Genomic DNA, 41236 nt, shown 5'->3' with positions numbered 1-41236 from the left:
CGCCTTCAAACGGTGACGAGAGCACCGGAACGGAGGTCGCCTGAAACACCCCGATCCACAGGTATTGACAATTTCTCAGCTGAGGAGCGGAAGCAGGCCAAGCGCAAGACCAAGAACGATCAGTGAGCTGGTCGCATCGGGACGCCTCTCTCGTGCAGTGCCTTCCAGACACTGCCCTTGCTTTTGCCGAGTCGCTGAGCGATCGTTCGGATCGACAGACCGTCGGTGACATACAGCCGGACCGCTTCGTTAATCTCATCCTGGGTCATGGGCTGTTGGCGCATGGCGACATCGTGGCCGGCTAGCAGCTTGAGCACACCACCCTTCGAGACCTCGTACCGACGGCATAGTTCGTTGGTAGACGTACCAGCGCGGTAGGCAGCGACCAGTTCGGCGATCGTGTCAGGGGACAGGCGGCGGTCCAGCCGACGTGTCTGAATCTTGTCGTCTGCCCTGGTCACGGGCCGTTTTGGCGCCTTGTTGATGCGCTGGATCAGGTATTGCAATTTCTGGGAATCATTTTTTGAATAATTTCCTAGGAGGCCGACAGATGAAGTAGCAGTTCAGAGGCGGTTCTCGAGAGATCGGGAGCCGCTTTTTTCATGCCCTGCAGGGCGCAACCGGGGCCCTGCTCATGCCGATCGCACTAATGCCGGCGCCGGCGAGCGTCCTGGGCGGCACGGACCCGGTCTGGACAGCCCGCAGCCACAAGTCGAAGACTATGGCTATCGGCACAAGGCGCAACAATCGACGAGGGAGTGATGATGGCGAGATACACCAGCGCGTCCAGAACTTGGGATGGCGGTTGGGCCGAAGCTGAACGCGCGGCCGAGAAGATGGTGTTTCGCGCACCGACGTTCGCGGTGGAGCTCGCCAAAGCACTGCGGCCCGACCGGCGTTCCGCGAATGTCGGCGGCAAGCTGGCTACCGTCACCGAAGAGGTGGTGATCAACGTTCCTGTCGATCGGATCTATGCGCAGGTAGCTGATGTGACCCAAATGGGCCGGTGGAGTCCGGAGAATACCGGTGCGGCCATCAAAGATGGTGGAATCGTGGGTGTAGGAACAGTTTTCGACGGTCACAATCTGCGGGGCAGGTTGCGCTGGACCACCCGCTGCGAGGTGATCGCCGCCGATGAGAACGAGTGCTTTGCCTTCAAAGTTAGGGCGATCGGATGGGGCCGACCGTTTCTGCGCTTCCCGATAGCGACCTGGACGTACCGGTTCCGGGCAATTGATGAGGCGACCGCCGCGGTCAGTGAGACCTGGACGGTTGGCCCTTGGCCGCGACCGGTAGTCGATGCAGTCAATCACTGGTCAGTGGACGGCCTGACGGGCGCTGAGATTCAGAGCAGGAACTTGGCTATCACACTGCGGAATCTGAAACAGCGGCTAGAAGCCGACGACTAGATCTTGTTGTCCGGCTAGCCTGGCGCCATGACCGTGAACTCGAAGGTTTCGCGCTCCTGGCTCCTGGTCAATCCGTCCCGCGAGCCTGACCTCGGGGCGCTTCTGGCGACCACCAACTCCGACGAGGTGATTCTGGATCTCGAAGACGCTGTCGCTCCCGATGAGAAGGAGGCGGCACGGGACCGGGTCATCGAATTCCTGAACTCCGGAGCCCGGGCGTGGGTCCGGGTCAACGACGCGTCCAGCGATTTCTGGTCTGCCGACTGTCGTGCCCTGGCTGAGTGCCGCGGGATGAAGGGCGTCGTGCTGGCCAAGACGGAGGGCGGAAATCACATGTGGGACACCGCGAACCGGCTCGGTGGTGAATCGCCGGTGATCGCGTTGATCGAGACCGCGCGCGGGCTGGCGCGCGTGCATGACATCGCCGCCGCGCGACCGTGCTTTCGCATCGCGTTCGGCGTCAACGACTACACGCTGGACATCGGGGTGGAGCAGGACCCGCTGGCTCTGGCCTACAGCCGGTCCCAGCTGGTCGTCGCGTCGCGCGCGGCACACATCCCGGGTCCGATCGACGGGCCGACCCGCGATCCGGATCAGCTGGCCGAGGGCGTGGCGCTCACTCGGCGGATGGGTATGACAGGCAAGCTCGCGCTGCGTTCGTCCGATGCCGAGACCATCAACGCCGGGCTGAGCCCGTCCGAATCTGATATCAGCTGGGCGCGCGAGTTCGTCGAGCAGTTCAACGCCCGCGGCGGAAAGCCCAAGGACGGCAGCGACTTACCTCGATTGAACCGCGCCAGGATCATTCTGGAGAAGGCGCGGCAACTTCGGCTGATACCGAGCTGAACGCTGCCGGCGGCAACCGCTGCAGGGGAGCGATGCGTCAGTTCAGCGGTACCCATCCGCGCGGGTCTACGTCCGTGGGTACGGCGCGGACGTAGTAGCAGTTGCTGAACCCCAGTGCGCCTTCGCAATGGTTGAAGATGCCGTTGCCGTCGGCTTGCCCGTCGCAGTATCCGCCCCAGGGCGTATTGATGCATTGTCCTGGTGTGGCGTGGGCTACGCCGATGGGGCTGAGTGCGAGCGCAGCGGCGATTGCTAGTGCGATTTTCATCAGCCCATCCCTCCTTCTGTCATGAGGTTTGATCTGTCGCGAGGCTCTGGTGGGTTGCCTACACCAGGCCCATAAATTCCGATGGTAGGCCGACTTCTCGAGCGCTGGCATCGTTATGTGGGCAGGCGAACAGGCGTCCCAGTGGACTTCCGAGACGGGTGTGACGTATGAGGTAGATGGGTATGGTCTTCTGGGCGCCAATGCCCAATTGCCGGAACCACCAGGAGATTTCGATGCGGGGGTTCTGGCGCACGATGAGGTGACAGCTTCGGTCGCGCCACCCGCCACGACCTACGCGGAACCCGCTACGGCAGGGGCGCGTACGTTCCTAGAGAATTACAGCCAAGAACCCAACGCACTCGACGAAAGCCATCATGTCTCAGGATCAGAACACAGACGTTCCACCGAACCACCTCTCCATCGACCCGCGCAGCGACTTCTATAGCGAAGAGGCGCTCCTCCGTGGTGTGGGTATCCGCTTCAACGGCGCCGAGAAGACCAATGTGTACGAGTACGACGTGGCCGAGGGCTGGGTGCGGGTGGAAGTTCCTACCGCCAAGGATCGCCGGGGAAATCCGATGGTCGTCAAGCTCAGCGGCACGGTGGAACCTTACTTCCGCACCTAGCAAATAGCTGAACCTTGGTGGATACCTCTGATGCGCCCACGATCACGGCCGCGGTCCCCGGGTCCTTCGAGTGGGGTGTGTTCCATGAGCGGCATCCGAAGCTGATTCGTCAGGTGCTGGAATCCTGGCCGTACACCTCCGCCGAACAGGCGATGTTGCAACAGCTTCTCGTCGAGAGCACCACTGGCGTCCTCGAGCCGTTGCCCGAGGACGCTCATGACCGGGACGATTGGCTGGCTTGGGGCGAGCACCTCTACGGACGCCCGTGGGGTGAGGCGCCATTCCTGTGGAGTGAAAGTTACTTCTACCGCCGATTGCTCGAGGCTGTCGGCTACTTCGGGGCGGGCGCCTGGCGCGGAGTCGACCCGTTCGCTCCGGTCAAGAATGCCGAGCTGACGGGACCGGCCGTTGACGAAGAACTGAGTGCGATCGCCGAGGTGACGGAGGGGTCGGGGGACCAGCAGCACGACGCGCTGCTGGTCGCCGCACTGTGGGGTAACCGCGCCGACCTCAGCTTCCAACTGCAGGCAGCCGCCGCAGGAGCTCGGCAGGAGGGCCTCCTCGTCGACGACAGCTCGATGCTGTGGTCTGCCCTCAGATCGCAGGACAACCCGATGGTCTGCGTCGTAGCAGACAACGCGGGACGCGAGCTGCTGGCTGATCTCGTCCTGGCCGACAGTCTGCTCACTCAGCGTCTTGCGGCCGAGATCGTGCTGTACGTCAAGCCGTACCCGTACTACGTGTCGGATGCGACCATGGCCGATGTGCTGTCGGTCATCCAACGGTTGAGGACCGAGCCCCGTCCGCAGATCGGCAGGATCGGCGACCGGCTCTGGCACTCCGTGCGTAGCGGCCGACTCAAGGTGCGCACCCACAGGTTCTTTTGTGCACCGCTGGCGTTCCACGACATGCCGGACGACCTCGCAGCCGAATTTGCGACCGCCAACATGACCCTGATGAAAGGCGACCTCAACTATCGGCGCCTCGTCGGCGACCGCTACTGGCCCGCCACTACACCGTTCAACGAAACCGTGGGTTATTTTCCGTCTCCGGTAGCGGCACTGCGGACGTTGAAATCGGAAGTTGTCGTCGGCCTCAGGTCCGTGCAAGTCGCGGAACTCGATGCCACTGGACAGCGATGGCGGACGGGCGGCGGATACGCATTGATCCAAGTTCGCGGGGAGTAGTTCAGGCGACTACCGGCTTGACCTGAGCGGCCGGGACGGAACCGGTGGCCAGTTGTCCTCGCATCCAGTCCTTACCGCCCTCGAGTTCGAACGGCGCGTAGTGCGGGTTCGGGTTGCTGGCCAGGAACACCGCGCCACTGATGGTCGCCTCGATCACGGCGAACACCTCGTTGAAGGGCGCGTGGAGCGTTACCGCGATCTGCCCGGAGAGGGAGAACGGGTTGCTGGTCCAGTCGTTCATGACCGCCTCGTAGACGGCGGCTTTGACCGCGCTCGACTGGTCGTCACTGTTCTCGGCGAAGATGTCGCCTTCCCGGTAGACGTCCACCCAGCTGTCGGGCTTGGTGGGGAAACCAGGCAGCCCGAACCGCTGGTTCGGATCCAGGCCGTGGGTACCGGACGCTTTCACCCATGATCGGGCCCAGGACGCGATGGAATCGGTCTGCCGGCACGGGTTGGCGTACGCCAGAACGCCTTTGAGGTCCGGGGTGCGCCAGGCGAGCGGCTGGCCGGGCTGCAGGAAGCGGAAGTAGAAGTACGATCCCACGATCGCGCCCTGGGAGTAGATGCCGAGCGACCAGGGCGTGCCCTCCGGAAACGGTACGCCGTTGTCCATTTGGGTGGTGCCGAGCAGTCGGGCGAGTTCGTTGACACCGCTGTCGTTGTCGAACGGGAGCGCCCCGTTGTTGTAACCGATGGGCTGATGATGGCAGATGCCTTCGGCCTCAAGGGTTGTCGCGGTGTCCGCGACGGGCCCGCTGAACATGTCCGACACGTGACCTTCGACCGTGAACATGATCGGGCGCAGATGAGGCATCGGGTTCTCCTCCCAACATGATGGTTCAATCACGCTCGACGCTATGTGCGGTGCCGGGTACCTGTATCGAGTAGCCGGCTACTCGAATCGGCGCGTTGACGCACTTACTCGACCAACGCGCCACCACAACGGCATTCGGTGCCCAGAGGGGCAGCGATTCGAGTAGTGGGCTACTGGTGCCCCCTGGGCATTTCGTCGTGACACTTGATTTCTCAACACTTCATCAATGGAGGGACTGATGACTGTCACTCGTGGCGACGTGGAGTTCGCCAAACGCATATTCTTCGACCGGCTCGGTGACGATTACGTCTACGGCGGCACCTGGGATCCCAACGATCACGGTGTGGGCTGTGACTGTTCTGGCCTGGTGACCGATGTGCTCTCAGCGGTGTTCGACGGCAACCAAATGGTGTGGGGCAGGCAAGGATTGTCCACCGAGTCGTATCGATACCAGCCGGTGGGCGAGCAGCACGTCGGGCCGTTCGATTTGGTGCACGTCGCATCGTTGAGCGACGTACCCGGCGATGCGCCGGTGGTGATCAACCTTCACCACGAAGGTGACGGCGGTCCGCATTCCCATATGAACTGTGTCGTCGACGGCGTCGCGATGGAATCGTCGGGTTCGTACGGGTGCTGTACCGCCCCCAAGGCCATCCCTTCTGACAGCAGCTATTGGAACGACCACTGGTATGTGGCGGGTCCTATTGTCGAAGACGGCACCCCGCCGGCTCAGGGCCACGTGGACAGCTTCTTTGCCGACGTGTCCGAATTCCAGGTGCCCGTCAGCGATTCCTACCCGTACAAGATTCTTTCAATCCGTGTATGCGACGGCACCCACCAGGATGCCAAGTTCGCGCAGAACTATTCGTGGATGCGCAATGCGCTGGACTCCGGCCGGTTGGAATGCGGCATCGTTTACACCTACGTGCGCCCGAATTGGCAGGACAATGCCAACACGGTGCGGCAGATGATCGATGCCAACGGGGGACTGCATCCCAAGGTCGTACTGATGCTGGACGTGGAAAGTGGCGGCAACCCCGCCGGCGACGGATCCGACTGGATCAACGCCCTTTACGACAATCTCGCCGAATACGCCGGTAACCCGGCGCGCGTCATCGGCTATGCCAACCAGGGCGACTTCAACACGATGTGGGTATCGCGACCCAAAGGACTACGGGTGATCGCCGCGTCGTACGGTTCCAACCCGCTGCTGCCAGGGCAGATCGCCCACCAGTACACAGACGGAGCTTATGGCGCCAACCAAGGTCTGCCGATGGGCTGTAACCCCTTCGGCAACTGCGACATGAACGTCGCAGACGGATTGTCGCCCAAAGATTTTGCTGCAGCCTGCGGCATCGGAACCACTGGCGGCGCAGCACCGGCAACCGCCGCGGCCACGGCCACGAAAACAGGAGCGATCACCATGGCTCAGCCCCAAGACATCCTGAACCTGCTGAACGGCGCCAACACCGACGGTTCACCGCTGATCGGCCCTGATGGAGCGGACTACCGCGAGGTGGACCTGCTGGCCCCGGACACCGTGCCGCTCGACGAAAAGCAGAACACCACGCGCTCGGTTCTGGACCAGATTACGACGCTGTCGAAGGTCCTCACCCGGACCCACAACGGCAAGACGCTGTTCGACATGGTGTCCGATCTGCACGACAAGATGTGAGTTCGATAATTCAGGCCGGATGTTAATCAACGGCCCGATGAATGGGACCTCATATTCCAGCGTCATAATGCCTCCACCAGCGGAAAGTGGCCGGTAGGCTGATACGCCGTGGCCCAGAACTGGCCGGTCGTTCACCGCGACAGTGAATTCTCGGTGATTCGCGGGGCGTTGCTCGGGGAATCCGGCGATTGCGGCATTGTCCTGGTCGGTGACGCGGGCGTAGGTAAAACGACGCTGGCCCGACTGGTTACCCAGTCGCTACCGGTGCGAGCGCACTGGGTTGCGGCGACGGAGTCGGCGCGGGGCATTCCGCTCGGGGTGTTTGCCCATCTGGTCCGCAGCGCCACGTCGCGCGACCCGGTGGCATTCCTGTCCGCCGCGCGCGAAACGATTCTGGCCGAAGGTCATTCGGTGATCGGTGTCGACGACGCCCATCTGCTTGATCAGTTGTCGGCGACTCTCCTGCACCAGCTGGCATTGGACGGGTCGGTGCGCATCGTGGCCACGGTGCGTGCGGGCGCGCCGGTTCCCGACGCGATCACGTCGCTGTGGAAGGACCGGTATCTGCAGCGGTTGCATCTGCTGCCGTTCAGCCAGCAGCAGTGTGTCGGTCTCATCGAGGAGGCCTTGGGCGGCCAGGTGGAGGGTCTGTCCGCCGAGCTCATGTGGCAGGCCTCGGGCGGGAATGCGCTGTTCGTCCGTCACCTGGTGGAGGGGGCCATCGAGGCGGGCACTCTGCGGCAGGTTCGGGGAGTCTGGCAGCTGCGGGGCCGGGCTGCGGTCACCTCGGAACTGGCGTCGTTGTTGGATTCCAGGGTCGACCAGTTGCCCGACCAGGTACTGCACGCGCTGCGGTTGCTGACCTTCTGTGAACCACTCGACCTGGACACCCTGACCGCGATCGTCGGTGCGGACGTGGTGGAAGATGCGGAGAGCCGTGGCCTGGTGCGGGTCGGCGAGGAGCCCGGTGGCATCGAGGTGAGGTTCACCCACCCCTTGTTCGGTGAGGTGATCCGCCGGCGGCTCGGAATGGCTGCGGCACGCCGGTTGCGCGGCGAACTCGTTCGCGCGATGCGGGACCGTCCGCTGAGTAGTTCGGCGCACCGGATTCGGTTGGCGGAGCTGACCCTGGACAGCGACGAGGTTCCCGAACTCGACCTGCTGGTCACGGCGGCGCGCGAGGCGATCGCGCTGACGAACGTGACGCTGGGTGAGCGGCTGGCTCGTGCCGCCACCAATCGGGGCGGCGGTCTCGAGGCCGGCGAATTGCTGGCGCGTTCGTTGCTGTGGCAGGGCAGGGCGACCGAGGCCGAGGAGACGCTGGGCGCGTTCGACCCCGAGCAGATGTCCGAACCGGAACTGCTCCGGTGGGGCTGGGCGCGTATCGCGAACCTGCACTGGTCGATGGGAGACGCCGAAGGCGCCGACGACGTGCTCGCGTTGCTCCGCGAACGGATCACGAGTCCCGAGCTGGTGCTGAACGTCGACGGCGCCGCATCGGCGACGCTGGCTTTCGAGAACCGACTGCCGGAGGCCGTGGCGATGGCCGAACGGGTGTTGGCCGACCCGGTCGCGCACCCAATCGCGTTGCAATGGGCGGCATTCGGTGGTGCGCTCGCGCTGGCGTTGATGGGACGCAGCGACGAGGTTGCGGTGCTGGCTCGCCGCGGTCGCATGGCCGGCGCGAAGGTGGACGGGTTGCTCCGCTATCTCACCGCGTTCGGGGAGGTGCGCGCGTTGGTGCTCGCCGGAGAATTCGACGCGGCGAGCAGCCGATCCGCCGGCATGATGCAGATCACCTCGTCGGGCCAGTATCTGGCGTGGGGCATGGCCAATGTGCTGGCAGGCACGGTTGGACTGGCCCGCGGCGACTTCGTCGAGACCGTGTCGCGGATGGAGCAGACGGTTGCGGCGCTGACCGCTGAGTCGGCGGCGTCGTGGAGCTTCCCGGCCCGGCTGCTGCTGGCGCAGTCCTATTGCGCGTTGGGCCGGGTGCAGCCGGGAGCCAAGATGGTCGCCGAGTTGAAAGTCCGCTCTGGCCGGCACGTCGCGGTGTTCGGCCCGCAGCTCAGGATCGCCGAGTCGTGGCTTGCCGCGGCCGAGGGAAACGTCAGCGCCGCAATCGAACTGGCACTGGATGCGGCCCGGTTGGCCAACAGCTCCGGCCAACGTGCGGTATCCATGTTGGCACTGCACGACGCCGTGCGATTCGGTGATCACAGTGCCGCGGACCGGCTGATCGACGTCGCCTCCGGCATCGGTGGCCGCCTCGCCACCGTGATCGTGGCGCATGCCCGGGCCGTCGGAGATCGCGACGCTGCTGGATTGTTCGTCGCCGCAGAGCAATTCGAGCAGCTCGGTGCGTTGTTGTCGGCGCTCGACGCCGCGGCGCAGGCATCGGCAGCCTTCGCGGCGGTCGATGATCGGCGGCGCAGCGCGCAGGCCGCAGCCGTAGCCAACCGGTTGGCCGCGCAGTGCGGGGGAGTTCGAACTCCGGCACTGGAATTGGCGACACATCCGTTGCCGTTGACGGTGCGCGAACGTGAAATTGCCAACCTGGTTGCCGCGGGGCTGAGCAACCGCGAAATCGCCGACCGGCTGACGGTGTCGGTACGGACGGTGGAGGGGCACCTGTATCGGGCGTGCATAAAGCTCGACATCTCGGACCGCGAGGATCTTGCCGGGCTGATTCGCCGCGGGGCTGCGAGTAACTGACCTTCAGTGAATTCGAGTAGTGGGGTACTCGCGACTGCGGATGCTGACGGAGCGATGGTGAGCCATGGCCACGTCACTCCAAGACACTGCAACTGTGCGGGACCTGTTCTTCGACGGCAGTCCTGGTCAACCGGCGGACGCGCTGACACGGTTACTGTGCCAGAGCTGCCCCACCATCGGCCGCGTCCCGCTGGACCTCATCGACACTGCCTGGCGCGAACTTGCCGATGCGACAAACGGATTCATGTCGACAAAGCTAGCTGCCGTCGTCGCCGCGGGATGGACGGCGTGCGACGCGTTCGAGAACGCCGCCCGCAGCACGCGTGACGACCCAGACGCCACGGAAGTGGTGGCCCTCGTGCAACACCGGATCGCGGCCAGCCAGCGGCCGAGCATCGCGGTGTACCTTGGCGGCACGCGACTCGCCGCCGTCGAGATCGAGGTGGAGATCGCCGTAACCATCGCTGGGATGATCGCGGTGGTCGAGGAGGCCCGGCTGACCGAGGTCCGAGCCGGGAACTGCACCGTGAGCGGTTCGCTCTCCGTACAGGGGATCGTGTTGCTGACACGTCAACATGAATACGATCTGCAGGGAGCGCTCCGGCTGCGTGACGGCGGGACCTTGAGCGAGCCGGCACCGAGCAGCGGTACTGAACCCGTTGTCTTCAGCATGGCCGAGGTACGGATGACCGCATGAACAGTCGCCGCATACGCTGGCCGACGTGAACGAGAACGACAACGCGGACGACGACGGCAACCTCCAGATAAGCGGGCCGGTGCAACTTCGTCGCGAACGTTGTGCCGCCACGACCGCCGATCAGCGGCTGCTGGACCGGCACGACGGTGTCGAATGGCTGCACACCGACCCCTGGCGGGTGTTGCGGATCCAGGGCGAGTTCGTCGAGGGTTTCGGCGCCCTCGCCGAAATGCCCAAGGCTGTTACGGTTTTCGGCTCAGCTCGAACGACACCCCATTCACCCGAGTACCGGTTGGGTGAGGAATTGGGTACCGCGCTGGTGCGCGCGGGCTACGCGGTGATCACCGGGGGCGGCCCGGGTGCGATGGAGGCGGTCAACCGTGGGGCCAGCGAGTCCGGCGGGTACTCGGTCGGCCTGGGTATCGAGCTCCCGTTCGAGCAGCGCCTCAACCACTGGGTCGACCTCGGAATCAACTTCCGCTACTTCTTCGTGCGCAAGACCATGTTCGTCAAATATGCCAAGGCATTCGTGTGCCTGCCCGGCGGCTTCGGCACCCTCGACGAATTGTTCGAAGCCTTGACCCTCGTGCAGACCCGCAAGGTCACCGCCTTTCCGATCATCCTGTTGGGCGTCGACTACTGGTCGGGTCTCATCGACTGGGTTCGCAACACCGTCCAGGCCGAGGGAAAGATCTCCGCATCCGACCTCGACCTCATCCACTGCACCGACAGCGTGGCCGAGGCAGTAAAGATCATCGTCGCGTCGGCGCGGTAGCCGGCCCGTCGCTTATCCCAGTAATTCCACGCACTTCTGGCGATCGACCACCAGCTGGCGGTAGGCGCAGGATCGACGAGGGGTGTGCGGTGGCGATTGCCGCCAAGTCGTGGTTGGGTGCCGTGTCGGTCGGGAGTTTCAGCGTCTCGCCGCGATGATGAGTGAGCCGAAGTCGTTGCCGAGGAGCAGTTCAGGTATTCGACACCATGGCGAGGTGCGCCTGCAGTGGCCGGGTGATGAAGTCGCGATGCTTGATGCGCTGGCCTGTGCGGTCGTCAACGAGCTTTTCCGTGATGAGCCGTACACCGCAGAGGATGAACACCCAGGCGATGTTGTAGGCCCACACCCAGCCGATCGTGGTCCAAGAGATCGCGGGTACCAGCCAGCCGAAGCCGCACATCAGCACCGCCAGGATCTGGGTGAGCGCGATGGCGATGACCAGCGGCGCCGCAGGGAAGGGTCGCAGGAAGAACCAGCGTTCGCTGCGGGTGACGAACAACAGCAGATGTCCGCCGGCGACCAGCTGCAGAAAGATCACCGTCTGCAGGTGCGATTGGTCGAACAGGCCAAAATACTGCCGCAAGTATGAATCGGACAGCACCCCCATGCCGATCAGCAGCAGCCCGAACGACTGCACGACCGAGAAGAAGCCGAGAACGGCCGAAATGCTCAGCAGCCGAGGCATTTTCCAGCGGATCGGACGCTCACTGATCGGAGTGTTGTCGTAGGCGATGGTCATGATCGGAATGTCATCGAGGAGCGAGATGAGCACGATCATGATCGCGGTAAGAGGCTGGAAGCCCAGGGCGGTCGTCGACAGCACCACCAGGAACATGATGTCCATGGTCAAGGCCACGCGGTAGATCGTGTAGCTGGTGATCCGTCCGAAGATCCGGCGGGCCTCGTCGATGGCGTCGTTGATCACCGACAGGCCGGGGGCGGTGAGGATCAATGCCGCTGCGCCGCGGGCGGCGTCGGTGGCCCCCGAAACCGCAGTGCCGCAGTCGGCTTGCTTCAACGCCGGCGCATCGTTGACGCCGTCGCCGGTCATCGCGACCAGGTGGCCGTGTGCCTGCAGCGACTTCACGATGGCGTATTTGTGCTCGGGGAACACCCGGGCGAAGCCGTCTGCCTTCTCGATCGCGTCGGCGATCGCCGGTGGCACGTTGTTCGGATCCATGTCCTTGGGGAACTCGTCCGCCGCCGCGACGAGATTGGTTCCCATACCGAGCTGGCGGGCGGTCTCTCGCGCGATCGCGATGTCGTCGCCGGTGACCATCATGACCCGCACGCCTTTGGCATTGACCATGTCGATCGTCTGTTTGGAATCGTCGCGTGGCGGGTCGAACATCGGCAGGATGCCGAGGAGCACCCACGTCTGGCCGCCGTCCTCCGAACGGGCGACGCCGAGTGCGCGGTAGCCCTTCGCGCCGAGCCTCTCGACGGTCGTCGTGAGCTTCTTGGCGTCCGCGCCGGATACCCCGACAAGATCCCCGATCACCTGCGGCGCGCCCTTGGAGACGACGATCGTCTTGCCTGTCGCGTCAGTGACCGTTGCCGCGGTGCGCTTGGTCACCGGGTCGAACGGCAGGAAGTTCGTCTGCTTGTACGCCTTGAGCGCGTTCTGATCCTTCAGCGCTTCGATCACCGCGGTGTCGATCGCATCGCGGTCCTCGATCCTCGAGGCGAGCGCGGCGGCGAGGACGACCTCCTGCGGGTCCTTCGACGCGAACAGGATTGGCTCGTCGAGTTTGAGCTGGTTCTTCGTCAAGGTACCGGTCTTGTCGGAACAGAGGATGTCGACGCCCGCCATCTCCTCGATCGCGTCGAGCCGTGAGACGATCGCCTGTTGCTTCGAAAGCGCCAGGGCGCCAAGGGCCATCGTGATCGAGAACACCGCCGGCATCGCCACGGGGATCGATGCGACCAGCAGGATCAACACGAACTGCAGGATGGCGAGCGCATTGCTCAGATTCCAATCGTCTGCGACGACGATGTCGTGGTACACGCGGAAGGCCACCATGATCGCCGCGAGCACCACTGCCAGGACGATCAGGAAGTTGCCGATCTGGAACATCGCCTTCTGGGCGTGACTGGTCGAGCCGGCGCCGGCGACCAACTTCGCCGTCCTACCGAAGAAGGTGTTGGAGCCTGTGGCGATGACCACGGCCACCATTTCACCCTGCTTGACCACGCTGCCGGCGAACGCCTCGTCACCGACCTTCTTCGCCACCGGCACCGACTCGCCGGTCAGAGCCGCCTGATCGATGGAGGCGAACTCGCCCGAGACCATGCGCAAGTCGGCCGGCACGATCATGCCGAGTCGGATCTTGACGATGTCGCCCGGCACCAGCGTCGATGCCTGGATGGGTTGCCACGTGCCGTCGCGCAGCGCCGTCGCCTCGGGTGCCAGGCCCTTTTTCAGCGCCGCCAACGCGTTTGACGCCTTCATGTCCTGCCATAAGTCGAGGCTGGCGTTGAAGATCAGCAGCGCCGCGATGATGATGAAGTCCTGCCAGTGACCCAGGATCGCCGAGACCAGGGCCGCCGCCTCGATCATGTAGGCGATCGGGCCCGTGAAGTAGCCGATGACCTTGGAAAGGAGGCTCTTCTCCTTCTCGACGATGGCGTTCGGCCCGTACTGGGCCAACCGCCGGCGTGCCTCGGCGCCGCTCAAACCCCGATCGGCGTCCACGTGGAGTTGGGTGAGAACCTGTTCGACCGGCATCTTCTCCAGGTCGGCGGCGGCAGCCGAGCCACCCTGCTCGCCGGCCCGGTCCGGCGCCGGAGCGTCAACGGCCATTCGTTGACTCCGCTGTGTTGGCATTCGTGCCGAGCAACTCGGTCTTCGCTTCCGCCAGTGCGGCTTTGGCTGCGGCGCTCACGGTCGGATACTGAGGATTCAGGCCACGCAGCGTCTCCAGTAGAACCGCCGAGGTGGACAGGTGGCTGAACCACTTGTGGTCGGCTGGTATGACGTGCCACGGCGCCCAGTCGGTGCTGGTGTGCGTCAGCATCTCCTGGAAGGCCACTTGATAGTCGTGCCAGAACGCGCGCTCTTGCAGATCGGCGGCAGAGAACTTCCAGTTCTTCTCGGGATCTTCGATGCGCGCGAGGAACCGGCGTTCTTGTTCGTCCTTTGACACGTTGAGGAACAGCTTGACGATCACCGTTCCGTTGTCGGTCAGATACCGCTCCCAGTCATTGATGTCGCGATATCGCCTGTGCCAGAGTCCTTCTGGATTCAGCACTGCGGAGCGCGGCCATAGCATCTCCGGGTGCACCCGGGTGATGATCACGTTCTCATAGTGTGACCGGTTGAACACGGCGATACGACCCAACTCGGGCAGTGCCATCTGGTGACGCCAAAGGTAGTCGTGCGCACGTTCGGTCGCCGACGGAGCCTTGAAGCTGTGTACGTCGACGCCCTCGGGATTGAGTCCGCTCATCACGTGTTTGATGGTGCCGTCCTTGCCCGCCGCGTCGATTGCCTGCAGAACGATCAACAATGAGCGTTCAGCTTGGGCGAAGAACCGGTCTTGGAGATCGAACAGAGTCGCGGTCGCCTCGGCCAACTCGGCCAGCCCGCCTTGCTTGGCGAGTTCCTTGTCGTGGCGGCCGGGATCGAAGTCCTCGGCCAAGTCAACCGTCGAACCCGGTTGAACTACGGTCGCCTGTGCCAACGCTTTCCAGTTCACCGACAACGTCGTCCCCACGGTTTGCCCCTGATCGATCGAGCGGCCCGCTCGCGGGCGTGGCTCGATGTGACCACGGGTTCTCCCCAGGCGGTCAGGGCCGTAAGTCCTCAAAATGGCGTCAGTCGTCACTGCGGCATCACGCAGATCGGCATGCAACTGCGGTGAACCGTGCAGGCGCGTGGCTGTCTCCTGCACGATCCGGACAGCCCCTCACGGAACTGCCGGTCATACCCCATCCGCTTCTCTGGTATCCGTCCCCCTCGTTATCGATGCCTCTCCGATTTGGGGAGAACCTCAACCCAGGCGCGACGCTTGCCGTCCCGCGTCTTGCGTCCGCCAGTCCCGGTTCGGAACGCCCGCTGTTCAGCCCCGAGCGTGATTGTGGGGGAAGATCGTAGGTGGGCCTGCGCCTCGCGGCAGTTCGCCGCAGTACCCGGGAGGGGTCGATGTCCGTGAACGCCGATGAGCGGGTCGGCGTCGGCATGGACCGACGCAACGAAACGGTGATCGAGTCCGGGGTCACCTGCTGGCGGTCGGCAACGGCCAATCGCTACGCCCCCATCGTCGATGGTGCTGAGTACCTGCGGCACGTCAAGGCCGCGATGTTGAACGCTCAGCAGCGAATCGTCGTCATTGGCTGGGACCTGGGCCTCCGGACTGCATTCGAGCGCGACGAAGCGACGTTGGAAGGCCCCAACAACCTCGGCCCGTTCCTGCACTGGCTGCTGGGTAAGCGTCCCGAACTGAACGTGTATCTGCTGAAGTCCAACCTTCGGCTCCTGCCCGCTTTCGACGGGTTCTGGTTCGGCGTCGTGCCGGTGAGTCTGCTCAACCAGTTCACCTCGGCGCGAATGCACTTCGCAGTCGACGGAGTGCACCCCACCGGTGCCGTGCACCACCAGAAGATCGTGGTCGTCGATGATGCGGTGGCCTTCTGCGGCGGCATCGATCTCGCGCTCGGGCGCTGGGATACCCGCGCGCATCTTCCCGTCGATCCGCGCAGGCACGGCCCAGGCGATGCGTACGGCCCACGCCACGAAGTCGCCGCTGCGGTGGACGGTCCCGCAGGGGAGCTGCTTGCGGAGCAGGCCCGCGAGCGGTGGAAGGCCGCGACCGGTCGAGAGCTGGCCAAGGACGTACCGTACGCATCCCCGTGGCCCGAGGGGCTCAGGCCCGCGCTGCGCAACGTCGAGGTGGCGGTGGCCCGCACACTTCCAGCGCTGCCCCAGCGCAGTGAGGTCCGGGAGATCGAGGCACTGGATGTCGCTGCCATCGCTGCCGCTCGTGACGTCATCTATCTGGAGAATCAGTACTTTGCCTCGCGGCGCATCGCGGAAGCGATCGCGACGCGGCTGCGGGAACAGCACGGGCCCGAAGTGGTCATCATCCTGCCGCGCAGCTCTGAGAGCCGTCTGGAACAGGAGTCGATGGATAGTGCTCGCGAACGCCTCATACGATTGCTCAGGCGGGCGGATCTGCACGGGCGGTTGGGGGTTTATTGGCCGGTGGCCGGCAGGGGGGTGTCGGTTTACGTGCACTCGAAGGTCATCGTCGTAGACGGCCGACTGCTCCGCATCGGTTCCTCCAACTTCAACAACCGATCGCTGGGCTTCGACAGCGAATGCGATGTTGCGATAGAAGCAAACCCCGCGCTGGCGAATTGCGCCGATGTGGAGCGTGAGATCCTCTTCACCCGGGACAGTCTGGTGGCCGAGCATTTGGGGGTCTCCGTGGGAGACTTCCGCGATGAAGTGGAGCGCCGGGGGGCCTTCCGTTACGGCATCGAAGAGCTGCGCGGTGCTGGTCGTTCGCTGCGAAAGCTGACCGACACGATGATGTCTGCTGACAACGGTCCTCTGGCAGAGAACGATCTCATGGATCCTGACCACGTCCCCCGGTCGATTGCGCGGAGCACGTTGAAACTGGCCGAGTCGGTGGTGATGTGGCCGTTGCGTCGATCGCCGTTCGGCACGTGGTACCAGAAGCTGCGCGGTGCCGATACCAACTCGACTCTCAACGAAAGTGTCCTGCCGGCAGGCGATTTGGAAGAATCCCCTCCTTCACTACCCGGCGCTACGGAGTGGGACGAAAGCAGTCAGTGACGCTCCAGGTCGACCACCAGGGGTCGGTGATCCGAGATCGGCATCAATGGTGCCTCCCGGTGACGGACGCTGAACCCGGGGTCATCGGTGAGGACGTGGTCGAGTTGACGGCGCGGACGATGGGCCGGAAACGTCGGTGCCGCCGCCAGCGTCCGCAGGCCCGACCACCGCTGCGCCGCGGCGGGTGTGAGATTTAGATCGCCGACCACCAGACGTGGCCCCGGGAGGCCGCGCAGCTCAGCGACGATCCGGCGCAACTGTCGCCGATTCCATCCGGGCACGAACGACAGGTGGGTGTTGGCTACCGTCAGTGGGCCGAGTGCAGTCTCCAGTTGGGCGACGACGGCCACTCGAGGTTCTTCGTTCATGACGACCACCCGACGGGGGATAGGCAGATACATCGGAAACCGGGCGGGTATGTGCGGCAGTCGCAGCACCTGCCAGTCAGAGGCTGGAAACCGCGACAGCAGTGCGATTCCGTACGCCGCCGATCCGCGTTGCTCGGTGCCCGTCGCGGCGACCCAGGTCGCCCCCGGAGTTCCCGAGATCGAAGCCACGAAACGGTGGGTGACGGCATCCATCGCCTCCGCGGCAACGGCGGTCAGGTCGACTCCGCCCGAACGCTCCTGACCGAGGTCGACCTCCTGTAAAGCCAGAATATCGGGCTGCAGCCGCAGGATGCTGTCGCGCAGCCCAGCCGGGTCGACGACGTCGCCGACGGTTCGGCCGTGCAAGATATTGAAGGTCACGACACGCATGGCGATCACCTATCTTGTGGGCTGGTCCACCGGTAAGTCCTCTGACTTGCCCACATAGTCATGTCTAGCATCCCGGCGCCGGGTTGCCAGAACGCGGTGCGCTACGACGCAAGGCACAGGACGTCGAAGGCCATGGCCACCTGGACGTCATCAAGGTTTCCCAGATAGTGATGGATATCCTTCGACCGGGAGTCGAAAAGCTTTGTACCGCAGACAGTATCGGGCGGTCTCGATGTCGTCGACGATCGGGTGGAGCCCTTGGCGGAACCTAGGGTAACCACCGAGCGGCGCAATCGTTATCCGCCAGAGGAAGGCCCTGGACATAAGGTATTAATTGGGGCAATAGCGGAGGCGGCGGATGACCCGGGGGCTGATCGGCCAATTGGTCAGCGCACCCCGAGCAAGCACCCCATACTGAAGAAAAGCGCACGTGAAGTCCGTATTTGTGGATACGATCTTCCAGAGACACGTTAACGTGTTGGCGCATATCAGAATAAGGAGGCCGGCATGATCGTCTTAGGTGTCATCTTGCTGTTGGTCGGCTACCTGCTGTTACCGAGGCTAACCGGGATACCGCTCAACGTTGAGACGATATGTGTCTGGGGCGGTTGGATTTTGCTCATCGTCGGTATTGTCCTGTTCGTCATGGGCAGGTCAGGCCGGACCATCGGCGGCAGACGCAACTGGTACTGACTGGCTGCGCCGCGTGACTACGCCGTCGGGGCGTGTGGTGTATTGATGCCGCTTCTGATGCGGTAGCGGCATCAGATCCCTTGGTAAGGGCCCCTAGGGTCGAAAGGCCCTGTTGGGAGGCCGCCTAAGGGGTGGAACGTGAACTCACCCCACGACGCCGTCAGCGGGGATCGCACCGAAGAAGGGTTGGGCTGATGAGTCTGCTGGAAAAGCTGAAGAAGCTGGTTGCGAAGAGCGCCGAGCAGGGGGACACCGCCATCGACAAGGCGGGTGACTTCTTCGACAAGACGCAGGCCAAAACGGACACCGCGATCGATAAAGTCCAGGAAGCAGCCAAGAAGGCCGTCGACAAAGGCAGCCCAAACACCTAGTTGTGAGTCAATCCCACCCCCAATACTTGGTGCACTACGCCGGTCAACCGGTCGCAGGTTCAATCCTGTCAGCCAGACAATGTGTGATGGCGCAGGACATCGGAATAGTCCCGGACCTACCGGGATTTTTTCGGTGTGAGGTCTTTGGGTGCGCCGGTGGGATTGATAGTTCCTGGTGGGGTCGAGGGTGAAGGCGCGCAGGAGTTCTCCGGTGGCGGCGTTGAAGACGGTGATGTGTTGTGTGGCCTGACCCGACCGGTTGACCCAGGTGATCCGTATCCGTGTTGTTGGTCCGTCGTTGTGAGAGTCGAGGGCAGAGTGATCATCTGGAGGTCACATGTCCCGTCAGTGCCTGCTAATTGTTCGACGAGCAGGCGGTGGTGCCCCCAAAACACCGACACGCGATCACTGAAGGGTTGATCGCGCGAGGCCACTCAGCTCGATCACCCTGCCGGATACCAGGATTGGCGCGTTTCTTACTGCAATACCACCGGCGCCGCCAGGTCCCGGATCGTGAGGTGCGCCGGCCCACTGTGGGTGACACGCTCATCGAGGTCCACCAACGTTCTCGCGGCACCTACGGGCGCCGACGGATCCGCACCGCGCTACTGGCCGACTACGATATGAACGTCAACCTCAAGCTGGTCAACTCGATCATGTCCGAGCACGGTCTGGGGCCTTCTCGGCTCGTTCGGCATCGTGGGCGACTGTTTCGATAACGCCGCCATGGAGTACTTCTGAGCCAGACCGTAGGTCGAGTTGCTCAACACCCGCAAATGGGCCACCACCTTCGAGTTGGCTGCCGCCATGGCCGGCTACAGCGACAGCGTCTTGAGGTCGTCCGGCACTCCGAGGTCGCGAGGGCGCCGACATCGGCGTCGCGCTACCTGATGACTTATTGCCCTTATCGTTCGGTCAATCGCCGGCGGACCATTACGCGTAGCGGGCCGGAACAGGTCCTCACACCAACATGACCGAGCCCTGTCGGGAAATGAGGGACACGATGGACGCCGGAATAGACGCCAGCGCAATTGGTCCGGTGCAGTTGATCGCAGTCGGGTTCGCACCGGGGGTTGGTTTCATCGACACCATTGTCGAGGAAATCGACAGGCTTCAAGGACATGGCGTGCTTCGCCTGCTCGACGTGCTCGTGCTGACTATGGACGATGACGGATCGCTGACGCGCGTGGAGATCGCCGACGAGGACTTCGGTGACCTGCTGCTCGCCGGCGTCGAATTCGACCCCTTCGATGTGTTCGCGATGTTCGAAGGCCGTGGCGTCGAGGTGTTGCAGAGCGTGCGAGCCCAGGCTCTGGCGCGGTCGCTGGTCCCGGGTTCGGGCCTGGCCCTGATCCTGGTGGAGCATCGGTGGGCCAGACCGCTGTTCGATTCGATCGCGAGTCTGGGTGGGGTGGTGTTCAGCGAGGGCTTCATCGGAGAGCAGACCGAAAGGCTCGTCGGGGTTCAACTCGCTGCTTTGGAGGACACCGCCCGGGCGATCGATGCGGCGTACGCGGCGCAAACCGAGGTGGAGCGGGCGTCTGCTGCGGCGATCGAGGCGGCTCAGCACAAGGCGGACGAAGCCGCGGCGGCCGCCTCTGTCACAGCTGTCGAGCGGGAAGTCCTGCGCTACCTGCCGAGCAAGATGACCTTCGCGCTGGTGGCCGACAAGCTGGGGATCTCGCGCTCCGCCGCCAAGGAACGCGCGGAGCGTGCCTACAAGAAGCTCGGTGTCCACAATCGCGCCGATGCGGTCGCTCGTGCCCGCGAACTCGGATTGATCAAACATGTGGGCCTGAAGGCCCCAGAAGCAGGACAAGACACTGTGAGCAGTACGGATAAGGCGACGAACAAGCTCGAAGTGCTTGGTGGGTGAGGATAGGGAAGCGACGGTGCCCCGTTGTCAGCTCGGTTGGGGCACTTTGCAATTCGTCACCTTGGGGTTGACTCCGAAGTAATTCAGGGGTCCGGCGATCACGGTCACCGCGATCGTTCCGGCACTGGCACAGTTCTGTGAAGCGTGGGTGAAATATCCCCGTTGGCCAGCCGCGGCTGCGCCGACGACGAGCCATATGAGAACCAGCAACCCGACGATGCGCATCATGTCTGTCTCCTTAGGTAGTAGATCCGAGAGGCCCAGACGGGTGAGGGTCATCTGGGCCGCGGCGACTCATGTGGCGTCGGATCGAAATCGGCGAATAGTCAAGGGCTGCCGATCAGTAGTAATGCCGGCGGCCGCCGACCGCGTGTCCCATCGACCCCAATATCCATAGGACCGCTCCGATGACGATGAGGACGATCCCGATGCTCCACAGGATGGAGATTTTGAAAACGAACCCGGCGATGAGAAGGAGGATTCCGAGGATGATCATGATGGCTCCCTTATTTCGATGTCGAGGCAGATGTTCGGGGCCGATCACCGGCGCCTAAAGAAGTTATTGATACCGCTCAGTTCTTTGCGTCGCCTTCTCGGAGCTCTTCGTGATATCGCGATCCCTGTGTCTCGGTTATCAACAACAATTCCTGACGCTAATTGACCCCACTGTCGGCCAATAAGGGCGAAGGTCACAAAGTCGCGGCTGATGGTCCCTGTCATGCGTTCGAATAGTCGCAGCCGGGGCACGTCGCGCTACTCTCGGCCGGAGGTCTCGGCCATCAGGGGCCGATTCCGCAACGTAGCATCAGGAGAACGCCATGAGCGGACTAGATAAGGCGAGGAACAAGCTCCAGGAACTTGGCGGTAAAGCCAAGGAATCGATCGGCAAGATCACCGGCGACAAGAGCACTGAAAATGAGGGCAAGGGCGACCAAACGGAGGCCAACCTCAAAGACGTCGGCGAGAAGATCAAGGACACCTTCAAAAAGAAGTAACTTCCGCACCATCGGAACGACACTGTTAAATGTATTCTGGTGTCTTTTGATTCTGCTTTGCGCAGCGACTTACCTCGACGTCCATTTCACTTGAGTGTCCGATCTCGTAGGTGGTGACGACCTGGTCGTCGACCCGCCGGCTCCGATGGCCGCCTATCGTGATGGCTTCGGCAACGGGCGCACCCGCATTGTCGCGCCCAAAGGCCAAACGCGCGTCTCCGCCGGAGGCGCAACAGATATTCGGTGCCCGAACAGCCCGAGGACACGCTGGTCTTCCTGCTCGGGAGCTGGTGTTGCGAAACTGATCGGTTGTCCGAGACGGCGTAGGATCTCTTTGCGGGCCGTGATCTAGGACTCCACAAGGTGCTGAAGGTTCTTCAGGCTTTCCGAAAGTGAACGGCCGACTTGGCGGGCCGCGATGCGGTCGGCGATCAGGCCGAGCAGTCCGCCGTCTGAATGGTAGGCCAGCCGAAATGTGACAGTGGTTCGTCCAGGCCCGGCATCGCGCAGCCGGAAGCGGCCACGTTGGGTCACGCCGGTGATGTTGATCCAGGCCAGGTCCCGCGCCTTGTCGAACTCCACCACCTCCGCGATGCCGCCCACCGGTATCGAGCCGATCGTCCACAGCACGGTGTAGCGCGATCCGACTCTCGGTGGCCCGTCTGTGATGGTCTCCCAGCGTTGCAGGTGGGGGAGCAGTGAGGGGTAGCGGTCTGGGTCGCCGAGCACTTTCCACACCGTGTCGCGATCGGCGTTGAGGGTGATGCGGCGTTCGATTCGCATCAGCCGATGACCGGAAATCGACGTTCGGCGGCCAACCGGTGCACGCCGGCCTGCAGGCTGGCCACGACATTGTCGTACACCGTCTGGTCATCGTCGGTGACCTCGATCGGTTCCTGCACTTCGATGACGATTTTGGCCGGCAGCGGGATGTGGCCCAACCAGTCGGTGACGTTCAACCCCCACGGCAGGGCCAGGGAGATCGGCAGGCTTTTGAGTCGCAGCACCTTATCGAGCATCAGCAGGTGAGCCAGCCACTGCCCGCGTCCAAGGAACAATGCCGTCTCCTGTCCGCCGACGCTGGCCACCGGAACGATCGGCACGGCGGTCTGGCGGGCGAGTCGCACGAACCCTTGGCGGCCACCGAGGTCGACGATATGGCGCTGCCACGATGGGCGGTATACCTCGAAGTCACCGCCCGGATACACCAACACGGCGGCACCGGACGCAAGGGCCAGTCGCGCGCTTTCGGGACTGGCCGCCACGGTGCCGAACTTGCGAAGCCAGCCCAACGCTGGGTAGATGGCGACCAGGTTGTGGACGAGTTGGTAGAAGGGCCGCTCGACACCGAAGTAGGAGCAGAAGGCCAGGGTGAACACAAAGGTGTCGGGGGGAACGTTGCCGCCGCTGTGGTTGCCCACGAGCAGCACCGGACCTTGCGCGGGAATGCGTTGCAGTCCACGAACCTCGGCCCGGAAGTACAGGGAGGCCAGCATCCACAGGCCGGGCAGCTGGTCTCGGATGTAGTCGGGGTCACGCTGGTCGAGATCCGCCTTCGGGACCCGGGCGATGATCTGCTGCCTGGCCCACTTGAGGATGTCGGCCACATCCGTCATGGCTCCACCTTCGCATAGGTTCTGGGGCGCATCCCGCTTGCGGGGCTCTCTGATCGTTCAGGTGCGTCGGGCGATGGCGCTGGCGTGACTGAACCGTGCGGCACGCCGATGAATGCGATGTTCGCGGCCGCGGGTGCGTTGCGGCCGGCCGGCTTCGCGGATTTGCTCGGCGTAGAACCACTTCTTGGTGAACTCGACGAGGAGCAGGTAGACGACGACGAACCCGACCAGCGCGCCGAAGAACTGCAGCGGCAGCGCCGTGAAGCCGAGCGGGTGCGCCAGCGGCGAAATCGTGATCAACGCGCCGAGCGCAACCACCGTGAGACTGGTGATGGTCAGCGGCACGCTGGCTCGGCTGCGGAAGAACGGCACCCTTCGGGTACGGATCGCGAAAATGATCAACGTTTGGGTGGCAAGCGATTCCACGAACCAGCCGGTACGGAACTCGGTGGCGCCGGCATGCAACACGCCCAACATCAGACCGAAGGTCAGGAAGTCGAATAGCGAACTGATCGGGCCGAAAATCAACATGAACCGTCGGATGAAAGCGATGTTCCAGTGTGACGGTGCCTGCAGTTGGTCCTCGTCGACGCGGTCGGTGGGGATCGCGAGCTGCGAGCTGTCGTAGAGCAGATTATTCAGCAGGATCTGGCTGGGCAGCATCGGCAGGAATGGCAATAACGCCGAGGCGGCGGCCGCGCTGAACATGTTGCCGAAATTGCTCGACGTGCCCATCAGCACGTACTTGATGGTGTTGGCGAAGATTCGCCTGCCCTCGGCCACGCCGGTGGCCAACACGCCGAGGTCCTTTTCCAGCAGCACGACATCGGCGGCGTCCTTGGCGACGTCGGTGGCGCTTTCCACCGAGATCCCCACATCGGCGGCGTGCAAGGCCAGCGCGTCGTTGACACCGTCACCGAGGAAGCCGACCGATCGCCCGGCTTGCCGCGCCGACCTGATCAGCTGCGCCTTCTGCTCCGGGGAGATGCGGGCGAAGATGGTGTTGTTCTTCGCCGCGGCGGTGAACTCGTCGACGTCCAGGGCCTCGAGCTGTGCACCGGTGATGGTGCCCTTGGACGCCAAACCCAGGTCCGTGCAGACTTTTTCGGCAACGCGGGGGTTGTCGCCGGTGGCGATCTTCAGCTCGATGCCCAGGGCAGCCAGCTGAGTCAGGGATTGACGCGCGGCGGCTTTGGGTTCGTCGGCGAAGACGACGAAGCCGGCCAGCATCAGATCGGACTCGTCGTCAGCTGTGATGGTGGTCAGCTCGGTCGCCGGTTTGGCGGCCACCGCAACCACCCGGCGGCCGGCGGCGAACAACGTGTCCAGGGTGTTCTGCGTGTCCTGCGGGGTCATCTGGCATCGGGCCAGCACTTGTTCAGGCGCACCCTTGAGGACCAATATGCGTTTCCCGCTGTCGTCGACCAGCACCGAGGTGGCGCGGCGGATGTGGTCGAACGGCATGCTCGCGACACGTTGTACCCCGGTGCCGACCAGGTCCTTTGCCTTGGGGGATTCCCACAGGGCGGCGTCCAACGCGTTCGCGCTGACCCCGACCGACGCCGGGTCGACATCGGTGGCCAGCAGCCCAAGACGCAGGACTGAGTCGCTGTGCGCACCGGCGGGGCTGACCGCGTCGACCAAGCTGATCCGGCCATCGGTCAGCGTGCCGGTCTTGTCGGTGATCAGAATATCGATGTCGCCGAGGTCTTCAATACACACCAAGCGTTTGACCAGCACCTTGGCTTTGGCCAATTGTTGTGACCCGGTCGCCAGGCTGGCGCTGACCACCGCGGGCAGCAACTGCGGCGTGATGCCGACCGCGATCGCCAGAGAGAACAGCACCGAATCGATCACCGGTTTGCGCAGCAGCAGGTTGCTGACCAAGATCAGCACCGTCAGCGCGATCGCGACTTGCAGCAGCAGATACGAGAACCTCCGCAGGCCGACCTGAAAGTCGGTCTCTGGCTGCCGCTCACCCAGGCCGGCCGCGATACGCCCGAACTCAGCATTTCGGCCGGTGGCATATACCACCCCGATCCCTTCGCCGGCGCTGACAATCGTGCCCATGAACGCCAGATCGGTGGATTCGGCGAGCTCGGCATCGGCAGGCACCGGTTGGGGCGACTTCTCCGAGCCTGTCGATTCCCCGGTCAGGATGCTCTCGTTGCATTCCAGACCGGTCACCTCGATCAAGCGCAGGTCCGCAGGCACGGCCTCGCCCAACGACAACCGGATCACGTCACCGGGAACGAGTTGGGTGACATCGATCGCGGCGAAAGCTCCGTCGCGGCAGGCGAATGCGGTGTGGCGCACCCCCGAGTGCAGGGCGGCGGCGGCCCGCTCGGCGCGGTACTCGTTGATGAAGCCCAGACCGATACTGGCGGCCAGGATGATGCCGATGATCATCGCTTGCAGGCTGTCCCCGAGGAAATACGAGACGACGGCGGTGCCCGCCAACAAGATCAGCACCGCGTTGCGCAACTGACGCCCGAGGACCGCGAGCGCGTTGACATGATGGGTCCGAACGGCATTCGGACCGTAACGCGCCAGCCGCGCCGACACTTCCGTGCTGGACAACCCCAGCGCGGAACTGTCCAGCCAACCCAGGACCTCATCAACCGGAGCCGCCGCGACCTGCGTGGCGGTCAGTGTCTCGGGCAGCGCCGGGGTTGGTGCCTTCGGCACGATCGACATGGCAGCCCTCCTGGGGATCGGCTGACGGACGCGACGAGGCCGCCGTGCGAGTTGCCCTCCTCGCCGGGCGAACTGTATCCCCATCGAACAGTCTGCGCTATGACGACCTGGCGTTCACACCGTAGACGCCTGTAGGCAAACCGCTCGGCGAGCAACTCTCGACGATCCATCGAGCAAACGGACAGCACTAATGTTCATGACCCGACCTGCGACTACAAGTGCCTTTGGTCACCTCCGCGGCGAATCCAGTTCTGGCAAGGCCACTTTGATATCGCAGCGCGCGGAAGGTCCCACAGCCGCACCGGGATCGCGAATCCTGGTGTAGCACAGAGTCGGAAGCTTGCTATTTCGGCTCGTACCAATGAGGCGAGGGCCGGCTAGGTGCAAAGAAAATGTCGACGAACGACAAGATAGGCCCAGCGCGACCGCCGGGCCTATCTCATCTGCTACTTATTTTCGCCGTCCGACTTGGTGAGGGCTCGGTCGGCGGTGTTGAGCAGGCTGCGATGGAACTTGTACTGGGCGGTGACCAGATCGTCGGCCAGTTCCAGAGCGGCCTCGACCAGTTTTTCGCGCAGGGGCTGAACCGACTCGGGAATCGCCTCGTCGACGGCGTGGCGGAACTTGCGCAAGGCCTGGCCCGCATCATGCTGTCCGGCCTTCGCTGATTCGCGGATTTCGTCAGTGAGTTCGGTTGCTGGTGATTCGGTGGTGGTCTTCTCGACAGTGTTGGTCATGTCAACTTTCCTATTTGGTAGTTCTAGACGCCCCAACGCTATTCGGGTCAACGCTCGTCTCATACTGCCGAAAGTCACACAGGAGCCCGTCAATGGTCCGTCGCCGTGAACCTCGACGCGGTGCTCTCCCGCGGCAGCCGGCCCGACTTGGCACTGACATATCGATCGCCTTCTGACCGGCACGCGCGCCGCTGCCCGTGCGACGCCCGCCTAACGGAGGGCTTCGGCCCGCTTCTTGACGCCGTCGGTCATGCCGCCGAAGCCCTTTTTCAGGGCGCGGCCCATGATGCCGGCGACGATCGGCGACACCGGGCCGAACAACTGGAAGTGCGAGTCGTAGCGGGTGCGGCCGTCCGGCAACGGAGTCAGGCGGTGCGAGCGTTCGCTGCGCAGCAGCCCCAGTGGGGCGGGCTTCATGTTGTAGCTGAACTCGACACCTGGGGTGAAGGTGTTGATGAATTCGCGCTGCTTCTTCGGCGGACCGATCAGCACCACCTTCATGTCGATCGGGCTGCCGGGCTCGAACGTCGACGAGCACTCGGTAACGAACGGATTCCACTCGCCGTAGCTGGCCCCGTCGGTGAGCACCTGCCAGACCACGTCGGCCGGTGCGTCGATCTCTACTGACCTGTCGATAGTGAAACTCACAGACACACCGTACGGGAGGGGGTGTACACCTGTGGACAACTGTCCACTCATCGGCCACGCCGCTATAGGCGGGCATGCGAACCGCTGGGGTTCGAGCCATCCGCAAGGGCTTCGGCGCCGAACCACTTTTGACGGCCCAGTAGAACGGGAAGGAGCGTGATGTGCTGAATCAGATGCGAACGTTCACTACGCAATTGTTGGGACCGGTCACGGCGACGGTAGGGATTCGGAGCGGGGTCGAGGAGCCACCCTACGTCGCGGAGCTGTTGGCCGGTGGAGTGCAGATTCGCCGCTACGGGCGACGAATAGCGGCGCAAACCACGGTGGACGGAGATGAGGAGGCCGCGCGCAGTGCGGGATTCCGCAGATTGGCCGCCTATATTTTCGGTGCCAACCACCAGGGCGATCGAATCGCGATGACGGCGCCCGTCGGCCAGCAGCAGTACACCGATACCGGTCGGAAGATCGCGATGACGGCGCCGGTAGGGCAGCAAGGCAGTCATGATCGGGGGTGGGTCATCCGGTTCTACATGCCGGCAGGATCGACGCTGGAGTCGTTGCCGGTGCCTGATGACGAGCGCGTTGAGCTGGTGGAGGTGCCGGCGGAAACCGTGGCGGTGTTGCGCTTCACCGGTGATCGTGGCGCTGAGAGCATCGCCCGGCACACCGCTGCGCTGCGCGACACGCTCCGCGACTACGGGTTCGCCGCCGACGGCGACCCTTCGGCCTGGTTCTACGATCCGCCGTGGACCCTGCCGTGCCGACGCCGTAACGAGATCGCGATTCCCGTTGAGAACTGACCGCAACCGACCGCACAGGAGCCACAGACGATGAACCCGAAAACCATTGGCGCCACTGCCGCCGCTGTACTTGTCACTGCCATTGCGGGCGGGGCGGCATCGGGCCCTGCCGTTGCCTCAGCGTGGTACGCGCGCTTGCGCAAGCCGAACTATCAGCCGCCGCGGCAGGCGTTCCCCATCGTGTGGCCGCTGCTATATGCCGATATCGCCGTCGTGTCCGCCGACACGCTCGATAGCCTGGCCGATAAGGGCGACACGGGTGCCGCCCGCCGTTTCGGCGCCGCACTCGCGATCAATTTGGGACTCAACGCCAGCTGGTCGTGGATCTTCTTCAACCGTCGTCGGCTCGGACCGGCTGCACTGACTGCTGCGGCGCTGACTGTCAGTAGTGCCGATTTGACGCGCCGCGCACTCGCGGTACGGCAACAGCGGGCGGCGCCCCTGGTCGCGTATCCCGTCTGGTGCGCCTTCGCGACCGTACTGTCAACGCACATCTGGTGGATCAACCGGCGCAGCCTGACTTAGCGGCAGGCGCTGGGCGGTCCGGGTCCGTTTCTTCTGCGCTGCCGCCGCGATGTTCTTGATCATGCCCGTGAAGATGATGCCGTGAAAGGGCATGAGGGCGTACCAATACAGCCGTCCGGCAAGGCCTTTGGGAAAGAAAATGGCTCGCTGATGGAGTCTGGTGGTTTTCCCGCGGGCTTGGAGTTCCCATTGCAGCCAGGCTTTGCCGGGGGCGCGCATCTCGGCGCGCAAGCGCAGTAGATGCGGCCGCTCGATGCGCTCGACGCGCCAGAAATCGAGGGCGTCACCGGTATAGAGGGTGTTCGGATTGCGGCGGCCGCGCGCCAGGCCGACACCCCCGGTCAGCACGTCCAGCCAGCCGCGGACCATCCAGGCGAGCGGAAAGGAGTACCAACCGCGTTCGCCGCCGATGCCTTCGACGACCTGCCACACCTGGTCGATGGCGGCGTCGCAGTCGATGCTGCGATCGTCGGTATAGATGGCGTCGCCGGCCCAGCTCGGATCTGATGGGAGCGGGTCGGCGGGGGCGCCGGTCGGCGAGGCGTTCGCCCAGGTGGTTTCCACTTCGCCGTCTTTGATGCGTCGCAGTGCCAGTCTGACCGCTTCGCGGTATCCGGTGGTACCGCCAGGAGGGGGCGGGATCACGGCATCGATATCGTGCTCGGCGACCACCGCGTCGGTGCTCAGCGATTCGATCAGAGCGCGGCCGATCTGAGGTGGCACCGGCGTTACCAGCCCTATCCACAATCCGGCGAGTTTGGGCGTGAGAACCGGCAAGACCAGGATTCTGCGCTTGGCCAGTCCCGCGACTTCGGCGTAGATCTGCATCATTTCGCCGTAGCGCAGGACATCGGGCCCGCCGATGTCGTAGGTGCGTGAGCGCGGCAGCTCGGCGGTGGCGGCGGCCAGCAGGTAGTAGAGGACGTCGCGGATGGCGATGGGCTGTATGCGGTTGTTGACCCAGCGCGGCGTCGTCATGACCGGTAGCCGGTTGGTCAGGTGGCGGACCATCTCGAAGGAGGCCGAACCGGAACCGATGACCACACCGGCCTGCAGCACGATAGTCGGGACAGCTGATTTGATCAGGATGTCTCCGACCTGGCTGCGCGAACGTAGGTGGGTGGACAGCCGGTCAGATGCCGTGTGCAGTCCGCTCAGGTACACGATGCGTTTGACGTTGGCGCTGCGCGCCGCGGCAGCGAGATTTTCTGCGCTCCGCCGTTCGGCTTCGGTGAATTCGCCCTGGTTACCCATCGAGTGCACGAGGTAGTAGATGACGTCGATGTCGCGGCAGGCTTCGCCGAGCGTGTCCGCATCGGTGAGGTCGGCTTGCACCACCTCCACGTCGGCAGCCCAGGGCACGTCACTGATCTTGTCCGGATTGCGGGCCATCACGCGGACTCGGTGTCCGGCTTCGATCAGGCGTGGGACCAACCGCCCGCCGATATACCCGGTGGCGCCGGTGACCAGTACCCGCAGCGACGGCGCCGATTCATTCACGTCTGTCACAGACTCTCCTCGGTTACGGGTTCACGCTGGCTGCGCGAACCTCACTCGGTGGCGGAACCCTCTGTCACAACACTTCCCGAAAGCGCCGGTTCCTACCTTGTGATTCGTAGGCATACCTCCCGCGGATGGTCGCGTGTTCATCCCGAAGTCTGCACCCGGCGCTAGCCTGGCGATCATGTCCAGTACTTTTTTCGACAGCCCGGTCGCCCACGCCCTCAACAAGGCGGCGGTGGGTCTGACGACAGTTCCCGTTCTCGGTGGCATCGTCGGCCGCAGCCTGGTCGAGATCCGGTACACGGGTCGCAAATCGGGGCGCAGCTTTCAGACTCCCGTGAACTACCGGCTGTCCGGCGATGAGGTCATCATCAGGGTGATGGCACCGGACTCCAAGAGCTGGTGGCGCAATTTTCTCGGTGATGGCGGCCCCATCACGCTGCTCAATTTCCGCGGCGCCGACCGCGCTGGGCATGCCGTCGCCACGCGTGACGACAAAGGCCGCGTGACGGTGCGGGTAAGGCTCGACTAGAGGTCACGCCGCCGGCGGAGTGGCATGATCCAGGTGTCGACATCCGCAGGAGGCGAGGACGTGCCGGTGACCCACTTTGAGGTTCAGGGCCCGGTGTCCGTTGCCTGATGGAATGCGGGTTGTCGACCTCGCCGATGCGCCGGGTGCCGGTGGGCTGGTGATCGGGGTCGGGGATCCGGCCGGTGCCGACGCAGAGTTCTGGTTGCAGGAGGCGACTTTCACGCTGGTCGACCGGCCATGTGCGGATCCGAGGACTGTGCAGGTGCCTGACGTCGCGGAGGCGCTGGCGCAGATCACCGAGCGCGTGGCGTCCTGGCCGCAGACCGCGGCGGTGTGTGACGACGTGCTGCGTGCTTTCGACCCGGCCGGCTCGACGTTCAGCGGGGTGATCACCGAATCGCTGGCGTACTCGACTTTGCAGTCCGGCCGTGAATTTGCCCGCTGGTTGGCCGAACGCGGCCCGAAAACTGCTCCGCTGCTACCGGATCCGGTAGTAGCGCACCGCGATGGTGAGACCCTGTACGTGGCGTTCAACCGGCCCCAGCGCCACAACGCGTTCTCCACGGATGCGCGGGCGGCGCTGCTCGAGGCACTGGAGGTGGCCCGCCTGGATACCTCGGTCACCGCGTTGGTGCTCACGGGGAATGGGCCTTCCTTTTGTAGCGGAGGCGATCTGGCCGAGTTCGGGACCTTCGATGACCCGGCCTCGGCGCACCTGGCCCGCACGCGCTTCAGCCCGGCTCTGGTGCTCGACGAGATCACTCGTCGGTTGGGCACGGCGTGCCAGGCCGTGGTGCATGGTCAGGTCCTCGGCAGCGGGCTGGAGATGGCCGCGTTCTGCGGGCGGGTGGCCTGCCATCGGGATGCCACGCTCGGACTGCCGGAGTTGGCGTTGGGGCTGATCCCCGGTGCGGGTGGCACGGTGAGCATCACGCGGCGGATAGGCCGTTGGCGCACAGCCTATCTGGTGCTGTCCGGGGTGACGATCAATGCGGCGAAGGCACAGACCTGGGGCCTGGTTGATGTTGTCTCGGCATGAATGACGGGGTAGGCGCGATGGTGCGGGAGTGGTCGGTCAGCGGGCTGGCCGCGCTGACCGGCATGCCGGACGGCCCGCCGGATGTCAGCCGCGCCGCGGTATTGCACCAGGCGCGGGCTGTCGCATCCGAGTTGTCGGCTCTTTTCGGGATCACGGTCGATGCCGCCGAACTCCTCGCGGGGCGAGCCGCGCTGTCAGGGCTACTCCGGCAGGGCCGGATCAGTGCCGGTGGAGCGACGCGGCTGATCGCCGGCCGGGACGGCTGGTTCGCCCTGACTCTGGCGCGGCCTGATGACGTCGATGCGGTGCCGGCGATGCTGGAATCGGAGGTGGCGATCGACCATCGGTGGTCGGCGATCACCGAGTGGGCCGGTCGTCGCCAGGTCGGCGACGTCGCGGAACGGGCCCGTCTACTCGGCTTGCCGGTCGGGGTATTGGGCGAGACCGTTGCGGCTGCGCCGGTGGTGCGTCGATGTGGCGGCCGAAATCCGTTCGGCGACTACGCCGGACTACTGGTGGCGGACCTGTCGTCGCTGTGGGCGGGCCCGTTGTGCGGGCAACTGCTGGCCCGGGCCGGTGCCACGGTGGTCAAGGTGGAGAGCCCGACGCGGCCGGATGGTACGCGCCAGGGCGAGCGCCGGTTCTTCGATTGGATGAATGCCGGAAAGTACTGTTACGCGGCTGATTTCGGCCAGCCTGACGACGTGCGGCAGCTGCTGTCGGTGGCTGATGTGGTGATCGAGTCGTCGCGTCCGGATGCGCTGACGCATCGGGGCCTAGGGCCGGCGGATGTCCCGGCCCGGAATGGGCGGGTGTGGCTGCGGATCACCGGTCACGGCGCCGACGGGGAATGCGCTCACTGGGTCGGTTTCGGTGACGATGCCGCGGTATCGGGGGGCCTCGTCGGCAGCGATCCAGCCGGTGCCGGGCCGGTGTTCTGTGGCGACGCCATTGCCGATCCGCTGACGGGCATGCATGCCGCGCTGGCGGTGGGGGAGTCGCTGCACCGTGGTGGCGGTGAGGTCATCGAGTTCGCGCTGGCCTCGGTCGCCGCCGAGTATGCGGCGCTACCGCTCATCAGCAGTGACGGGATTGGTGCGGTGGCGGAACCGGCCGCGCCGGTGCTGTCGTCGCGGGCCGGCGAGCTGGGTGCCGACAATGCGGCGGTGCGGGAAATGGTGCGGGAAAGGGCAGCGGCGGCATGCTGATTCAACGGGCCGTGCTGCTCGACGGCCGCATGGTGGATATCCGTACGGGCCGGCGGATCGAGGCCATTGCGGCCGGTCTCGAACCAATCCAGGGCGAGGACGTCATGGACGCGGCGGGTGGCACCGTCATCCCGGGCCTGCATGACCATCACGTCCACTTGCGTTCGGCGGCAGCAGCATTGGCGTCAGTACGGGTGGGTCCCGGCGAGGTGCGCAGCCGTGACGCCCTGCGCGCGGTGTTGGGACACGCCAAGGTCGGCGAGGACGGCTGGATTCGGGCGGTCGGCTATCACGAGGCGGTCGCCGGTTCGCTGGATCGTGCGGTGCTCGATCAGGTTTCACCCAATGTGCCAGTGCGCGTCCAGCACCGCAGTGGCGTGCTGTGGACCCTGAACTCCGCGGGGCTGGCGGCTGTCGGCCTGCCTGAGCATCCCGACGGCCGGCTGCGCAGCGCCGACCCGAGCTGGTCGCATTCACTGCAACGGCGGGACGCCGGGCTGGGTGAGATCAGCAGACGACTCTCATCGTTCGGCGTCACCGGTGTCACCGACGCGACGCCCGATCTGACCGCCACGGACGTGATGAACTTCGGCGAGGCCCGTCGACACGGCGAACTGCGCCAGCGCGTTGACGTGCTGGCCCCGGCCAAACGCATCCTGCACGACGACGACCTGGACCTCGATGCGCTGACCGACTGGATCACCGCCCGGCATCGCCAAGGCGGAATCGTTGCGCTGCACTGCGTTACCGCGATGCAGCTCGTTGTCACGATCAGTGCGCTGCGCCAAGCGGGGACGCGGCCGGGCGACCGGATCGAGCACGGCGCCCTCATTCCCGACGACTGCCTGGCCGATCTGCGCGAACTCGGCGTCCTGGTGGTGACCCAACCGAACTTCGTTGCCGAGCGCGGTGACCAGTACCTCACCGACGTGCCGGCAGCGGAACACTGCCAACTGTGGCGGGTGGCCTCGCTGCGCGACGCGCAGATCCCTGTCGCGTTGTCCACCGACATGCCGTTCGGGGACGCCGATCCGTGGGCGGCGATGCGCGCTGCGGTGCACCGCAGTACTTCTACGGGGCGAGTGCTCGGGGCCGGCGAAAGTATCGACGCGGCAACGGCATTGGGCATGTTTCTGGGATCACCCCGGCAGCCCGACGTGCCGCGGGCACTCACGGTCGGGATGGCGGCAGATTTGTGTGTCTTGTCCGCCCCGCCGCGAGATGCCCTCGCCGCCCTCGATGCCTCGCTGGTGGCCGCGACCGTGTACGACGGTGCGGTGGTGTACGAGACGCGCTGAGCGCTAGCGCACCGGCTGCAGCATGTCGTCGTCGAGCACCCGGCTCAGCAAGTCTTCTCGGGCCTCGACGTACTGCGTCTTCAGGGTCTCGACCAGTTGCGCCACGGTGAGGCGCTCCTTGATGCTGCCGACGCCCTGACCGGCGCCCCAGATGTCCTTCCACGCTTTGGCGTCCGTATTGCCGCCGGAACCGAAATTCATTGCGGAGGCGTTGGATTCGGGCAGGTTGTCTGGATCAAGACCCTGGGCGACGATGCTGCCGCGGAGATAGTTGCCGTGCACGCCGGTGAACAGATTGCTGTAGACAATCTCGGATGCGGTGGACTCGACGATCATCTGCTTGTACTCGGGTACCGCGTTCGCTTCATCGGTGGACAGGAAAGCCGAACCGACATAAGCGAAGTCGGCGCCGGCAGCCAATGCGGCAAGTACGGACCGGCCGTGGGCGATGGCGCCCGACAACAGCAGTGGACCGTCGAACCACTCACGGATCTCGCGAACCAGTGCGAAAGGTGACTGGGTGCCGGCGTGGCCGCCGGCCCCGGCCGCAACGGCGATGAGGCCGTCGGCGCCCTTGTCGATGGCCTTGTGTGCGAACTCGTTGTTGATGATGTCGTGAAGGACGATGCCGCCGTAGGAATGCACGGCGTCGTTGATCTCGGGCCGTGCGCCGAGCGAGGTGATCACGATCGGGACCTTGTGCTCGACGATCACACTCATGTCGTGTTCGAGGCGGTCGTTGGAGCGGTGCACGATCTGATTGACCGCGAATGGCGCAACGATGGCGTCGGGATTGCCGAGCGCGTAGGCGGCGTTCGACTCCTCGATTTCATCCAGCCAATCGCTGAGCAGGCTGGAGGGCCTGGCGTTCAGTGCCGGGAAGGATCCGATGATGCCCGCCTGGCATTCCGCCTTCACCAGTTCGGGTCCTGAACACAGGAACATCGGCGATGCGACCACCGGCAGGGACAGGCGCTGTGCGAGGACGGGAGGCAGACCCATTGTGGTGATAGCCCTTCGAATCGGAACCGTGATTGGACACGACTTTAGCTGCGTCACCCTGGTTATGCAACTAGTGGCATAATCAAGACGCGAGCGGCGGCCTGCTTGTGCCGGCGATAATCGAATCGCTTGGGCAAAGGTGCTTTTGGCGATGGTTCGGCGGCGAGCTCGGCTGTCGTCTCAGCTTTTTGCAACAGATTGGATAACTGGCGTGATGGGACTCCCGCGTACGGAGAACTGCGCAAACGTGCTGCGTTCCGGCACCGGAAACCGCACTGGACCTACGATCACGCCATGTCGCTGCAATTCGCCATATTGACCGCGCTCACGGAGCGGGCATCGACCGGTATTGAACTCACTCGCCGGTTCGATCGGGCATTCGGCTACTTCTGGGCGGCGACCCACCAGCAGATCTATCGTGAACTCGACAAGCTCAAGAACTCCGGGCTTGCCGAGGCCTCGACTCCCGATCGACCCGAGCGTGGCCAGCCCAAGCGGTTCAGCATCACGCCGGCCGGACGGCAGGCTCTCAGTGAATGGCTTTGCGGGATCGACGATCCCGCGCCGGAACGGATGTCCATCGCGGTGCGTGTGCGTGCTGCGGCCGCACTGGGCGAGACAGGGGCCGTGCGTGCGGTGATCGCCCATCACCTGGCTTCGCATGAAGCGACCTTGGCGAACTACCGTGAAATCGATGCACGTGATTTCGCGGCCCCCGTCGCCGACGCCGACGTGCTGCGCCACCTCGTGTTGAAGGCAGGGTTGCGTACCGAACAAGCGTGGGTCGACTGGTGTCGCGAGGCCCTGGACGTGCTGGACAAACTGGCATCGCGCAGCTAGATAGCGGGCTTCTGCCAGATCAGTAGGTAACGCCAGAAGAGCAGCCGCCGCACACGGGCGCCCGGTAGAAGCTCAGCTGCCAGGTCGGCGACTTCGCGGGTCGTCAACGGTGGGTCCAGCACGACAGGCATGTCGCGGTGGTCGGACGTCTTCGCGAACCCGGCACTCGTCCCTAGGAGGCGGGCTGCCAGGAACCGGAGACCGAGCGCTCGATGCAGTTCACGTTCATCGGAGTTCGTCGTTTCGCTTCGGCGATCATCAGGCCCGAGCGGTCGACGGCGTCGACACAGGCGCTGCGTCGAGCGAGCTGGACCGCAAACCCGCCGGCGCCGCAGCCGACGTCCAGCACACGTTGACACTGTTCCGGCAGGTATTGCAGCAGCAGGTGTTGGTAATAGGCGTTGTGGTCCCAGTCGAGCATCATGCGAGCCACCGCCAAGAGTCACCCGCGCGCGGCGACCCGAACCGGAATGGGGCCCTTTGCCACCGTCGTGTACGGCGACTCCAGCGGGAAGTCGTCCGCCAACGACTCGATACGGTTCGACCGGACGATGGTGGCCAGCGCGAGTGTCGTCACCAGCATCGCGAAGTGCTCACCGATGCACGAGCGCGGGCCCGCGGCGAACGGGATGAACTGCCAGCGGTCGCGAATCTTGGAGTTCTCCGGGCTGAACCGGTCGGGGTTGAAGGCCAGCGGGTGGTCCCACAATGTCGGGTCCCGGTGGACGGCGCTGATGCCGATGGCCACGATGGTGCCGGCTTCCACGCGGTAGCCGTCGACCACGATGTCCTGCGTCGCCGTCCGGCCGACACCGGCCGCCGGCGGGCACAGTCGCAGCGACTCGTTGAGCACCTGGGCGGTGTACGTGAGCCGCGGCACGTCGTCGGGCGTCAGCTCCCGATCACCGATCGCGGCGACCTCGGCGGCCACCCGGTCCTGCATCTCGGGGTTACGCCCGAGCTGCCACAAGGCGTACGTCAGTGTCGTCGCTGTCGTGTCGTGGCCGGCCAGCATGAAAATCAGCAGGTCGTTGCAAATGTAGTCGTCAGAAAGCTTCTGGCCGGTTTCGGGGTCGGCGGCCGCGAGCAGCGCCTTGACCAGCGGCGCATCGCGGTTCGGATTCGCGCGGCAGTCCCGCAGGACGTCCATGGTCATCCGGCGCATGCGGGCCACCGCGGCACGAGCGCGACGGCGTCCCGGCGTCGGGAGCCACTGCGGTGCCTTGATCGGTCGCAGGGCGCGGTCGGCCGTGTAGCGCGAGGCCACATGCATGTTCTCGGCGATGGTGTTGCTGTGTTCGTTGATGTCGAGACCGAGGATGGAGTATCCGAGCGACCGCATGGCGAGCTGGCGGCACTCGGTATCGAGGTCGACATGTCGGGCGTCGCGCCAACGGTCGGCACTGGTCTGCGCGGCCTGGGTCATATGTCCGCCGAAGCGGTCGACGTGCTGTTTGGTGAAAACCGGCTGCAAGGCGCGTCGGCGTGGCGGCCAGGCGCTGTTGGGCAGGACGAAGAGGTTGTCGCCGACCACGTTGCGCACTTCTTCGTGGATCGTCGAACGGTCGGCGAGATTGTCTGCGCGGCCCAACACGTCGCGGATGCCGCTGGGCGAGGTGACCAGCACGATGGGTGGCGCGACCGACTTCGGTACCGGGGCGATGCGGCTCACCGGTCCGCCGACTTCGCTCAGCAATACCAGTCCGGTGTGCAGTTGCCGCGTGTTCAGCAGCTGCCGCCAGGGCAGCGGATTCTTCGGCGCGAGTGGCAAGGCGCCAACCGGGGGCGCCTCGGTGGGTGCGGACATGACACCAAGAATCATGCCGCATTCGGCGATTGGCAAGTAGTGCCTTGATTCGACGAGCGCGTGTCGTCGCCGCGGGCTATGAATCAATGATGAGCAACCACGTGAACCTCACCCCACAGGAAAATTCGCTGATCGCCGAGAGCAATCCCGAGGCGTTGGCCCGTATGGACGCGAAATCGTTGAAGGAGCTGCAGACCAAACTTAGGCAAGCGCGCGAGAAGAACTTCAGTCTGTTGCGGCGTCAGGGCGCGGCCCGGGTGGAGGCAGAAGGTGGCCGCGGCGCCGCGCAGCCGGCCAGCGAGAAGCGCGGGGAGAAGATTGAGGTGTTCGACGAGGCGCTGGCGCGGGTGAGCGAGCGACTCGATGAAGTCGGTGACGCCGGGTAATCAGCCGACCTCGTCGGGATCAGTGAGTGACTTTCGGCCGTAGCACGGCGTGGTCTGCGCTCGTACCGTTGCAGGTGTCAGATACATGCACCTTCGTCTGGAGCGGACAACATGACCGAATTATCTCCTCGCCCTTGTATTTTGGTCGGCATCGACGGTTCGAGGTCATCGCTTGACGCGTTGACGTGGGCCGTCCACGAGGCGCAGGGACGCAACCTGCCGCTGCGATTGGTCCATGCCGTCGACTACGGCAATTTTGTGATGGGATTCAATCCGGGTGCCTCGGAGAGCTTCTTCAAATATGTGGAGGCGGCGGGGCAGAAATTCCTCGACGAAGCCAGGGCAGACGTTCAGGCCATGGATCTTGACGTAGAGGTTTCGCTACACAACGTGACGGGTCGCCCCGCGGACGTGCTGCTGGAACAGTCCAAGGACGCAATTCTCACCGTTGTCGGCTCCACTGGGCTCAACGGACTCACGGGGCTGCTCGCGGGGTCGGTGGCCTTGACGCTGACCGCACACGGGCACAGCCCTGTCGTCGTGGTTCGCTCTCCCGGCGCACATGCCGGCGGTCCGGTCGTAGTCGGCGTGAGCGGTGCGCCGGACAGTGAGGACGCGATCGGCTGGGCCTTCGAGGAGGCCTCGCTGCGTGGCGCAAATCTTCTGGCCGTTCTCGTATCGAGTTATGTACCAGCCTATTTCGATTACGTCGAACCGACATGGGAAGAGCTGCCGGGCCCGGCTCGCGAGGATCAGCAGGCAATGCTGTTGGCGGAGCGCTTGGCCGGGTGGCAGGAGAAGTTCCCGGACGTGGTCGTCCGTCGGGTGGTGGCCGCCGGTCACCCGGGGCACGTGTTGTTGGACTATGCCCAGCGCGCCCAGTTGGTTGTCACCGGGACCCGGGGACATGGGAATGTCGCGGGATGGTTCCTCGGATCGACGAGTCACCGCTTGATTCAGCATGCGGGTTGCCCCGTACTCGTTGCCCGGCCCCATACCCGCGAGTCGAGCAGCTGACATCGCACCGACCCACTGACCACTGCCCGGCCGCGGGCAGTGGTCAGTCATCTTCATGCACGTTCATGCACGCGCGATGAGGACAGACGGATTGTCGCGGTTGGTGTCGGCATGCGAGCCGATGATGGCCGGAAGTTCCCGAGCGCTGTGGGCGCCGACCACGACGAGGCTGATTGGTTCGGACGTATTGTGCAGGTAGTGGACGACGCTGGTCGTGACAGGTGCGGCGGTGATCTCCACGTCGGGATAGAGGTCGCGCCAGACCGAAGTGCGGCGCCGCAGCTCCTGCCACGCCGTTAGCCCCGTCTCCGGCGGGCACACTCCGACCGCAATAATCGGCCGCGCGCGCAGTTGCGCTTCGGCAACTGCCGCGGCGAAGACATCGTGGTTTTCGTCCCAGTCGTTCAACTCCACCATGATCGCCCCGTCAGGAGTCCGTCGCCGTGGTGAGTAACTGCGGATGACTGCGACGGGGCAGGACGCACCCTCAGCAACTCCTGCGGCTGTCGAGCCCAGTAGCGCCTTTGCAAAACGCCCGATTCCGACCGAACCGACGCACACCAGTGCGGCATCGCGGGATTCCCCGATCAACGCAACGGTCGGGTCGCCGACCACCACGGCAGTCTCGATCTTTACTTGCGTAGCAGTTGTCTCGATGGCTGCATGCGCTGCTCGCAGGCAGGTCCGGGCGTATTCCATGACCATGCGGTCCGACCCTGCTGACTGCTGAACGCAGCTCACCAGGCGTACTGGTACGTCCCGGGAGATGGCTTCGTCCACTGCCCAATGAGCGGCGTATACGGCGGCCGTCGAACCGTCGATCCCAACGACGACCGAGTCGCCGCTGTGGAATTCGATCATGTTGTCTCCCTGTCTGTTTGTTCCGTGTTCCGATGGCGGTTGGAAAAGACGGAGTTCGGTGTACCGGCCGCCGTCGACATGGTCGGCGAGCGGTGATGTGGGGAAAACTCGAGGGCGATCAGAACAGCCAGCACGTGTCCGAAATGCCGGGCTGGGAACAGGACATAACGCTCCTGGCTCATCGCGTCGAACTTGCGGACATATCGGTACAGCGACTCGAGTTTGATGAAGCGATCGCCGATATGAGCCAGCGCCCGGAGGGATTGGCGGGACAATCCATGGCCGGTACCTTCGGAGAACAACTCGGGAAATGGCGCGAAAGCGAGCGAGACACGTTGTCCGCCATGCGTTTTAGTCCATTGAATCATGTCGACGCTGAGTCGCTCGTCCGTGCCGTTCACGGCATCCCTGCGCCGCCATGGCAGGTCCAGGCTGACGTCGGTGCCTCCGCCGGCGCTGGCATAGCGATGGAAGCCCTGTATTCGGCCGTTGCCGTCGCGGGCGATGATGAGCCATACCCCCGGATAGCGACCCGATAGCGTGCCGCCCAGCATCATGCAGAATCCGCGTTCCCTGTCAACGGATTTGCCCGAGTCGAGCATCACGCCGCGCAACTCCATGCGCAGGTGGTCGTCGACCTCGTTCTCCGCCACGACCTGCGTTGTCATGCCGGCGTTGTGGGTGCGTTGGACAGCTTGGCGAAGATTACGTTTGCGCCGGCCGGCGAGGCTGAATGTGTTGACGTCGATAACGACGTCACGGCCGATCGGCACCGTGGCCAGATGCGGAAGGATCCTTGGGGCGTTGTGCCACAACGCCAATCGTGGCTCTGATGCGCCGAGCACTACGACGTGCCAGTGATGCGCTCGGCACATTTCGGCGAAGCTGCTGACAAGACCGGCGTACAGCTCGGGATTCCCGATCGGATCGCCCGCGACGACGGCGTACCCGCCCAGCACGCGGTAGGACAGGGCGGCGGTGCCATCGGGGCTGAACCACAGGCGCCGGCCGGCAGCCATTGCGAACGGAGCCAGCGGATCGCCGTGCGTGCCGCTGATCAGTGACCAAACATGCTGCGAAACAGGATAAGTACTGCTCGGTGAGCACGACCTGCTGCCGCGTCGTTTCCGGTTCGGCCGGCCGATGGTCAGCTGGGGACCTGCTTCGCGGTCTGCCGGCTCCATGAGCTCCCTTTAGGTGTGGAAAGGCGTG

Annotated in this window: 43 protein-coding genes; 23 read left to right on the top strand and 20 right to left on the bottom strand. The window is 64.3% G+C overall.

What is annotated here, in order from left to right:
- Positions 1-119 precede the first annotated feature (119 nt).
- Positions 120-461, bottom strand: coding sequence for a helix-turn-helix domain-containing protein (locus AC3WTE_RS12140; protein WP_492437707.1), 342 nt, complete (start codon positions 459-461; stop codon positions 120-122).
- Between the two features lie 402 nt (positions 462-863).
- Between AC3WTE_RS12140 and AC3WTE_RS12135 the strand changes: the two genes are divergently transcribed.
- Complete coding sequence (locus tag AC3WTE_RS12135) at positions 864-1409, top strand: SRPBCC family protein (protein ID WP_492437706.1); 546 nt, start codon at positions 864-866, stop codon at positions 1407-1409.
- 27 nt (positions 1410-1436) lie between these two features.
- Positions 1437-2255, top strand: coding sequence for an HpcH/HpaI aldolase/citrate lyase family protein (locus AC3WTE_RS12130; protein ID WP_492437705.1), 819 nt, complete (start codon positions 1437-1439; stop codon positions 2253-2255).
- 37 nt (positions 2256-2292) lie between these two features.
- Here the strand turns inward: AC3WTE_RS12130 and AC3WTE_RS12125 are convergent, their stop codons facing one another.
- On the bottom strand, positions 2293-2523 hold the full coding sequence (locus AC3WTE_RS12125) for a hypothetical protein (protein WP_492437703.1): 231 nt from the start codon (positions 2521-2523) through the stop codon (positions 2293-2295).
- 374 nt (positions 2524-2897) lie between these two features.
- On the opposite strand from AC3WTE_RS12125, the gene AC3WTE_RS12120 reads away from it, so the two are divergent.
- Positions 2898-3149, top strand: a complete 252-nt coding sequence (locus AC3WTE_RS12120; protein WP_492437702.1) for a DUF3297 family protein — start codon at positions 2898-2900, stop codon at positions 3147-3149.
- A gap of 17 nt (positions 3150-3166) precedes the next feature.
- Positions 3167-4336, top strand: a complete 1170-nt coding sequence (locus tag AC3WTE_RS12115) for a damage-control phosphatase ARMT1 family protein (RefSeq protein ID WP_492437701.1) — start codon at positions 3167-3169, stop codon at positions 4334-4336.
- A gap of 1 nt (position 4337) precedes the next feature.
- Here AC3WTE_RS12115 and AC3WTE_RS12110 read toward each other — a convergent pair whose 3' ends face one another.
- Positions 4338-5153 (bottom strand): peptidoglycan-binding protein, encoded by an 816-nt coding sequence (locus tag AC3WTE_RS12110; protein WP_492437700.1) that lies wholly within the window; start codon positions 5151-5153, stop codon positions 4338-4340.
- Between the two features lie 238 nt (positions 5154-5391).
- Here AC3WTE_RS12110 and AC3WTE_RS12105 point away from each other — a divergent pair, with 238 nt between their 5' ends.
- The 4 genes from AC3WTE_RS12105 (at position 5392) to AC3WTE_RS12090 (ending at position 11015) form a co-directional block, all read left to right on the top strand.
- Positions 5392-6828 (top strand): glycoside hydrolase family 25 domain-containing protein, encoded by a 1437-nt coding sequence (locus AC3WTE_RS12105; RefSeq protein WP_492437699.1) that lies wholly within the window; start codon positions 5392-5394, stop codon positions 6826-6828.
- A gap of 108 nt (positions 6829-6936) precedes the next feature.
- A complete protein-coding gene (locus AC3WTE_RS12100) occupies positions 6937-9543 on the top strand; it encodes a helix-turn-helix transcriptional regulator (protein WP_492437697.1) in 2607 nt (868 codons plus the stop codon).
- 64 nt (positions 9544-9607) lie between these two features.
- The gene (locus AC3WTE_RS12095; protein WP_492437696.1) at positions 9608-10240 is read left to right on the top strand and encodes a hypothetical protein; all 633 of its coding nucleotides are present in this window, start codon (positions 9608-9610) and stop codon (positions 10238-10240) included.
- A gap of 25 nt (positions 10241-10265) precedes the next feature.
- Positions 10266-11015, top strand: coding sequence for an LOG family protein (locus AC3WTE_RS12090; protein WP_459365544.1), 750 nt, complete (start codon positions 10266-10268; stop codon positions 11013-11015).
- A gap of 190 nt (positions 11016-11205) precedes the next feature.
- Here AC3WTE_RS12090 and AC3WTE_RS12085 read toward each other — a convergent pair whose 3' ends face one another.
- Positions 11206-13818: a plasma-membrane proton-efflux P-type ATPase gene (locus AC3WTE_RS12085; RefSeq protein ID WP_492437695.1), complete on the bottom strand. Its 2613-nt coding sequence runs from the start codon at positions 13816-13818 to the stop codon at positions 11206-11208.
- Positions 13808-14731 carry a polyphosphate kinase 2 family protein gene (locus AC3WTE_RS12080; protein WP_492437694.1) on the bottom strand — a complete coding sequence of 308 codons (924 nt, stop codon included), beginning with the start codon at positions 14729-14731 and terminating at the stop codon, positions 13808-13810. The genes AC3WTE_RS12085 and AC3WTE_RS12080 overlap by 11 nt, the downstream gene beginning before the upstream one ends.
- A 464-nt stretch (positions 14732-15195) precedes the next feature.
- Between AC3WTE_RS12080 and AC3WTE_RS12075 the strand changes: the two genes are divergently transcribed.
- Positions 15196-16815 (top strand): phospholipase D-like domain-containing protein, encoded by a 1620-nt coding sequence (locus AC3WTE_RS12075; protein ID WP_492437739.1) that lies wholly within the window; start codon positions 15196-15198, stop codon positions 16813-16815.
- Here AC3WTE_RS12075 and AC3WTE_RS12070 read toward each other — a convergent pair.
- The gene (locus tag AC3WTE_RS12070) at positions 16809-17573 is read right to left on the bottom strand and encodes an endonuclease/exonuclease/phosphatase family protein (protein WP_492437693.1); all 765 of its coding nucleotides are present in this window, start codon (positions 17571-17573) and stop codon (positions 16809-16811) included. The genes AC3WTE_RS12075 and AC3WTE_RS12070 overlap by 7 nt on opposite strands.
- Before the next feature lie 507 nt (positions 17574-18080).
- On the opposite strand from AC3WTE_RS12070, the gene AC3WTE_RS12065 reads away from it, so the two are divergent.
- The 4 genes from AC3WTE_RS12065 (at position 18081) to AC3WTE_RS12050 (ending at position 20513) form a co-directional block, all read left to right on the top strand.
- A complete protein-coding gene (locus AC3WTE_RS12065; protein ID WP_492437692.1) occupies positions 18081-18266 on the top strand; it encodes a DUF6131 family protein in 186 nt (61 codons plus the stop codon).
- A gap of 194 nt (positions 18267-18460) precedes the next feature.
- Positions 18461-18637: an antitoxin gene (locus AC3WTE_RS12060; RefSeq protein WP_492437690.1), complete on the top strand. Its 177-nt coding sequence runs from the start codon at positions 18461-18463 to the stop codon at positions 18635-18637.
- A gap of 533 nt (positions 18638-19170) precedes the next feature.
- Positions 19171-19356: a helix-turn-helix domain-containing protein gene (locus tag AC3WTE_RS12055; RefSeq protein ID WP_492437689.1), complete on the top strand. Its 186-nt coding sequence runs from the start codon at positions 19171-19173 to the stop codon at positions 19354-19356.
- A gap of 284 nt (positions 19357-19640) precedes the next feature.
- A complete protein-coding gene (locus tag AC3WTE_RS12050) occupies positions 19641-20513 on the top strand; it encodes a helix-turn-helix transcriptional regulator (protein WP_492437688.1) in 873 nt (290 codons plus the stop codon).
- 27 nt (positions 20514-20540) lie between these two features.
- On the opposite strand, the gene AC3WTE_RS12045 is transcribed toward AC3WTE_RS12050, so the two are convergent.
- Positions 20541-20738, bottom strand: coding sequence for a hypothetical protein (locus AC3WTE_RS12045; RefSeq protein WP_492437738.1), 198 nt, complete (start codon positions 20736-20738; stop codon positions 20541-20543).
- Positions 20739-20853: 115 nt separating this feature from the next.
- Positions 20854-21009 carry a DUF6131 family protein gene (locus tag AC3WTE_RS12040; RefSeq protein ID WP_492437686.1) on the bottom strand — a complete coding sequence of 52 codons (156 nt, stop codon included), beginning with the start codon at positions 21007-21009 and terminating at the stop codon, positions 20854-20856.
- Positions 21010-21331: 322 nt separating this feature from the next.
- Here AC3WTE_RS12040 and AC3WTE_RS12035 point away from each other — a divergent pair, with 322 nt between their 5' ends.
- A complete protein-coding gene (locus AC3WTE_RS12035; protein WP_492437684.1) occupies positions 21332-21508 on the top strand; it encodes a CsbD family protein in 177 nt (58 codons plus the stop codon).
- Between the two features lie 348 nt (positions 21509-21856).
- Here AC3WTE_RS12035 and AC3WTE_RS12030 read toward each other — a convergent pair whose 3' ends face one another.
- The 5 genes from AC3WTE_RS12030 to AC3WTE_RS12010 all read right to left on the bottom strand — a co-directional run bounded on the left by AC3WTE_RS12030 (position 21857) and on the right by AC3WTE_RS12010 (position 27206).
- The gene (locus AC3WTE_RS12030; protein ID WP_459365542.1) at positions 21857-22291 is read right to left on the bottom strand and encodes an SRPBCC family protein; all 435 of its coding nucleotides are present in this window, start codon (positions 22289-22291) and stop codon (positions 21857-21859) included.
- Positions 22291-23124 carry a lysophospholipid acyltransferase family protein gene (locus tag AC3WTE_RS12025; protein WP_492437682.1) on the bottom strand — a complete coding sequence of 278 codons (834 nt, stop codon included), beginning with the start codon at positions 23122-23124 and terminating at the stop codon, positions 22291-22293. Before AC3WTE_RS12025 ends, AC3WTE_RS12030 begins: the two co-directional genes overlap by 1 nt.
- Positions 23125-23181: 57 nt before the next feature.
- A complete protein-coding gene (mgtA, locus tag AC3WTE_RS12020; RefSeq protein ID WP_492437680.1) occupies positions 23182-25821 on the bottom strand; it encodes a magnesium-translocating P-type ATPase in 2640 nt (879 codons plus the stop codon).
- Between the two features lie 446 nt (positions 25822-26267).
- On the bottom strand, positions 26268-26558 hold the full coding sequence (locus AC3WTE_RS12015; RefSeq protein WP_459365539.1) for a hypothetical protein: 291 nt from the start codon (positions 26556-26558) through the stop codon (positions 26268-26270).
- A gap of 210 nt (positions 26559-26768) precedes the next feature.
- Positions 26769-27206: an SRPBCC family protein gene (locus AC3WTE_RS12010; RefSeq protein WP_459365538.1), complete on the bottom strand. Its 438-nt coding sequence runs from the start codon at positions 27204-27206 to the stop codon at positions 26769-26771.
- Between the two features lie 173 nt (positions 27207-27379).
- Between AC3WTE_RS12010 and AC3WTE_RS12005 the strand changes: the two genes are divergently transcribed.
- Positions 27380-28006: an SOUL family heme-binding protein gene (locus tag AC3WTE_RS12005; protein WP_492437678.1), complete on the top strand. Its 627-nt coding sequence runs from the start codon at positions 27380-27382 to the stop codon at positions 28004-28006.
- A gap of 30 nt (positions 28007-28036) precedes the next feature.
- Positions 28037-28531, top strand: a complete 495-nt coding sequence (locus AC3WTE_RS12000; protein ID WP_492437677.1) for a TspO/MBR family protein — start codon at positions 28037-28039, stop codon at positions 28529-28531.
- On the opposite strand, the gene AC3WTE_RS11995 is transcribed toward AC3WTE_RS12000, so the two are convergent.
- Positions 28490-30040, bottom strand: a complete 1551-nt coding sequence (locus AC3WTE_RS11995) for an SDR family oxidoreductase (protein ID WP_492437676.1) — start codon at positions 30038-30040, stop codon at positions 28490-28492. The genes AC3WTE_RS12000 and AC3WTE_RS11995 overlap by 42 nt on opposite strands.
- 175 nt (positions 30041-30215) lie before the next feature.
- Here AC3WTE_RS11995 and AC3WTE_RS11990 point away from each other — a divergent pair, with 175 nt between their 5' ends.
- The 4 genes from AC3WTE_RS11990 to AC3WTE_RS11975 all read left to right on the top strand — a co-directional run bounded on the left by AC3WTE_RS11990 (position 30216) and on the right by AC3WTE_RS11975 (position 34111).
- Positions 30216-30566, top strand: coding sequence for a PNPOx family protein (locus AC3WTE_RS11990; protein WP_492437675.1), 351 nt, complete (start codon positions 30216-30218; stop codon positions 30564-30566).
- Positions 30567-30678: 112 nt separating this feature from the next.
- Positions 30679-31605, top strand: coding sequence for an enoyl-CoA hydratase/isomerase family protein (locus tag AC3WTE_RS11985; RefSeq protein WP_492437674.1), 927 nt, complete (start codon positions 30679-30681; stop codon positions 31603-31605).
- The gene (locus AC3WTE_RS11980) at positions 31602-32813 is read left to right on the top strand and encodes a CoA transferase (protein WP_492437673.1); all 1212 of its coding nucleotides are present in this window, start codon (positions 31602-31604) and stop codon (positions 32811-32813) included. Before AC3WTE_RS11985 ends, AC3WTE_RS11980 begins: the two co-directional genes overlap by 4 nt.
- A complete protein-coding gene (locus tag AC3WTE_RS11975; RefSeq protein WP_492437672.1) occupies positions 32807-34111 on the top strand; it encodes an amidohydrolase family protein in 1305 nt (434 codons plus the stop codon). Before AC3WTE_RS11980 ends, AC3WTE_RS11975 begins: the two co-directional genes overlap by 7 nt.
- Positions 34112-34114: 3 nt before the next feature.
- On the opposite strand, the gene AC3WTE_RS11970 is transcribed toward AC3WTE_RS11975, so the two are convergent.
- Positions 34115-35113 (bottom strand): NAD(P)H-dependent flavin oxidoreductase, encoded by a 999-nt coding sequence (locus tag AC3WTE_RS11970; RefSeq protein WP_492437670.1) that lies wholly within the window; start codon positions 35111-35113, stop codon positions 34115-34117.
- 129 nt (positions 35114-35242) lie between these two features.
- Here AC3WTE_RS11970 and AC3WTE_RS11965 point away from each other — a divergent pair, with 129 nt between their 5' ends.
- Positions 35243-35953 (top strand): PadR family transcriptional regulator, encoded by a 711-nt coding sequence (locus AC3WTE_RS11965; RefSeq protein ID WP_492437669.1) that lies wholly within the window; start codon positions 35243-35245, stop codon positions 35951-35953.
- Here AC3WTE_RS11965 and AC3WTE_RS11960 read toward each other — a convergent pair.
- From AC3WTE_RS11960 to AC3WTE_RS11950, 3 genes are read right to left on the bottom strand one after another with little or no spacing between them, the layout of a single operon-like run.
- Positions 35950-36084: a hypothetical protein gene (locus tag AC3WTE_RS11960; RefSeq protein WP_492437668.1), complete on the bottom strand. Its 135-nt coding sequence runs from the start codon at positions 36082-36084 to the stop codon at positions 35950-35952. The genes AC3WTE_RS11965 and AC3WTE_RS11960 overlap by 4 nt on opposite strands.
- Before the next feature lie 41 nt (positions 36085-36125).
- Complete coding sequence (locus AC3WTE_RS11955) at positions 36126-36377, bottom strand: class I SAM-dependent methyltransferase (RefSeq protein WP_492437667.1); 252 nt, start codon at positions 36375-36377, stop codon at positions 36126-36128.
- An 18-nt stretch (positions 36378-36395) separates the two neighbouring features.
- Positions 36396-37760 carry a cytochrome P450 gene (locus AC3WTE_RS11950; protein ID WP_492437665.1) on the bottom strand — a complete coding sequence of 455 codons (1365 nt, stop codon included), beginning with the start codon at positions 37758-37760 and terminating at the stop codon, positions 36396-36398.
- Positions 37761-37849: 89 nt separating this feature from the next.
- Here AC3WTE_RS11950 and AC3WTE_RS11945 point away from each other — a divergent pair, with 89 nt between their 5' ends.
- Together AC3WTE_RS11945 and AC3WTE_RS11940 are read left to right on the top strand one after the other, a co-directional pair.
- Positions 37850-38146, top strand: a complete 297-nt coding sequence (locus AC3WTE_RS11945) for a hypothetical protein (RefSeq protein WP_492437663.1) — start codon at positions 37850-37852, stop codon at positions 38144-38146.
- Between the two features lie 111 nt (positions 38147-38257).
- Positions 38258-39163 carry a universal stress protein gene (locus AC3WTE_RS11940; protein WP_492437662.1) on the top strand — a complete coding sequence of 302 codons (906 nt, stop codon included), beginning with the start codon at positions 38258-38260 and terminating at the stop codon, positions 39161-39163.
- Positions 39164-39226: 63 nt separating this feature from the next.
- Here the strand turns inward: AC3WTE_RS11940 and AC3WTE_RS11935 are convergent, their stop codons facing one another.
- Together AC3WTE_RS11935 and AC3WTE_RS11930 are read right to left on the bottom strand one after the other, a co-directional pair.
- Positions 39227-40024 carry a universal stress protein gene (locus tag AC3WTE_RS11935; RefSeq protein ID WP_492437660.1) on the bottom strand — a complete coding sequence of 266 codons (798 nt, stop codon included), beginning with the start codon at positions 40022-40024 and terminating at the stop codon, positions 39227-39229.
- Positions 40021-41208 (bottom strand): bifunctional lysylphosphatidylglycerol flippase/synthetase MprF, encoded by a 1188-nt coding sequence (locus tag AC3WTE_RS11930; RefSeq protein ID WP_492437659.1) that lies wholly within the window; start codon positions 41206-41208, stop codon positions 40021-40023. Before AC3WTE_RS11930 ends, AC3WTE_RS11935 begins: the two co-directional genes overlap by 4 nt.
- Positions 41209-41236 lie beyond the last annotated feature (28 nt).

The sequence above is a fragment of the Mycobacterium sp. FW102-FHT13B02 genome (assembly GCF_058790275.1).
Note: the sequence above shows the minus strand (reverse complement) of the source record. Positions and strands in the feature narration are given on the sequence as shown.

What these genes read in the sequence shown, in the direction of transcription:
- AC3WTE_RS12130 (WP_492437705.1), top strand. Translation starts at nt 1,437, where the DNA reads ATGACCGTGAACTCGAAGGTTTCGCGCTCCTGGCTCCTGGTCAATCCG.
- AC3WTE_RS12125 (WP_492437703.1), bottom strand. Translation starts at nt 2,523, where the DNA reads ATGAAAATCGCACTAGCAATCGCCGCTGCGCTCGCACTCAGCCCCATC.
- AC3WTE_RS12120 (WP_492437702.1), top strand. Translation starts at nt 2,898, where the DNA reads ATGTCTCAGGATCAGAACACAGACGTTCCACCGAACCACCTCTCCATC.
- AC3WTE_RS12110 (WP_492437700.1), bottom strand. Translation starts at nt 5,153, where the DNA reads ATGCCTCATCTGCGCCCGATCATGTTCACGGTCGAAGGTCACGTGTCG.
- AC3WTE_RS12105 (WP_492437699.1), top strand. Translation starts at nt 5,392, where the DNA reads ATGACTGTCACTCGTGGCGACGTGGAGTTCGCCAAACGCATATTCTTC.
- AC3WTE_RS12095 (WP_492437696.1), top strand. Translation starts at nt 9,608, where the DNA reads ATGGCCACGTCACTCCAAGACACTGCAACTGTGCGGGACCTGTTCTTC.
- AC3WTE_RS12085 (WP_492437695.1), bottom strand. Translation starts at nt 13,818, where the DNA reads ATGGCCGTTGACGCTCCGGCGCCGGACCGGGCCGGCGAGCAGGGTGGC.
- AC3WTE_RS12075 (WP_492437739.1), top strand. Translation starts at nt 15,196, where the DNA reads ATGGACCGACGCAACGAAACGGTGATCGAGTCCGGGGTCACCTGCTGG.
- AC3WTE_RS12070 (WP_492437693.1), bottom strand. Translation starts at nt 17,573, where the DNA reads ATGCGTGTCGTGACCTTCAATATCTTGCACGGCCGAACCGTCGGCGAC.
- AC3WTE_RS12065 (WP_492437692.1), top strand. Translation starts at nt 18,081, where the DNA reads ATGATCGTCTTAGGTGTCATCTTGCTGTTGGTCGGCTACCTGCTGTTA.
- AC3WTE_RS12060 (WP_492437690.1), top strand. Translation starts at nt 18,461, where the DNA reads ATGAGTCTGCTGGAAAAGCTGAAGAAGCTGGTTGCGAAGAGCGCCGAG.
- AC3WTE_RS12050 (WP_492437688.1), top strand. Translation starts at nt 19,641, where the DNA reads ATGGACGCCGGAATAGACGCCAGCGCAATTGGTCCGGTGCAGTTGATC.
- AC3WTE_RS12045 (WP_492437738.1), bottom strand. Translation starts at nt 20,738, where the DNA reads ATGCGCATCGTCGGGTTGCTGGTTCTCATATGGCTCGTCGTCGGCGCA.
- AC3WTE_RS12040 (WP_492437686.1), bottom strand. Translation starts at nt 21,009, where the DNA reads ATGATCATCCTCGGAATCCTCCTTCTCATCGCCGGGTTCGTTTTCAAA.
- AC3WTE_RS12035 (WP_492437684.1), top strand. Translation starts at nt 21,332, where the DNA reads ATGAGCGGACTAGATAAGGCGAGGAACAAGCTCCAGGAACTTGGCGGT.
- AC3WTE_RS12030 (WP_459365542.1), bottom strand. Translation starts at nt 22,291, where the DNA reads ATGCGAATCGAACGCCGCATCACCCTCAACGCCGATCGCGACACGGTG.
- AC3WTE_RS12025 (WP_492437682.1), bottom strand. Translation starts at nt 23,124, where the DNA reads ATGACGGATGTGGCCGACATCCTCAAGTGGGCCAGGCAGCAGATCATC.
- mgtA (WP_492437680.1), bottom strand. Translation starts at nt 25,821, where the DNA reads ATGTCGATCGTGCCGAAGGCACCAACCCCGGCGCTGCCCGAGACACTG.
- AC3WTE_RS12015 (WP_459365539.1), bottom strand. Translation starts at nt 26,558, where the DNA reads ATGACCAACACTGTCGAGAAGACCACCACCGAATCACCAGCAACCGAA.
- AC3WTE_RS12005 (WP_492437678.1), top strand. Translation starts at nt 27,380, where the DNA reads ATGCGAACGTTCACTACGCAATTGTTGGGACCGGTCACGGCGACGGTA.
- AC3WTE_RS12000 (WP_492437677.1), top strand. Translation starts at nt 28,037, where the DNA reads ATGAACCCGAAAACCATTGGCGCCACTGCCGCCGCTGTACTTGTCACT.
- AC3WTE_RS11990 (WP_492437675.1), top strand. Translation starts at nt 30,216, where the DNA reads ATGTCCAGTACTTTTTTCGACAGCCCGGTCGCCCACGCCCTCAACAAG.
- AC3WTE_RS11985 (WP_492437674.1), top strand. Translation starts at nt 30,679, where the DNA reads ATGCGGGTTGTCGACCTCGCCGATGCGCCGGGTGCCGGTGGGCTGGTG.
- AC3WTE_RS11980 (WP_492437673.1), top strand. Translation starts at nt 31,602, where the DNA reads ATGAATGACGGGGTAGGCGCGATGGTGCGGGAGTGGTCGGTCAGCGGG.
- AC3WTE_RS11975 (WP_492437672.1), top strand. Translation starts at nt 32,807, where the DNA reads ATGCTGATTCAACGGGCCGTGCTGCTCGACGGCCGCATGGTGGATATC.
- AC3WTE_RS11970 (WP_492437670.1), bottom strand. Translation starts at nt 35,113, where the DNA reads ATGGGTCTGCCTCCCGTCCTCGCACAGCGCCTGTCCCTGCCGGTGGTC.
- AC3WTE_RS11960 (WP_492437668.1), bottom strand. Translation starts at nt 36,084, where the DNA reads ATGCCTGTCGTGCTGGACCCACCGTTGACGACCCGCGAAGTCGCCGAC.
- AC3WTE_RS11955 (WP_492437667.1), bottom strand. Translation starts at nt 36,377, where the DNA reads ATGATGCTCGACTGGGACCACAACGCCTATTACCAACACCTGCTGCTG.
- AC3WTE_RS11950 (WP_492437665.1), bottom strand. Translation starts at nt 37,760, where the DNA reads ATGTCCGCACCCACCGAGGCGCCCCCGGTTGGCGCCTTGCCACTCGCG.
- AC3WTE_RS11945 (WP_492437663.1), top strand. Translation starts at nt 37,850, where the DNA reads ATGAGCAACCACGTGAACCTCACCCCACAGGAAAATTCGCTGATCGCC.
- AC3WTE_RS11940 (WP_492437662.1), top strand. Translation starts at nt 38,258, where the DNA reads ATGACCGAATTATCTCCTCGCCCTTGTATTTTGGTCGGCATCGACGGT.
- AC3WTE_RS11935 (WP_492437660.1), bottom strand. Translation starts at nt 40,024, where the DNA reads ATGATCGAATTCCACAGCGGCGACTCGGTCGTCGTTGGGATCGACGGT.
- AC3WTE_RS11930 (WP_492437659.1), bottom strand. Translation starts at nt 41,208, where the DNA reads ATGGAGCCGGCAGACCGCGAAGCAGGTCCCCAGCTGACCATCGGCCGG.